This is a genomic window from Streptomyces sp. SID3343 (genome assembly GCF_009865215.1).
Lineage (GTDB): Bacteria > Actinomycetota > Actinomycetes > Streptomycetales > Streptomycetaceae > Embleya.
Window position 1 is genome coordinate 1 of sequence record NZ_WWJX01001298.1, and the last position, 56008, is coordinate 56008.

Below are 56008 nucleotides of genomic sequence, written 5' to 3' on the forward strand. Positions count from 1 at the left end.
CGCCTGTGCCGCCCGTACGGCCCGTACCGCCCGTACCGCCCGCGCCGGCCGTACCGGGTGTGTCGCGTGCGGCTGCCGGTGTCGTGGGGGGCACCGGGGATTGCTGCTGTTGGTACCAGTCGGCGGGTACCGGCTTGGTGGGGGCGTCGAACCGACCGGGCGGTGGATCGGCCGCGTTCTGTTGCCATGAAGCGTCGAGGAAATGTGCTCCGTCTGGTGTACCTCCCTCGTCGGGCTGTGGATCACTGCCCGCTGCGTGTCTCACCGGTGAAGCCTCCTCGTAGTGAGCCTGGATCCTCTCCTGGATCACGCGAACCGGACGCACCGGGGTTGTCCGTGCGGATGTGGGATACGCCACTGCAACCGGCGCGGATGTGGATCGGGGCCGGCGTACGGTCGGTATCGGAGGCGACCCGCGTAACCTGGGAAGCTTGCCGCAACCAATAGGGCGCAAGCAGAAGGGGGACGAGGGTGAGCACGCAGAGCCTCGCGGGAGGTCTCGTCGACGGTTTCGGCCGCATGGCGACCGACCTGCGCGTTTCGTTGACGGACCGCTGCAATCTGCGGTGCACCTACTGCATGCCCGAGGAAGGGCTCGACTGGTTGGCCAAGCCGGAGTTGCTGACCGGCGAGGAGATCTCCCGGCTGGTGCGCATCGCGGTGACCCGGCTGGGCGTGACCGAGGTCCGCTTTACCGGCGGTGAACCGCTCCTGCGCCGCGAGATCCTCGACATCGTGTCCGAGGCCGCCGCGCTCGACCCGCGCCCGACGCTGTCGGTGACGACCAACGGGATCGGGCTGGCCCGGATCGCCGGTGCGCTCGTGACGGCCGGGCTCGACCGGGTCAACGTCTCCCTGGACACCCTGGACCCGGTGCGTTTCAAGGCGATGACCCGACGCGACCGGCACGCGGACGTGCTCGCCGGGCTGGCCGCGGCGGTGGACGCGGGACTGGGGCCGGTCAAGGTCAACACCGTGCTGATGCGCGGCGTGAACGACGACGAGGCCCCAGCGCTGCTCGCGTGGTGCCTGGAGCGCGGCTACGAGTTGCGGTTCATCGAGCAGATGCCGCTCGACGCGCAGCACGGCTGGGATCGCGCGGAGATGATCACGGCCGGCGAGATCCTGGAATCCCTGCGCGCGGAGTTTCGGCTCGACGCCGAGGACGCCCGAGGCAGCAATCCGGCCGAGCGCTGGCTCGTCGACGGCGGCCCGGGCACGGTGGGCGTGATCGCATCGGTGACCAGGCCGTTCTGCGGCGCGTGCGACCGTACGCGGCTCACTGCCGACGGTCAGATCCGCAACTGCCTTTTCGCGCGCGAGGAATCCGACCTGCGGTCCGCCCTGCGCGGCGGCGCGGGCGACGCCGAGATCGCGGAGCGGTGGCGCGCGGCGATGCGCACGAAGAAGGCCGGCGCGGGAATCGACGCCCCCACGTTCCTCCAGCCGGACCGGCCGATGTCGGCGATCGGCGGCTGAACGCCTTCATGGCGCTTCGAGTGCGCCGCGTGATCGCGCCCTGATCGCCGGCTGAGCAGGCGACGGGGCATCGAGCGCGGCCGGTTCCACGCGCCGGAGCGTCGACATGGTCGCGGTACGACCCGAAAGCGGAATCCCCGATTCCGGCTGTCGGTGCCCGCCCCGGATGTGGGTCACGGTGGGTGGTCGGTCGGGCCACGCCGACCCGACGGATGAAGACGCGTGGTCAGGAATCCTCGCCGGGCGCACGGCCGGCGGGCGCTTGCGTGGTGTGTGGGTCGTGCCAGTCGGCGAAGGCGACGGTGTCCTTGAGAAAACCGCGGATCGCCAGGAACTGCGACAGGTGCTCACGGTGTTCGTCGCACGCGAGCCAGGTCTTACGCCGCTCCGGGGTGTGCAGCTTCGGGTTGTTCCACGCCAACACCCAGCGCGCGTCGGCGCGACAGCCCTTCGCCGAGCAGATCGGACGGACGGGGTCGGCGGGTGTCGGGAACATGCGTCCCAGTGTCGCAGACGAGGCGGCCGTCTCGGCCGGGGCGGTTGTCTGACGCGGCGTCAGTCACCAACCGGAGCGCTGCTCTCAGTAAGCAACGGACCGGTGCAGAAACCGGTCACGCGTCGACATGTCCGGCGGCGAAACGACCCCGGACACGGGCGATGCCGGGCAGCCACGGGGGGAGCCGCCCGGCATCGCGTCGGTCGCTCCGACGGGGGATACGGAGCACGTTTCGAAGTATGGCACGTCCTGCTTGCGGTTGAAGCACCAACCCGCGTAGCGCTTCCCGCTAATTTTTCGTCGGCTGCGGAGGGGTGCTTGCCGGCTCGCCCCTACGGCCCCGGTCGGCACCGTCGCTGTCACCGTGCGTATCCGAATTCGTGTGCGAGGAACGGGTGATGGGCGTGTCGGGGTCCGCGGCGCAACGCTCGGCGGAACCCTTCGGCACGTCCTCGGTGGAGTCCTTGGGCAAGCCTTCGGAGGGGTCCTTCGGGAAGCCCTCGGCGGAGTCCTTCGGGAAGCCGTCGGCGGAGTCCTTGGGGAAGCCTTCGCGAAAGCCCTTCGAAGTGTCGTCGGGAGAGGGCCCGCCGAAGGGCGCGGAGGGCGTCGTCCACGAGTCCTCCGCGTGGGTGCGCACCGTCGCGCGCTCGGCGCTCGTGAGGACCGCGCCCGGCGGCGGCTCGATCGCCTTCGGCGGGAGCGGCGGCACGACCTGGGCCGCGATCGGCGTGTTGGACGTGGGCTCACGACCGGCGTTGGCCAAAACCACCGCGATGTACGGCAGGAACAGCGCGCCCGCGATCAGGATCCAACGCCACGGCGAGGGGGTGAACACCGCCGAGACGAAGCACACGGTACGGATCGACATCGAGATGACATATCTGCGCTGACGCCCCGCCACGTCCTCCGTGAGGCCCTTGCGCGCACCGCTGATCTCGTACACCGAGCTCTTGGCGTTCTTCACCGATCCCACCGTTTCCGACCATGCGCCCACAGATTCGTCCGGCCATTCACGGTACGCCCGCGCGGACGCCGCGCCGAGACCGGGGGCCGGGACCTTTGCCGCAAACTGACCCACCCGGCGCAACGACGCTCGGGCCGGCCCGGATCAGGCCGGTCGCTCCAGATAGGTCGGCGGTACGGCGGGAACCAACCACACCCCGTTGTCGGAGCGGCGGAACCGGTGGCCGTCGTCGGCCATCCGCCCGGCGTGCACGACGAACACGACGGGCCGACCCCGCCGCCCGCCGACCCGGCGCGCGGTCTCGACGTCGACGGACAGGTGCACGTCGTGGCGACTCATCGGCCGCAGGCCCTCGACCAAAATCGCGGCCTCGGCCTTGACGTTCGTACCGTGGTACAACACGGCCGGCGGCGCCTGGACGACCAGGCCCAGGTCCACCGCGACGGTGTGGCCCTGGCTCGCCCGGATCCGGGTGCCGTCGGCGGAGAAGGCGAACCGCCGCTTGTCGTTCTCGGCGACGACCCGGTCCAACTGCCCCCGGGTGAGCCTGAAGTTGCGCGCGTTGCAGGCCGCGAGCAGGGCGTCGACGTCGACCCAGCCGGCGTCGTCGAGGGTGATGCCGAGGCGCTCGGGCTGATGCCGGAGGGCTCGGGACAGATATTTCGAGGTTTTGACAATGTCCATAACCCCTCGACGAAAGCACGAAATCCCGTACGGGGACAGCGATTTTCGGCGAGTGAGTGGGCGGACGGGGCGGTCCGCAGACAAACGCCGGACGGGCTGACGTCAGCCCGTCCGGCGTTTGAGGACAGCGGGCCTCAGGCCGGCCGCCGATGCTCGGGCGGTTCGTCCTACATGGCCTGACTCTGCGACGACATATTGAAATCCGCGACCCGCAAAGGCGGCATCGCCGCGCGGGTGAACCAGTCGCCCCACTCGCGCGGATACGTGCGCTCGGTGCGCCCGACCTCGACGGCGCGGCCGAGGACATCCACCGGCGACTCGTTGAAGCGGTAGTTGTTGACCGCGCCGACCACCTCGCCGCCCTCGACGAGATACACACCGTCCCGGGTCAGCCCGGTGAGCAGCAGCGTCTGCGGGTCCACCTCGCGGATGTACCACAGGCACGTCAACAGCAGACCGCGCTCGGTCGAGGCGACCATCTCCGGCAGCGACGGGCCGTCGGGCGCGCCGTCCATGATCAGGTTGTCGATCTCCGGCGCCACCGGCAGCCCGGTCAGGGCGGCCGTGTGGCGGTTGGTCAGGAGCGAACTCAGCACACCGTCGGTGATCCAGTTCGTCCGGTCCAGGCCGAGCCCGTTGTCGAACACCGACGCCGCGTCGCCGGAGGAGTGCGCGATGGTGAACGGCGCGCTCTCCAGGCCCGGGTAGCGCGGGTCGCTGTACATCGTCAACGGCAACTCGGTGAGCCGCTCGCCCAGTCGGGTGCCGCCACCCGGCTTGCTGAAGACCGTACGGCCCTCCTGCGCGTCGCGGGCGCTGCACTGCCAGTACATGTACACCAGCAGGTCGGCGACCGCCGTGGGCGGCAGCAGGGTCTCGTAGCGCCCCGCCGGGAGGTCGACCGTACGGGCCGCCCAGGCCAGCCGCTGCGCGAGATCGGCGTCGAGCGCCGCCAGGTCCACGTCACGGAAGTCGCGGGTCGGTACGCCTGCCCACGCGGAGCGGGTCAGGTCGTCCGACTTGGCGTTCAACTCGACGTGTCCGGTGGGCTGATCGTGCCGCAGGCGCAGACCTGCGGACGTGCCCACGTAGGTCGAGGTCAACTGGTGCGACGCGAACCCGTACAGCAACCGGTCGCCGCCCCGGGCCCGCCCGAACGCCTGACCGAGCGCGGGCGCGAAGTCCTCGAACACGCCGATCGAGGTCTGCGCGGGCGCCTCGTCGAAACCCCCGTCCGGGCCGCCGGTGGGCCCCAGGAGGGGCTGGGCGTCCTCGGCCGGCCCGGCGGCGTCCCGGGCGGCCGCCTCGGCGGCCCGTACCAGGCTCTCCAGCTGATCGAGGGTCACGCCGCTGCGCGAGACGGTCCCCGACGCCGTGCCCTCGGCGCCCGCCACCGTCGCCACGACGGTGACCCGCCGGCCGCGCGTCTCGCCGTTGGTGGTCAGCGCGTTGCCGGCCCAGCGCAGGTTCGCGGCCGAGGTCTCCTCGGCGATCACCACACACCCGTCGGCCTTCGAGAGCGCGAGCGCCCGCTCGACCGTCTCGCCGGGCCGCGTCACCACGGTCTGCCTGCTCATCGACCCGCTCATCGACCCGCCTCCTGAACCGTGTTGAGGACCTTCACACCGCGAAACAGCGCGGAGGGACAGCCGTGGCTGACCGCCGCGACCTGCCCGGGCTGCGCCTTCCCGCAGTTGAAGGCACCGCCGAGAACGTAGGTCCCCGGGCCGCCGACGGCCTCCATCGAGCCCCAGAAGTCGGTCGTGGTCGCCTGGTACGCGAAGTCCTTGACCTGTCCGACGATGCGGCCGTCCTCGATGAGGTAGGCGCGCTGGCCGGTGAACTGGAAGTTGTAGCGCTGCATGTCGATCGACCACGACTTGTCGCCGACGATGTAGAGGCCGCGGTGCACCCGGCCGATCAGCTCGGCCGTGGTCAGGTCGTCCGAGCCCGGTTGCAGCGACACGTTGGCCATCCGCTGCACCGGCACGTGCCCGGGGGAGTCCGCGTAGGCGCAGCCGTTGGAGCGGCCCAGGCCCTGCATGAGGGCCATCCGCCGGTCGAGTTGGTAGCCGGTCAGCACGCCGTCGGTGACCAGGTCCCACGTCTGCGTCGCGACGCCCTCGTCGTCGAAGCCGATCGTGGCCAGGCCGTGCCGCACGGTGCGGTCACCGGTGACGTGCATGACCGGCGAGCCGTACTGAAGCTTGTTCAGCTTGTCGAACGTCGCGAACGAGGTCCCCGCGTAGGCGGCCTCGTAGCCGAGCGCGCGGTCGAGTTCGGTCGCGTGTCCGATCGACTCGTGGATGGTCAGCCACAGGTTGCTCGGGTCGATCACCAGGTCGTACTCGCCGGCCTCGACGGTCGGCGCCGCGAGCCGCTCGCGCAGCAGCTCCGGAAGCGAGGCCAACTCCTCGTCCCAGTCCCAACCTTCACCCGTGACGTACTCCCAGCCGCGGCCCACCGGTGGCGCGATCGTGCGCATGGTCTCGTACGCGCCGGACTCGCGGTCGACCGCGATCACGGTCAGCGCCGGGTGCATGCGTACGCGTTGCTGGGTGGTGGTGGTGCCCGCGGTGTCCGCGTAGAACTTGTTCTCCTGGACCACCATGCACGTCGCGTCCACGTGGTCCACGCCGTCGGCGGCGAGCAGTTCACGGCTCCAGCGCGCGAGCAGCCCGATGCGTTCGGCCTCGGGGACGTCGAACGGGTTGATCTTGTATGCCGAGATCCAGGTCTCGTCCGCGTGTACCGGCTCCTCGGCCAGCGCGACGGTCTCGCCCCGACCGGCGCCCGCGGCCACGCTCACCGAGCGCGACACCCGGGCGACCGCGACGGCCTGTTCGGCGATGTGCGCCGCCGCCTCGGGGGTCAGGTCCACGCCGGCCGCGAAGCCCCACGCGCCGTCGTGCACGACCCGTACGGCGAAGCCCACGTCGGTGACGTCGACCGAGGACTCGGTGCGCGCGTCGCGCAGCCGGAAGGACGCGTCTCGTACGCGCTCGAAGCGGAAGTCCGCGTGTTCGGCGCCCAGTTCCCTGGCCCGGGACAGGGCCGCGTCGGCCAGCTCCCGCAGGGGATAAGCGAGGAACGTCGGATCGATCTCGTTGGGCACCCATTCCTCCATACGTTCGGCCTGTCGGCTCGCGTCGTTCAGTCAACCAGACGGCGTGTCGACGGCGTTCCGGCCGCACCCGTGCGGTGTCCTCCGGCGGGCGGTCGTGCGCTTTCCGATCGGACGGGTCCTGCGCGCGGGGGAGGGGCGTGAAACCTGTGCGGGGGAGGCCGGCCGGATCTCGCGGGTGGGGATGCGGTGGGGCGTGGGCGTGGGAGTGGGAGTGGCGGAGGTGGGTGGGGGTTCGCGTGCGGGGCGGCTCGGGGGTGGTGCCCGTCGTGGTGCTCGTCGTGGTGCCCGTCGTGCGGTTCGTGGTGTTGCTCGTCGGTTCTTGTCGGGTTCCCACAACGATCACCGCAGGCACGCTGTCCCGGACCGATTCCCCTTACCCCGGGGTAGCCCGATAGCGTCATCGTGACGCAAGCCGACGGCCCCACCCGGGGGCCGGACGACGACGAAGGAGTGATCCGTTGAGCCGGTCCGTACTGGTCACGGGAGGAAACCGGGGCATCGGCCTGGCCATCGCGCGGGCCTTCGCCGCCGACGGCGACAAGGTCGCGATCACGTACCGCTCGGGCGAACCCCCGGAGGGGCTGCTCGGGGTGCGCTGCGACATCACCGAAGGCGAGCAGGTCGAGCAGGCGTTCAAGGAGATCGAGGCCGCGCACGGCCCGGTCGAGGTGCTGATCGCCAACGCCGGCATCACGCGCGACACGCTGCTGCTGCGGATGAGCGAAGAGGACTTCACCAGCGTCCTCGACACCAACCTCACGGGCACGTTCCGCGTGGTCAAGCGGGCGAGCAAGGGCATGCTGCGAGCCCGCAAGGGTCGCATCGTGCTGATCTCGTCGGTGGTCGGGCTGCTCGGCTCGGCGGGGCAGGCCAACTACGCGGCCTCCAAGGCCGGCCTGGTCGGCTTCGCCCGCTCGATCGCGCGTGAGCTGGGCTCGCGCAACATCACCACCAACGTCGTCGCGCCCGGCTTCGTCGACACCGCGATGACCGAGGTGCTCGGCGACGAGCGCAAGGCGGAGATCCTCAAGCAGGTCCCGCTGGGTCGTTACGCCGACGTGGACGAGGTCGCCGGAGTCGTGAAGTTCCTGACCTCCGACGCCGCGTCGTACATCACCGGAGCCGTCATCCCTGTGGACGGCGGACTTGGAATGGGGCACTGAATTCATGGGCGACCTGCTTGCGGGCAAGCGCATTCTCGTCACCGGCGTCATCACCGACGCCTCGATCGGCTTCCACGTCGCGAAGCGGGCCCAGGAGGAGGGCGCCGAGGTCGTACTGACCGGATTCGGCCGGCTCTCGCTGGTCAACCGCATCGCGAACCGGCTGCCGAAGCCGGCCCCGGTGATCGAGCTGGATGTCCAGAATCCCGAACACCTCGCGTCGCTCGCCGGCAGCGTGCGTGAGCACGTGGACGGCCTCGACGGCGTCGTGCACTCGATCGCGTTCGGTCCCAAGGACGCCCTGGGCGGCAACTTCCTCAACACCGAGTGGGACGACGTGGCCACGGCGGTGCACGTCTCGGCCTACTCGCTGAAGTCGCTCACGATGGCGTGCCTGCCGCTGATGGGCGAGAACGGCGGCTCGATCGTCGGCCTCGACTTCGACGCACAGGTGACGTGGCCGGGATACGACTGGATGGGCGTCGCGAAGGGCGCGCTGGAGTCGACCTCGCGCTACCTGGCCAGGTACCTGGGCGAGAAGAACATCAGGGTCAACCTGATCTCCTCCGGCCCGGTCAAGACGATGGCCGCGAACAGCATCCCGGGCTTCGAGAAGTTCGAGGGCGTCTGGAACGAGAAGGCCCCCCTGGGCTGGGACCTGCGCGACGCGGACCCGGCGGCGCGGGGCGTGTGCGCGCTGCTGTCGGACTGGTTCCCGAAGACCACGGGCGAGGTCGTCCACGTCGACGGGGGTTTGCACGCAATGGGTGCGTGACCGCGTGACCGCGTGACCGCGCTTTGCGCGGCCACTCCTCTGTTGCCGCGCTGCGCGCGGTGGCGGCTCCGCCGCCGGCGGCCTCCGGCCGCTCTCCTCGCAGGCTCGTCGATCACTGGTCGACGATCGATCAGTGGGCGCTGACGCGCCAGGGGGTGGCCGAGTGGACGTCGCGAGGGAGTCGCCGGGTGGGCTCGGCTGCTTGTCGGGCCTGCGAGTGCGGGCAGCGGCGCGGGATCTTGTGGTCGCGGTGCCCGGGCGGGCATGTCGTAAGGGGCTTCCGCCGTGCGCGGTGCCAAGGCGGCCGGGGCGCCGGTGGGGTGACCGGGGCCGCGCGGTGGCAGGCCCGTTGGCTCACGGCGGGGGCTCAGCGCACTTCGATGATGGTCACGGTGACGTGGGTTTCCTCGATCTGGAATGTGGCCTCGTACAGCTCGAAGAACCCCGAGATCCTGATGTTCTTGGAGCGGGTGGGGTTGCCGACGTGCCAGGGATCGGAGGCCAGGGAACGGGTCAAGGAGGCGTACGCGGACTGTCCTTCGGCACTCAACGACTTGATCTTTTGCTGGACTTGCCAGAGCGATTGGACGCGGTAGCTCACGTGTCCTCCTGATCGGGTGGGGGCCAGGCGGTGACGGTGTCGACGGGCAGGCCCGCGTTCAAACGCGCGATGATCTCGGCGTTACGGTCGGCGTCGGGGCTGCGGCGCAGCCACATCTCTCCCTGCCACTGGGCCAAGACGTGGGCCAGCTGGGAAAGGTCACCGAGGTCGTCCGCGACCTTGAGTGCGTGCCGGTACTCGTCGTCGAACTCCGCGCGCAGGTCGTCCGGGAGTTCGGCGCGGATCTCGCCCGGGTCCGGATGGCGCGGCCCGCCGGTGTGGATCGTGACGTCCGGCGTGTGGGGGGTCTGCTCGTCCATGGGCCCAGCGTGGCAGCGCGGCCGTCTTGATCGGAAGCGAGTGTGTGCGGTGTCGTGATCGCGCTGCATCAGGTGCGGGTGGCCGGCACAGAGTGGGGTGATCCGGGCTTGAGCGGGCGGTGGCCGTGCCCCCCGGCGTGAGCGACGCCCAATGCACTGTGTGCGCGGGCGGTCAGGCTTGGGCGGGCCGGCCGTCGAGTTCGAGGATCATGGCGTTGTAGAACGGCGCGTTCTCCCACGGGTGCGACCGGCCGACGGTGCGGTAACCCCACGACGCGTACGCGGACTGTGCCGGGGCCGCCTCCGGTTCCGGGCGAACGGTGAGTGTCACCCGCTCGACGTGCAGGCCCTCCAAGAGCGCGGCGTGGAGAGCGGCGGCGATACCTCGACGGCGCCACTGCTCACGAACGGCAAGTTCGAGAATGACCCACGTGCGATTGCCGTCCTCGCGCGTGAAGTCGTCCGCGAGGACCCGGTCGACGTTGGCCCACCATCGGGTGTCGCGCGGGAGCAGGTATCCGTACGTGAAGCCGATGACGTCCTCGCCGTCGCGGGCGATGATCAGACGCATCCCCGGCCGCTGCGCGTGGAGAAGGTAGTGGTCGATGAACTGGGCCACGTCGGAGGGACCTTCGCTTACGGCGGTTCGGCGTAGACCTCCTCGTAGGCCGGCATGAAGGTGTCGAGCCGTTCTGCGGCCTGCCGGCCCTCGTATCGCTCGTACGTCGCCTTGGACATCACGCTGCCCTCTTCGTCTCAGGCGTGGGCGAGTTGCCAGTCTCGGGCGCGATGGTCGAGATGGGTGGCCGCGCCGACGCCTCGGCGCTCGAAGGCCTGGAGTTGCCGGCGAATGCCTGTCACTTGTTTCGCGGCCTGGTCGGAATTGATGCCTTCGAAGTAGTCGAGGGCGCGGCCCCAAGTCGAACAGGCTTGTTCGAGGTGGCCCTGTGCGGCCTGCTCCCTGCCCAGGTCGGACAGCGAGAGCGCGGTAACACGGGCTTTGCCGGCGACTCGGTCGAACGTGGAGGCGGCTGTGGTGTAGTGCCGTTCGGCGTTCGCGTGATCTCGGAGGCTGACGAGGGTCTTCGCGGCGTTGGTGGCGACGTTGGCGGTGTTCCGCGACGTCCACACCGAGGCCCAGAACGGCAGTTCCTCGGTGCTCTCGTTCTTTCGGAGCACGAGGTCTTGGGCGCGACGAATCTCGGCGGCGGCTTCGGGTCCACGTCCCGCGAGAGCAAGGGCTCGGGCTCGGGTGATGACGAACAGGGAGAGGTATCCCGGTGAGACTCGGCCTTCGGTGAGGGAAAGAGCGGCGTCGGCCAGGTCGAGGGTGTGCTCCGGTCGGGAGATGCCCATCGCGCTGTTCGCCTGTGTTCGCAGGATCCACGCTTCGTGGGCAGGGTGGTCGGATTCGCGTGCGAGGGCGACGGCTTGGAGGTAGTAGCGCTGTGCGAGCCCGTGCTCGCCGGCGTCGTACGCCTTCCATCCGCACAGGTAGGTCACGGCAGCGGCGGTGCCGAGCGCGTCGTTGCGGTCGGTCTCGGTGGCGAAGCGGCCGCGGGTGAGGTCGGCGACGTCGGATCGGAGGTACTGGACCACTGCGGTTCGGCCATGTTGGCCGCCCTGTCGTTCGTCGATGCGGGTGAACGCCTGGAGCATGGCGCGAACGGCGGCGATGTCGGCTGCGCCGACGTGTCCGCCGGCGGTGGTGGCAGCGCGCAGGCAGGCTTCTGCGGCTTGCGCTGTGCCCAGGGGAAGTGCTGCTGCGGCGACGCTGTACGCGGCTGCGGTAATGATCTGTCGGCGGTTGATGTCGGCCTCCCCGAGTCGCCGTACGATGTCGATTGGATCGGGCCCAACGCTCGTCCCAAGCGCAGCGCCGGCCCGGTCCGCTCGATGTTCAGGGTCGGTCCAGCCGAGATCGACCGGCGTGATGTGCCGGCCGAGGCGTCGGGACAACGCTTCGGCGATGTACCCGGCTGTGCCCGGTGCGGGCGGTCGTCCGGCGGCCCAGTGGGTAACCGCGGAGGAGTTCGTCCGCAGGATCGTGCCCGACTCGGCCGCTGTGCGGCGGATGTCGGCGGCGAGCTGATCGTAGGTCAGGCAGGCCTCTTTGACGGCGTCGCAGAGCGCTTCGTTCCGTGTGCGCGTGTCTTTCACGCTGTGTGCACCCTCCCGAGCAGGGCGTTAAGCGGCGTAAGTAGATCGGTCCTGGATCCGTGCTGTCGCTCCCACGGTAGCTCCGGTTGCATTGCGTGACATCACGCAATGGGCAGAAATGCCGCTTGGGGGTATCCATGAACGACCGCACGGCGGCGAATTCGCCGAAGTTTCCCGCACCGTCCTATCTGGTTAGTGCGGTTCCGTCGCCCGATCCGGCCCGGCCGATCCGGCTCCGGATCGATCACGGCCTGCCCGGGGCCCGGGACATCGATCTGTCTCTCGTACAGGGGTGGGACCTGCACGGCGATCTCGGCGCCCAGTTGGCGCAGCACCCCGCGCCCGACCTGTCGGGTCGTAAGGCGTGATGAGCGACCGTCAGCCGGACCCGCGCCCGTGCCCACTCATGCCAGGAGACACGATGCCGCACGTCCCGAAGAGGGCCCAGCCCGTCGACCCTCCGTCTCGTTCGGCCCGGCTCGACCGGGGCCGCCGCGCCGGGCTCATCCTGAAGACCGCCACCGACAAGGCGCGTATCCACGCGCTGGTCGAGTTCGGGGAATGGCTCGTGTTGGCCGCCCCTTCGCGAGGTCAGGCCCACACGGAGTGGTACCAGGCCGGTGCCGCGTGGTTGCGCCCCGGCCACCTGTGGACGGCGGTGACTGTCCCGGCCCACCTGATCCACGCGGCCGTCGATCGGCCGAGCCCGCAGGAGTGCGCGCCGCTGCTCGCGCGGGCGTTGGACGGCGGGCCACTGTTCTACCGGCCGCCGGGGGCCGGTCGTGGGCCGGCGTACACGGCGCTGCTCCGGGTGAGCGAGGGGCGGCTGTGGGAGGAGCCGGGCACACGAGCCTGCTCTCCTCGCGCGATGGTCCTGGTGCCCGCGCCCGGTGTGTGCGCGCCGGCCGGTGACGAGCGCCCGTGGTGGGTCGTCCCCGGCGGCAAGTCGCGGTGGTGCTCGTCCGTGCCGCTTGCCGAACTCGTCGCGGCGGGTCGAACCGCGGGTGGTGGTCTGGGTGGTTAGGGCCGGCGGTGCGTTGGCGGCGAAACGGGCGACGACACCTGATACCCGGGAGCCGGCGGACCGTGGCGTCCGCCCGCTCGTGAGGAGCGACGACGGCATGGTGACCGAACCGGCGGCAGCGGACTCGGGGGGCCCGGCGTACACGTTGGCCCTCCCGAGGCGACCACAGTCCGCGCGCGACGCGCGGGAGTTGATGGCGTCCGCGCTCTCGGCGTGGGACCTGACGGACGACGACGGACAGGTTGGCGTCATCGTCTCCGAGCTGGTGTCGAACACCGTCCGGCACGCCACCGAGGCGACGGTCTGGGTGAGCGTGCGCCGGATGGGACCGAGCACGGTGCGAATCGGCGTGGCGGACCGATCGGACCGGATGCCGATCGCCCGGAGCGAGGACCTGTCGGCCGTGCACGGGCGAGGGCTGGTGCTCGTCGATTCCCTCTCCGAAGGCCGGTGGGGCGTGGACGTGCTGCCCGTCGGCAAGCGGGTGTGGGCCGAGGTCTCGGTGACGGAAGGGGGTCACTCGTGACGGTTCCGGTGGACTCGGTCATGTCGTGGCGGTGGGTCGGGCGCCCGGTCGTGTCGTGGGAGAGGGAAGGGCCCTTCTCCGGTTGCGCGGACGGTGGTTGCCCGACGTCGTCAGGGAACGGGTGCCGCGTGCATCGCAGTTGGGTGGTCGGTGTGTGTTGGCGGTGCGAGCAGGCCGAGGTGTCGGTGATGTGGCTCGGTCCGATCCACACCGACTACGACGGCGCCGCGCCGTTCTACGTGTGCGAGCCGTGCATCCGGCGCCTTGAGCAGATGACCCGGGCCTACCAGGACGCCCGCCCCGATGCGTAAACCACGGGCCAAGCGCCCCGAACGGCCGTGACGGGGAGCGGTCGGTTGGCGATCGTGCGGGCGAAGCCCGTCGTGCCGGGAGGCGGTGTGCGGATCCCCGCGTTCAGTCGGGCGTGCTCACCGGGACCGCGAACGAACCGGGGAACGGCTCGTCCGTCGTCGGGTCCGGGATCGGGACCGTCGTGCCGGTGCGTGCGGCTTCGGCGGTGGCGTGGGCGGTCAGGACGATCCGCAGGGCGTCGCGCAGGTCGCCGGGGTGTCGGTCGCGTCCGGTGATCATGTCGCGGAAGGCTTCGTGTTCGGCGACCAGGGGTTCCTTCTTGGGGGTGGCGTATCGGGTGACGTCGCCCTCGGTGACGCCTCGGAAGGCGCTGAGGGCCTCCCATTCGTGCGGGGTTCGGCCGTTGGCCCAGTAGGTGAGGTCGGCGGTGAGGGTGTCGGCGACGAGGCATCCGTGGTCGCCGGTGACGATGGTGGTGCGGCTCTTCATCGGTGAGATCCAATTGACCTGGTGGTGGGTGATGGTGCCGTCGTCGAGTTGGCCGAGAGCGGCGAGGAGGTCTTCGTGGGGGCGTCCGCTGCGGTGCGCGGTGCGGGCGGCGATCGAGGTGTACGGGTGGCCGGTGACCCACGCGGTGAGGTCGAGGTCGTGGGTGGCCAGGTCGTGGATGACGCCCACGTCGGTGATCCGGGCGGGGTAGGGGCCGGTGCGTCGGGTGCCGACCTCGAAGACGTCGCCCAGTTGGCCGTCCTCCAGGCGGGTGCGGAGCGCGATGAGCGCGGGGTTGAAGCGTTCGATGTAGCCGACGCGGGCCGGCACTCCGGCCGTGTGGAACGCGTCGACGATGCGGCGGGCCGCGCGGGGGGTCGCGGCGAGCGGCTTCTCGACGAGGGTCGGGATGCCGCCGGCGGCGAGTCGGACCGCGAGGGCTTCGTGCAGGAGCGTGGGGCAGGCCAGGACCGCGTAGTCGATACCCAGGTTCGTGAGGGCGTCGAGGTCCGCGAAGAGGGGGATGCCCTCGGCGGCGCGGTGGAGGTCGCCGGCGGGGTCGACGGCCGCGACGAGGTCGACGCCATCGAGCCGGCGGAGCACGCGGGCGTGCAGGCGGCCCATGCGTCCGAGGCCGACGACGGCGACGCGCAGGGTGTGCTCGGTCATGTCGTGGCCTTCTTTCCGCGGGCCAGGGCGGTGACGGCGCCGGCGATGCGGTCGAGATCGGATTCGCTCAGGTGGGGGTGGACGGGCAGGGACAGGACCTCGGCGGCGGCGCGGTCGGTGTGCGGGAGGTCGAGGGCGTCCCGGTAGGCGGGCGAGCGGTGAAGGGGGACGGGGTAGTGGACCGCGTTGCCGATCCCGAGCGCGGACAGCGCCCTGGCGAACTCGTCGCGGGATAGGGCCGCTTCGCGCACGCGGATGGTGTATTGGTGGCGGACGTGTCGCGCGCCGGGCGCGGTCCACGCGGTGATGACGCCGGGGACGTCGGCGAGGGCGGCGTCGAGGCGGTCCGCGTTGCGGCGGCGGATCGTCGTCCGCTCGTCCAGGCGGCGGAGTTGGCTGCGGGCGATGGCGGCGTTGACGTCGCTCATGCGGGCGTTGGTGCCCACGCGTTCGTGCCGGTAGCGCTCCTGTGCGCCGTGGTTGCGCAGCAGCCGCAGGGCGCCGGCGAGTTCGGGGCCGGCGGTGGCGACGAGGCCGCCCTCGACGGCCTGCATGTTCTTGGTCGGGTAGAAACTGAACGCGGCGGCGTCGCCGAAGCCGCCGACGGGGCGTCCGTCGAGGGCGGCGTCGTGGGCCTGGGCGGCGTCTTCGACCAAGGCCAGGCCGTGTCGGCGCGCGAGCGGCACCAGGTCGTGCATGGCGGCGGGGTGTCCGTACAGGTGGACGGGCAGCAGCGCGGCGGTACGTGGCCCGACCGCGGCCGCCGCGGCGGCGGCATCGAGGCAGAAGGTGCGGGGGTCGATGTCGGCGAAGACGCAGGCGGCGCCGGTCAGGCGTACGGCCGCGGCGGTGCCGGCGAACGTGAACGCGGGCAGGACGACCTCGTTGCCCGGGCCGATGCCCAGCGCGAGGAGGCTGAGCCACAGCGCGGAGGTGCCGGAGTTGACGGCGACGCATTCGCGGCCGTCGACCAGGGCGGCGAACTCGGTCTCGAAGGCTGCGACTTCGGGGCCCTGGACGAGCCGGCCGCTCCGCAGGACGCGTAGGGCGGCGGTGATGTCCGCCTCGTCCGGCGTCGCGTGGGCGAGCGGGATGGGAGAGGTCACGTGGGTGGTCCCTTCCGTGTCGGCGCCGGCCGGCACGGGAAACCCGGTGCGCGGTCAGCTTCTGTGTGTCGCGGGATCCGATCCGTGGTGCAGGTAGGCGGTGGTGCCGTTGATCAGCGCGTTCGCGCAGGCCCGCAGGCGGCGGGCCATGTGGGGTGCCATCAGGACGTCCCACTCGGCCGGTTCGGCGAGGTGCCAGGCCATGAGTTCACCGGCCGCGAGGTGGACGCGCGTCTCGGCGTCGGCTCGGGTGAGGGTGCCGCCGTCGAAGAGGTAGTTCGCCAGCGCGGGCCGACCGTCGGGTTGCGGGGGGACCCAGTCGACGACCAGGAGCCGGCCGGGGGCCAGGTCGAGGCCGAGTTCCTCCTTGATTTCGCGGTGCGCGGTGTCCCACGGGTATTCGCCGGCGTCCATGGCGCCGCCGGGGATCTCCCATCGGCCGTCGCCGTAGGAGGGTTCGACGAGCAGGATCCGCCCGGTCTCGTCGTGGAGGATCGTGCCGGCGCCGCCGATGTGCTTGGGCAGGGTCGCGTAGTACTCGGCGGGGGGAAGGGGATGGCTCATGCCGCGTGAGGTTAGCGCCGTGCCGCCGCCCGTTCGCGGCGGCACGGGCGCTTGCGACAGGGGTGTGACAAAACGGTGCGATCATCACCCGGCCGGGTGGTCCTCGATCAGGGTGTCGTCCTGGATCCGGTGGGAGCGTGGGCAGGCGGGGCATCGCAGGGACGCGTCCAGGGTTCGGCCGCAGCGGCACACCCAGCCGCATCGGCGGGCGGGGTTGCCCGCGACCAGGGCGTGGGCGGGGACGTCGCGCACGACGACCGCGCCGACCGCGACCAAGGCGTGATCGCCGACGCGGACCCCGGGCGCGAGGACGGCGCCGGCGCCGATGGTGGCGCCTTGGCCGACGGTGACGGGCGCCCGGGTGAAGTCGGACGCGGTCTTGCGGTGCCCGTCCGGGGTGGTGGCCCGTGGGGCGGGGTCCTCCAGCAGGAGGGCGCCGGGGCAGATCATCGCCTCGTCGCCCACACCGACACCGGGAACGTCCGGGCCGCACTCGACACCCTCCACCGGGCCCGCAAGACCGCCCCGGAACAGACCCGCTTCCACCCCATGGTCCGCGAGACCGCCCGCGTCCTCATCAGCCTGCACCGCAGATCCAACCCCGACCTGACCCGCCTCGCCACGTGGCTCGGGCTCACTCCCTGAACCGAACCGCGGTCGGGGCAACTCCCCGCCTCCCGGCGTCAGGTCGAGTGGGTCACCCTCGTGGTGATCGCGGCCGGCGACGGTTGTGTTCGTCGTTCTCGGCGGTCAGACGGATATGCCGGTTGGATCGAGGCGCATCAGTGCAGGTCAGCGATTCCGTTGTTTTTCGGCGAGAACTACTGGGACCCCATCTCGTGATCGACGCGCGCACCACCGTGCCCTCCTGCGGTGGCGCGCGCGTCCCGCACGGCAGCCGGCCGACCGGTGTGAGGGGAGAGAACGGGCCGAACGGGCCGATGGGGACAGCTTTCCCGAGGTGAGAGCGTTGGCGCCGGTCGGATGGGGGCACCGCGGCGGGTAGGCCGGCGGAGCGCGATCGAAAGTGGCGGGCCGCCGGCCCGGGGCCTCGGTTACGAGTAGTCGTAGAAGCCCTTGCCGCTCTTGCGGCCGAGGTCGCCCGCGGTGACCATCCGGTTCAACAGCTCCGGGGGCGCGAACTTCTCGTCCTTGCTCTCCTCGTAGATGTTGCTCGTCGCGTTGCGCATGATGTCCACGCCGGTGAGGTCGGCCGTGGCCAACGGCCCCATCGCGTGGCCGAAGCCCAGTCGGCACGCGATGTCGATGTCCTCGGCGGTCGCGACGCCGGCCTCGTACAGCTTCACGGCCTCGACCGTGAGCGCGGTGATCAGTCGGGTGGTGACGAAGCCGGCGACGTCGCGGTTGACCACGATGCACGTCTTGCCCATCGCCTCGGCCAACTCGCGCGCGGACGCGAGCGCCTCGTCGGAGGTCTTGAAACCGCGTACCAGTTCGCACAGGCTCATCAACGGCACCGGCGAGAAGAAGTGCATGCCCACGACCGACTCGGGCCGCCCGGTCACGGCCGCGATCTGCGTGATCGGGATCGCCGACGTGTTGGACGCGAGGATCGCGCCGGGCTTGCAGATCCGGTCCAGGTCGCGGAAGACGTCCTGCTTGATCTCGATCTTCTCGAACACGGCCTCGACGACGATGTCGGCGTCGGCGACCGCGTCGAGGTCGGTCGTCGTGGTGAGCCGACCCAGCGCGGCGGTCGCGTCCTCGGCGCTCAGTTTCCCCTTGGCGGTGAACTTGTCGTAGGAGGCGGTGATTCCGCTCAGCCCACGAGTCAGGGCGGCGTCGGTGACGTCGCGCAGGACGACGTCGTAGCCGGCCTGCGCGGCGACCTGGGCGATGCCCGATCCCATGAGCCCGGCTCCGATGACGGCGATCTTCTTGGTCACAGCGCTACCTTCCGGTACAAACGACGGTTGCCCGGGAGCGTAGCCGTACCCGTCGGTAGCCTGGACGAGCGCCCACCTGACGGACCGTCAGAAACGCGAGGTACTCTCCGGCTCCGGTTCCCGAACGATCTTCGCGCCGAGTGACTGGAGTTGTACCTCAAGGCCCGTGTAGCCCCGGTCGATGTGGTGTACCCCGCTCACCGTGGTGTCCCCGTCGGCGACCAGGCCCGCGAGCACCAGGCCGGCCCCGGCCCTGATGTCGGCGGTCAACACCGGCGCGCCGGAGAGCTGTTCGACCCCGCGCACGATCGCGTGATGCCCGTCGGTACGAATCGACGCGCCGAGCCTGAGCAGTTCCTGAAGGAACACGAACCGCGCTTCGAACAGGTTCTCGGTGATCATCGCCGAGCCCTCGGCGATCGAGTTCATCGCGGCGAAAAACGGCTGCATGTCGGTCGCGAAACCGGGATACGGCAACGTCACGACGTCCACGGCCTTGGGCCGCCGGTCCATCACGACTCGGAAGCCGTCGCGCACCGTGGACACGCTCGCCCCGGCAAGGGTGAGCTTGTCGAGCGCGATCTCCAGGTGCTCGGGGTGCGCGTTGCGCACGGTCACGTCGCCGAGCGTCATCGCGGCGGCGACCGCGAACGTGCACGCCACGATCCGGTCCGGCACGGTGCGGTGGCGCACGGGCTTGAGCCCGTCCACCCCTTCGATCTCCAGGGTCGACGAACCCGCGCCCTCGATCTTCGCGCCCATCTCGGTGAGCATCGAGCAGATGTCGACGATCTCCGGTTCACGAGCCGCGTTGTCGATCACCGTCCTGCCCTGCGCGAGCACGGCGGCCATCAGGATGTTCTCGGTGGCCCCCACGCTCGGGAAGTCCAGCCACACGGTCGTCCCGCGCAACCCGTGCGGAGCCTTCGCGATCAACACCCCGTGCGAGTTCTCCACGGTGGCACCGAGCTTGACCAACCCCTCGATGTGCATGTCGAGTCCACGCGACCCGATCGCGTCCCCACCGGGATACGCCACATGCACCTCACCGCACCGCGCGAGCAACGGCCCGAGCACACAGATCGACGCCCGCATGCTGCGCACGAGGTCGTAGTCCGCCTCGAACCGGGGCGCCGCGGGGACGTCGATGCGCACGGTGCCGGTCGTCTCCCCCTCGACCTCGCACCCGAGCCGCCGCAGCAACTCGCTCATGATCTCCACGTCGAGGATCCGAGGCGCGTCCTCCAGCACCGTCGTGCCCTCCGCGAGAAGCGCGGCAGCCATCAATTTGAGCGCGCTGTTCTTCGCACCCGTGATCCGCACCTCGCCGGCGAGCCGCTGACCACCTGTCACTCGGAACCTGTCCATCAGGTGATCGTACTGATTCCCGGACGGGTTCACGGACGCCGCCGAACACCCGCCAAGCGCGGCGCTAATCTTCGAGGATGGTCAATCTCACCAGGATTTACACGCGTACCGGAGACGACGGTACGACCGCGCTCGGTGACATGTCGCGTACCTCGAAGACCGACCCTCGGCTCGCGGCCTACGCCGACGTCGACGAGACCAATGCGGTGATCGGGGTCGCGCTGTCGCTCGGCAACCTCGACGGCGATGTCGTCAAGCTGCTGACCCGCATCCAGAACGACCTGTTCGACCTCGGGGCGGATCTGTCCACCCCGATCGTCGAGAACCCCGCCCATCCCCCACTGCGCGTCGAGCAGAGCTACATCGACGCCTTGGAGACGGCGTGCGACGAGTACAACGAGAACCTCGACAAGCTCCGCAGCTTCATCCTCAACGGCGGCACCCCGGGCGCGGCCCTGCTGCACCAGGCCCGCACCGTCGCCCGCCGCGCGGAGCGCACCACGTGGGCCGCCCTCGAGGTACACGGCGACTCGATGAACCCGTTGACGGTCAAATACCTGAACCGCCTGTCCGACCTGCTCTTCATCCTGGCCCGCCACGCCAACCGCGAAATCGGCGACGTCCTGTGGGTCCCAGGCGCCAACCGCTGAAGCACCGCGGTGGCCTCGAACGCCGGCCGGGCTGGATGGATCAGTCCGGCCGGCGCCTGAGGCCACGCCGACCCGCCATCACGCCACGTTGACCCGCTGCCCCGGAGGCGCGGCCTCCAACCAGGCCAGGAACCCCGTGAGCGCATCGTCGCTGAGCGCCAACTCGATCCGCGCGTCGGCGTGTTCGCAGACCAGGATCACCGCCCCCGCCAACAGCGCCAGCTCTTCCTGCCCGGCCGGCTCCCGCCGCCCGATCACCTGAATGCGCCCACGCTGCAACACCCGACGCGGCCGCGGCGAATAGCTGAAGACCCGGAACCACTCGATCCGGTCCCCGCTGTACCGGGCGATCCCGAAGACCCAGCCCTTGCCGTGATCCGGATCCCCGTCGGCGCCACCCGCGACATCCGCACCGGAGGAACCGGAAGAGCCGGAACCACCGGGCCCCGAGCCCGAGTCGCCAGACGACACCGCGGCGCCCCCCGAATCGTGCCCGGGTGACGCCGCGGAATTCTCACCGGCTTCGGGGTCCACCGTCACCGGTGGCCGCATCCGAAGCGAACAATCGAACGTACCCCCCGGTCGCTGGATCAGCCGTCGCCGCAACGCGAACGCAGCGACACCGGCCACCAAGACGACGACAACGGCCAGAACCACACTCAGCACTACGAGGACCATCCCGATCGACCTCCTCGTTCGCGCGTAGAGCAGTGGTCCCGGCCGTGAATCGGTCCGGGCTCGGGTGCGACCAGTACCGGGGCACTGGGACCGCTGCGCGGCCTAGGACCGCTGAGTGGCCATGAGACGGGTCTGGGCGCGGCGCTCGGCGCTCGCGTCCTTCGCCGACTCGGCGCGCTCGAGTGCCCGCTCCGCCCTGGCGACGTCGATTTCGTCGGCCAGTTCGGTGATCTCCGCGAGCAGGGAGAGGTTGTTGTCCGCGAACGAGATGAACCCGCCGTGGACGGCGGCGATGACGACCGACCCGTCGGCCTGACGGATGGTCACCGGACCGGATTCCAGTACACCGAGAACGGGCTGGTGACCGGCCTGGATGCCGATGTCGCCGTCCGCGGTGCGTGCGATGACGATGGTGGCCTCGCCGGACCACACCTTGCGGTCGGCCGCGACCAGCTCGACGTGCAGCTCAGCCAACGTGGCTCCTCATGTCGGGTCGAAGACGCGCGGGTCTTCGCCTCCGCCCTCACGGGACGGGTGGGGTTCAAGGATAGTGGCCCGGGAGGGCCTGGCTCCAACCGACTCCGTGGCCGGCGGTTTCGGTCCGTGAAGTTGCCGGACCGGGAACCGACACGAGGGGCGGGCCCGTTCGGGACCGCCCCTCGTCGATCAGGCGATCGTCAGCCCTTGTTGAGCTCGGCGATCTTCTTCTCGAGGTCGTCCAGACCACCGAGCATGAAGAAGGCCTGCTCCGGGGCGTGGTCGTACTTGCCGTCGGCGATCGCGTTGAACGCCTCGATGGTCTCGGACAGCGAGACGTCCGAACCGTCGAGCCCCGTGAACTGCTTCGCCACGTGGGTGTTCTGCGACAGGAACCGCTCGATACGTCGCGCGCGGTGCACGGTGAGCTTGTCCTCTTCGGACAGCTCGTCCATACCCAGAATCGCGATGATGTCCTTGAGGTCCTTGTACTTCTGCAGGATGTTCTTGACTCGCATCGCGCAGTCGTAGTGGTCCTGCGCGACGTAGCGCGGGTCCAGGATCCGGGACGTCGAGTCCAGCGGGTCCACCGCCGGGTAGATGCCCAGCTCGGAAATCGGCCGCGAGAGCACGGTCAGCGCGTCGAGGTGCGCGAACGTGGTCGCCGGGGCCGGGTCGGTGAGGTCGTCCGCGGGGACGTAGATCGCCTGCATCGAGGTGATCGAGTGACCACGCGTCGAGGTGATGCGCTCCTGGAGGGTGCCCATCTCGTCGGCGAGCGTCGGCTGGTAACCCACCGCGGAGGGCATCCGGCCGAGCAGCGTCGACACCTCGGAACCGGCCTGGGTGAACCGGAAGATGTTGTCGATGAAGAGCAGCACGTCCTGCTTCTGCACATCGCGGAAGTACTCCGCCATGGTCAGGGCGGACAGGGCGACGCGAAGACGCGTGCCCGGCGGCTCGTCCATCTGACCGAAGACCAGGGCGGTCTGGTCGTAGACGCCCGCGTCCTTCATCTCCTCGATCAGGTCGTTGCCCTCACGGGTGCGCTCGCCGACACCGGCGAACACCGACACACCCTCGTGAAGCTTGGCGACACGAACGATCATCTCCTGGATGAGGACCGTCTTGCCGACGCCCGCACCACCGAAGAGGCCGATCTTGCCACCCTTGACGTACGGGGTGAGCAGGTCGATGACCTTGATGCCGGTCTCGAACATCTCGGTCTTGGAGTCGAGCTGGTCGAAGGCCGGGGCCTTGCGGTGGATCGGCCAGCGCTCGGTGACCTGGAAGGACGCGCGGTCCACGTCGAGGACCTCACCGAGGGCGTTGAACACGTGCCCCTTGGTGACGTCGCCCACGGGCACGGAGATCTGCGCGCCCGTGTCGGTGACGACGGCACCGCGAACGAGGCCGTCGGTGGGCTGCATCGAGATCGCGCGCACGATGCCGTCGGCAAGGTGCTGCTCGACCTCGAGGGTGAGGGTGGTCTTACCCTCGTCCTCGCCCTGGCCCGAGAGGTCCAGGTCGACGTGCAGGGCGTTGTACATCTCCGGCATCGCGTCGACGGGGAACTCCACGTCGACGACCGGGCCGATGACGCGGGCTACGCGGCCCGTGGCAGCGGCCGTCTCAACAGTGGCAGTCATGATTCCTAATCACTCCCCGCGTTCGCGTCGGCCAAGGCGTTGGCGCCACCGACGATCTCGCTGATTTCCTGGGTGATCTCGGACTGGCGAGCGTTGTTCGCCAGGCGAGAGAGGGTCCGGATGAGGTCTTCGGCGTTCTCGGTGGCCGACTTCATCGCCCGACGGCGGGCCGCGTGCTCGGAGGCAGCGGACTGCAGCAGTGCGTTGAAGATCCGGCTTTCGACGTACCGCGGCAGCAGTGCGTCGAGAACACCTTCGGCCGAGGGCTCGAAGTCGTAGAGCGGGAAGGGACCGCCGGCCGGCGGCTCGTCCGTCTCCTCGACCGCCAACGGGAGTACCCGCACCGCGACCGGGCTCTGCGTGAGCATGGAGACGAACTCGGTGCTGACGAGGTGAATCTCGTCGACACCGCCTTCGTCGGTGGGCGTCACGAACGCGTCGATCAGCTCACCTGCCACCTTCTTGGCGTCGGAGTACTCGGGGCGGTCGGAGAAACCCTTCCACTGCCCGGCCAGGTCCATTTCGCGGAACTGGAAAAACCCGATGCCCTTGGACCCGATGACGTAGCGGCGTACTTCCTTGCCCTCGTCCTCCAGCAGCTTGGTGAGCTGCTCGGCGGCCTTGATGACATTGGAGTTGTAGCCGCCCGCGAAACCGCGGTCACTGGTCACCAGCAGCACCGCGGCCCTGGTGGGCCGCTCCACCGAGGTGGTCAACGGGTGCTGCGTGCTGGAGAAGGTGGCGACCGCGGAAACGGCGCGCGTCAGCTCGTCCGCGTACGGCTTGGAGGCCGCGACGCGCTGCTGCGCCTTCACGATCCGCGACGCCGCGATGAGCTCTTGGGCGCGCGTGATCTTCTTGGTCGCCGACACGGAACGGATCCGACGCCGGTAGACCCGAAGTTGGGCTCCCATTGGTCAGGGTTCTCCGTTCTCTACTCGGACTTGGCCACGTGACGAGTGATCTTCTCCTGGCCGACGTCTTCCTTCTTCAGACCGGCAGGCGCCACGTCCTGGATCAGCGGCTCCCCGTCGAACTTGGTGAACGTCTGCTTGAAGGAGGTCACCGCGTCGGTGAGCGCCACCACGGCGTCGTCCCCGAGCTTGCCGGTTTCGACGATGCCGGTCAGCAGTGCCCCGTGCTCGCGCTGGACGTACTCGTGCAGCTCCTTCTCGAAGCGCCGAATGTCCTGCACCGGCACGTCGTCGAGCTTGCCCGTGGTACCGGCCCAGATCGAGACGACCTGGAGCTCGATCGAGAACGGCTCGAACTGGCCCTGCTTGAGCAGCTCGACCATGCGCGCACCACGCTGGAGCGAAGCCTTGGAGGTGGCGTCCAGGTCGGAACCGAAGGACGCGAACGCCGCAAGCTCGCGGTACTGGGCGAGGTCGACGCGAAGTCGACCGGCGACGCCCTTCATGGCCTTGATCTGCGCGGAGCCACCGACTCGCGAGACCGAGATACCGACGTTGACCGCGGGGCGCACGCCCTGCAGGAACAGGTCGGACTCCAGGAAGCACTGGCCGTCGGTGATGGAGATGACGTTGGTCGGAATGTACGCCGACACGTCGTTCGCCTTGGTCTCGATGATCGGCAGACCGGTCATCGAACCGCCACCGAGGTCGTCCGAGAGCTTCGCGCAACGCTCCAGCAGACGCGAGTGCAAGTAGAAGACGTCACCCGGGTACGCCTCGCGCCCCGGCGGGCGACGAAGCAGCAGGGACACGGCGCGGTACGCCTCGGCCTGCTTCGACAGGTCGTCGAACACGATCAGGACGTGCTTGCCCTGGTACATCCAGTGCTGGCCGATGGCCGAACCGGTGTACGGGGCGAGGTACTTGAAGCCGGCCGGGTCGGAGGCCGGGGCGGCGACGATCGTCGTGTACTCCAGCGCGCCCGCTTCTTCGAGCGAACGGCGCACGGACGCGATGGTCGTGCCCTTCTGGCCGATCGCGACGTAGATGCAGCGGACCTGCTTCTTCGGGTCGCCCGAACGCCAGTTGTCGCGCTGGTTGATGATCGTGTCCAGGCACACCGCGGTCTTGCCGGTCTGCCGGTCGCCGATGATCAGCTGACGCTGGCCGCGGCCGATCGGGGTCATCGCGTCGATCGCCTTGATGCCGGTCTGCATCGGCTCGTGGACCGACTTGCGCATCATGACGCCGGGGGCCTGGAGTTCGAGCGCGCGACGGCCCTCGGACTCGATCTCGCCCTGGCCGTCGATCGGCTGACCCAGCGGGTCGACAACGCGGCCCAGGTAGGCGTCGCCCACCGGTACCGACAAAACCTCGCCCGTACGACGGACCTTCTGGCCCTCTTCGATGCCGCTGAAGTCACCGAGGATGACGACACCGATCTCGCGGACGTCGAGGTTCTGCGCGAGGCCGAGGGTGCCGTCCTCGAACTTGAGCAGCTCGTTCGTCATGACCGAGGGCAGGCCCTCGACCTTGGCGATACCGTCGTACGCCTCGGTGACGGTACCGACCTCTTCGCGCGCGGCCGTCTCCGGCTCGTACGAGGCGACGAAGCGCTCCAGCGCGTCCCGGATCTCCTCCGGCCGGATCGTGAGCTCCGCCATCTGGTGTCCCTGCTCTCCTAGGTGGTGGGGTTAACGGTCCGCTGTCCGTCGCTTGTCGTACGGAACCGCGGTGCTGCTGTGGGGTGTCGCCGCTCGGTCCGAGGTGTTGCCTCGGGCGACCCGCGACGTCCCCGTCGTCCGGTGTCTCAACCGGCGAGCCGACGGCCCGCTTCGTCGAGACGTGTGGTCACGGTGCCGTCGATGACGTCGTCACCGATCTCCACTCGGACCCCGCCGATGACGTCGGCTGCGATTTCCACGTTGAGGTTGACCTCGCGGCCGTACATCCGGCCCAGCGCCGCGGCCATGCGGGTGCGCTGCTCCTCGGTGAGGGGCAGGGCGACCGTGACCAACGCGACCATCCGACGCCGGCGATCGGCGGCAAGGCGCGCATACGACTCGAGCCCGTGTTCAAGGTTACGGCTGCGCGGGTGCGCGACAAGCCTGGTGATCAGCCGCCGGGTGACGGGCTGGGCCCGACCCTCCAGCAGTCCGGAGACCAGGGTTGCCTTGCGCGCGTTCGCGACACCCGGGTCGGTCAGAGCGGACCGCAGTGCGCGGTCACCCATCACGATCCGGCCGAAGCGGAACAGCTCGTCTTCCAGATCGTCGAGCTTGCCGTCGCGCTCGGCGGCGATCAGCTCGGCGTTGACCGAAAGCTCGTCCAGCGCGTCGACCAGGTCACGGGGGCGTGACCAGCGCGTGCGGACGAGTCCGCCGAGCAGGTCCGCGGTGGTACCCGAGACCTGACCGGCGAGAAGCTGTGCCAGGAAGGCCGCGCGGGCCTCCCCGGAACGCGTCGCGTCCGTGAGGACGCGTCGAAGCGACACTGTGTCGTCCAGCAGGATGACCACGGAGTCGAGCTCCTGGGCCAGCCGGACCATGTCGGTACCGGGCACGGTCGCGAGCGTGTCGAGACGCTCACGGGCGGCGCCGAGCGATTCCCTGCTGGCGCCCTGCATCAGAGCACCTGCTCGGAGATCGCACCTGCGGACGCCTGGGCTTCGAGCTCGGTGAGGAAGCGGTCGACGACTCGGCGCTGACGCGCCTCGTCCTCGAGCGATTCCCCGACGATGCGCGAGGCCAGTCCGACGGCCAGTCGGCCGACGTCCTGACGAAGCGCGTTCTGAGCCTGATTCCGGTCGGCCTCGATCTGGGTGTGGCCGGCGGTGACGATTTCGTCCTTGATCCGCTGACCCTCGGCGCGCATCTCCGCGATGGCGACCGCACCCTGCTCGCGGGCGTCCTCGGTAAGGCGGCCGGCCTCACGACGGGCTTCGGCGAGCTGGGTGCGGTATCGCTCCAACTCGGCCTGCGCCTCGGCCTGCGCCTCTTCGGCGCGCTTGAGACCGCCCTCGATGGCGTCCGTACGGTCCGACAGCGTCTTGGCGATCTTCGGAAGGAGAATCTTCCAGAGAACACCGAAAACGATGAGGAACGCCAGGCCACCGATGATGATCTCGTCGAGCGGGGGAAGCAGAGGGTTCTGCTTCCCTTCGTTGGCGAGGAAAATCACGGTGTGGGACCTTCCGTCCGTATCTGCGGAATCAGACGCCGAAGACGAACGGCATCACGACGCCGATGAGGGCGAGCGCCTCGGCGAGGGCGAAGCCGAGCAGCATGTTCTGGCGAACCAGACCAGCGGCCTCGGGCTGACGCGCCATGGCCTGCACACCGTTACCGAAGATGAGTCCGATACCGACGCCCGGGCCGATCGCGGCGAGGCCGTAACCGATGGAACCGAGGCTGCCGGATACTTCAGCGGCGAGGTTCATGAGAACTGATCCTTTTTTCGAGGCCGGTGGACGATCCACCGGACGACGGTCGAGGAGAGAGAAAGTCTGCGGGTCTCTCAGTGCTCGGCTTCGAGCGAGCTGGAGATGTAGGACGCTGCGAGCAACGTGATGATGTACGCCTGCAGCGCCTGAATCATCAACTCGAAAGCGGTCATGATGACGACCACGACGAACGAGGTCGCGGAGTAGAGCGCTCCGATGTGGAAACCGAGCAGGTACCAGGCGCCCACGCTGAACGTCACGATCAGCATGTGTCCGGCGAACATGTTCGCGAACAGTCGGACGGCCAGCGTGAAGGGGCGGGTGATGAGACCCTGCAGCAGCTCGATCGGCGCCAGGAGGAAATAGATCCACGTCGGCAGCCCGGGCGGGAACATCATCGACTTGAAGTAGCCGGTGAAGCCCTGCTTCTTGATGCCGATCGCCAGGTAGGTGACCCAGACGACCAACACGATCGAGGCCGGGAAGGCGATTCGCGAAGTCGCGGGGAACTGGGCGAACGGCACGATGGAGAGCACGTTCATGACCCAGACGAAGAAGAAGATCGAGAACAGGAAGGGGACGTAGGGGTCGCCCTTCTTGCCGATGGTCTCCCGCGAAATGCTGTCGCGAATGAACAGGTAGCCCAGCTCGCCGACGTTCTGTGCGCCCTTGGGCACCAGCTTCGGCCTGGCGAACGCGCTCCAGAAGAAACCGACCACGAGGAGCGCCGCGACGATCGCGAGCAGCATCGGCTTCGTGAAGTCGAATGCCCCGATGGAGAAGATCGGCTTGAACTCGAAGGTGTTCAATCCCGGCGAGGGAAACCCGCATCCCTTGTCGAACAGGTGACAGCTACTGGCGAGCGTCTGGACGTCAGCAGTCACCACCGACTCCTTCGTCGTGAAGCATGGTTTCGGCTACCTCGATGTGTCGGCGTGGCTGATTGCCACGGAGCGGCACGCAACAGGGCCCGGTCAGGAGGACCTGCCGTGGCGGACAAAGACAAGAGCAAGGGCCAGAGCGATTCCGACGATCAGTCCGATCGGCAGGAACAGCGCGTCGTGGCCGGTCCACCGGTCGATCAGCCAGCCGATTCCGCCGTAGAACAGCATGCCGCTCAGCAGATAACCGACACTCGACCATGCGGCACCGTCCAACAGCCGATTCTCTCGGTCCGGCGGACGGGGGCCACTCTCGCTCATGACGCCCCGGACGATAGCAGTACCGCCGTGACGTCAACACATCCGGTCCTGGCACGCCACGTCGTCGGGGCAGGGCGCTGTGCGTGTGTCATCGCTCTCCATCCGGCTCGACGTAGGCGATCTTCAGCTTGGTGAAGACGTAGACCTGCGAGGCGACCCAGACCAGCGTCGCGCCCAGGATCGTCAGTCCGAACACCTTGGTGTCGAACGCCGTGGTGCCCTTGAACAGGAACAGGACCAACCCCAAGAGCATGATCTGCACGATGTACGTGAAGAGCGCCATGTTCATGATCATGTAGGGGTTCTTTTTGGAGATGCGCCCGATCGCGACCTGGCCGATGGAGAAGAAGACCAGGACCACGACGGTGGCGAAGAGGGCGCCGATCAGTCCTTTGCTGCCGGCCGCGAGCAGGGCCGCGATGGCCGCGACTACTCCTGCGGCGGCCGTGACAACGGCCGAGCCACGGAGAAGGCGGACGTCATTGGCCTGCATGTCGGTGACTCCGGCATCAGTGGGGGGCGGTAGGCGAACCGGAACAAAGCTTCGAAACAGTGCCTCGAAACCAAGCGCTGTTCCGGAGTGGCCGTAAAAGCACGGAACCTTCGCTATTGAAGGTCCATCGGCCGGTGATCCTGGTTCGTGAACGATATCACAAACTATTTGAGCAGAGCTTTACCCGTTCGTGTGTACAAGCTCACAGGCCACGGTCACCCTTTCGGGCCCCCCACCCGGCCGGCAAATCCGCAGGTGGGGAGGGGTCCTGGGGTTCCTGGGACGACTGGGGACCGGGCGCTGCGGTTGCTCCGTTCAGCCGTACGCCGTCCGATTCGCCGGGAACGATCCGGGGACCCGGTTCGTTCGCGGCCGACTTGCGGCGGCCCAGCCTGCGGTAGCGCGGTGGGACCACGCCGTGGATCTCGGTCGGCACGTGCGGCTTGAACCTCGGGAGCATCAGGACGACCAGGCCGACCGCGATCAGACCCAGGCCCGCGTAGACGATCGGGCGCCGTTCCGGGCGGACCGAGATGAGCACCGTGAACGACGCGATCAGGCCGGACCAGAAATACATGATCAGTACGGCCCGGCTGTGCGAGTGGCCGATCTCCAGCAGCCGGTGGTGCAGGTGGCCCTTGTCGGCCGCGAACGGCGAGCGCCCGGCCCAACCGCGTCGGCCCACCGCCATCAACAGGTCCATCAGCGGCACCACGAGCACCGCGAAGGGCAGCACGAGCGGGATGTAGACCGGAACGAGTTTGTGCGTGGTGAACGACATCGATCCGTCGTTTTGCGCGGCGATCGAGGCGGGGTCGATCCGGCCGGTGACGGTGACGGCGGCGGCGGCGAGCATCAGGCCGATCAGCATCGAGCCCGAGTCGCCCATGAAGATCCGCGCGGGGTGCAGGTTGTGCGGCAGGAAGCCGATGCACATCCCCACCAACAGCGCGGTGAACAGCGTCGGCGCGGCGGCGGCCGAGATGCCGTAGCCGAACCAGAGCCGATACGAGTAGCCGAAGAACGCGAGGGCGGCGATGCACACCATGCCCGCCGCGAGCCCGTCGAGGCCGTCGACGAAGTTGACCGCGTTGATCGTGATCACCACGATCGCGATGGTCAGCAGCGCGCCCTGGGTCGGCGGCAGGCCGACCGTGCCGTAGCCGGGGATGGGCAGCCACAGGATGACGATGCCCTGCCACACCATGACGCCGGCGGCGAGCGCCTGGCCGAGCAGCTTGATGATCGCGTCGACGCCCCACTTGTCGTCGATCACCCCGAGCACGGAGATCAGCGCGCACCCGGACAGCAGCGCCTGCACGTCGGTGGAGGCGGTGAACACCTCGGCCAGGACCGGCAGATGCCGCGCGACCAACAGGCCCGCGCACAGGCCCCCGAACATCGCGAGGCCGCCCAGTCGCGGCGTCGGCTCCTTGTGCACGTCGCGGGCGCGGATCTCGGGCATCGCCCCCGCGGCGATGGCGAACCGGCGGACCGCGCCCGTCAGCAGGTAGGTCACCGCTGCGGCGACGAACAGCGTGAGCAGGTATTCGCGCAAGACTCAACCGTCCCCGGCTTCGGACCATCCCAGCGGCAGCACGGGCATCAGACTAGACGTGCCGTCGCTCCCACAGGGAACCGCCGAACCTGCCCCGGCGTCGGACGATCGCACGATGCTCGGCAGCAGTGCCACCGGCCCGTCGCCCCACACGTAACCACAGCCCCCCGTGTCTCTTCCACACCGGGGCGGTAATCGTAGTCGTCGGGATCAGCCACGCGGGTAGGCCGGATGGGTGGAGACGAGTTCGGCCACCGCGGCGCGCACGCCGCGCGCGGTCGCGTCGTCGTCCTCTCGCACCGCGCGACCGATCAGCACGGCGATCTCCTTGAGGTCTCCCTCGGTCATGCCCTGCGTGGTCACCGCGGCCGTACCGACCCGGATCCCGGAGGCGATGGTCGGCTTCACGGGGTCGAACGGGACGGCGTTGCGGTTGAGCGTGATGCCGGCGCGTTCGCAGCGCCGTTCGGCGTCGTGGCCGCTGACTCCGATCCCGCGCAGGTCGAGCAGCGCGAGATGGGTGTCGGTGCCGCCGGAGACCGCGCGCATGCCCTCGGCTTGGAGCCCTTGGGTGAGTGTGTGCGCGTTGGCGATCACCTGGCGCGTGTAGGCGCGGTACGCGGGCGTCGCGGCCTCGCGCAGCGCGACCGCCTTCGCGGCCACGGCGTGCATGTGCGGGCCGCCCTGGGTGAACGGGTACACCGCGCGGTCGATCCGCTCCGCGAGGGCCGCGCGGCACAGGATCATCCCGCCGGGCGGGCCGCGCAGCACCTTGTGGGTCGTGCCCGTGACGATGTCGGCGTACGGGACGGGCGAGGGCACCGCCTGCCCGGCGACGAGTCCGACGATGTGCGCGGCGTCCACCAGCAGGTAGGCGCCCACACGATCAGCGATCTGTCGAAATGCCGCGAAATCGACAAGTCGTGGATAGGCGGTCGCGCCGCACACGATCAGCCGCGGCCGATGAGCCAGGGCCAGGGCTTCGACCTGCTCGTAGTCGATCCGTTCGTCGCCCTCGCGGACCCCGTAGGCGACCGTGTCGAACCAGCGTCCCGAGTAGTTCACCCGTGACCCGTGGGTGAGGTGACCGCCGTGCGGGAGCGACATCGCCAGGATCGTGTCGCCGGGGACGAGCACCGCCGCGTAGGCCGCGAGGTTGGCCGCGGAGCCCGAGTGCGGCTGGACGTTGGCGTGATCGGCGCCGAACAGTTCCCGCGCGCGCCGGGCCGCGAGCTCCTCCGCGCGGTCCGCCTGCGCGCATCCACCGTGGTGACGCCGGCCCGGATATCCCTCGGCGTACTTGTTGGCGAGGGTGCTGCCCAGGGCGGCGAGCACGGCCGAGGAGGCGAAGTTCTCGCCGGCGATCAGCCGAAGTCCCTCGCGCTGCCCGGCCAGTTCTCCCGAGACGACTTCGGCGATCTCCGGGTCCGCGTGCTGAAGGGACGCGAAATCCGGTCCCCAGAAGGGAGTTGACGTGGAGTCGGGGGTGCCCATGCACTGCTCCTCAAGGCCGCAGGGACATTCCCACCATAGGCCGGAGCATGGTGCGCGGACAGGCTCTCGCGGCCCATTCCGCAATCGTGACCCCCCACGCGCCGGCGACCGCCCGACGCGGCGCCTCAGGCGATGTGCGCGGGGTGTCCGGTGAGCGCGGTGAGCACCGGATCCAGGGCCGAGCCGATGTCGGACGCGCAGGCCCGGAACACGCTCAGCGGAGCGCCGTACGGGTCCGCCACCTCGTCCCACTCGGGGTCGGGCGCGGCGAGGCGCCCGCGCAGCGCGGCGGCGGCCCGCACGAGCGAGCGGCTGCGGCGGACGAGGTCGCGCTCGGGATAGGGCGCGCGCTCCAGGACCGCGACCAGGCGGGTGAACTCCTTGAGCGTGAACGTGCGCAGCCCCGAGGCGTGCCCCATCGACACCACGTGCGCCCGGTGGTCCAGGGTCGCGGTCAGCACGAGGTCGGCCTCGGCGACGTGCTCGTCGAGCAGCTCACGGCCGTGGAAGTCGCCCGGGTCGGCGCCGTACTCGAGCAGCACCTCGGCCGCGTGCGGCTCCATCGGCGCGCCCTCGTGCCCCCACGTGCCCGCGCTCTCCAGCGACAGCCGCACGCTGTCGTCCGCCGCGAGCCGACGCTCCAGGCCGAGTTTGGCCAGGCGCTCCGCGATGGGCGAGCGGCAGATGCTGCCGGTGCACACGAACAGGATCCGAAACAGGTCCGGAGAACCGTACGTCCCGGATCCATACGAGGGCCCACCGGTAGGCGGGGCGGTCAATTCACGCCCTCCAGGTCGGGTACGACCTCGCGCAACGTCTCCAGGGAAAGGGCACCCTCGCGCAGCAGACGCGGCCGCCCGGCGGTCAGGTCGATGATCGAGGACGGATCGGTGGTGGGGCACGTACCACCGTCGAGGTAGACCGAGACCGAGTCGCCCAGTTGCGCTTGCGCCTCGTCGACCGTGGTGGCCGCCGGATTCCCGGAGCGGTTCGCGCTGCTGACCGCCATCGGGCCGGTCTCGGTGAGCAGCTCGATCGCGACGGGGTGCAGCGGCATCCGCACCGCGACCGTGCCGCGGGTGTCGCCCAGGTCCCACATCAGCGACGGCTGGTGGAACGCGACGATCGTCAGCGCGCCGGGCCAGAACGCGTCGACCAGCTCCCACCCCAACTCGGGGAAGCCGGTGACCAGGCCGTGCAGGGTGTTCGGGGAGCCGACCAGGACGGGCGAGGGCATGTTGCGGCCCCGCCCCTTGGCGTCGAGCAACGCGTGCACGGCGTGCGGCGTGAACGCGTCCGCGCCGATGCCGTACAGCGTGTCCGTGGGCAGGACCACCAGATCGCCGCGCTTGACGGCCGAGGTGGCCTCACGCAGCCCGAGCCCGCGATCCATCACGTCGGAGCAGTCGTAGCGTCGACTCATCGGGCTCTTACCTCCTGAAGCGGTACGGACGAACTCGTGCCGAGTGCCGCGTTCGACCACGAACGCGGCATCGAGGAGGCGCGGTTCACGCGCCTTCCTTGCGGGCGGTCGTGTAGCGGGGGCGGTTGGTCAGATCGCGGTGATCGGCCGCGTCCACCCAACCGGCTTCCTCGTTGAAGATCCACGGCACCGCGCCGCCCTGCGTGTCGGCGTGCTCGACCACGACGAGTCCGCCGGGTCGCAGCAGCCGGTAGGCAGTCTTGGACAGGACCCGAATGAAGTCGAGTCCGTCGGGCCCCGAGAACAGCGCCATCTCGGGGTCGTGATCGCGCGCCTCGGGGGCGACCTCGTCGCGCTCCTCCAGCGGGATGTACGGGGGGTTGCTGATCACGAGGTCGACCGTGCCGTCGAGTTCGGGCAGCGCGGTCAGCGCGTCGCCCGCGTGCAGCACGACGCGCGATCCGCTCGCGTTGCGGGTCGCGTAGCGAAAGGCGCCCGGGTCCAGCTCGACCGCGTGCACGACCGAGCGCGGCACCTCCTGCGCGACGGCCAGCGCGATCGCGCCGGAGCCGGTACACAGGTCCACCACGAGCGGCTCGGCCACGTCCATCGCCCGCAGCGCGTCTATCGCCCAGCCCACGACCACCTCGGTCTCCGGGCGGGGCACGAAGACGCCGGGGCCGACCTGGAGTTCGAGGTAGCGAAAGAACGCGCGCCCGGTGATGTGCTGCAACGGCTCGCGGGCCTCGCGCCGGGCGACGGCCTCCCAAAAGCGCGCGTCGAAGTCGCCGTCGGCGACGGTGTGCAGGGTGCCGCGCTTGACGCCGTGCACGAACGCCGCGAGTTCCTCGGCATCGAAGCGCGGAGAGGGAACACCCGCGTCGGCCAGTCGCAAAGTGGCCTGGGCCACTTCGGCGAGCAGCAGGTTCATCTCGTCTCCGTTATTGGTGGGCGAGCCGGGCGGCCATGTCGGCGTCGACGCACGACTGGATGACCGGGTCGAGGTCGCCGTCGAGCACCTGATCCAGGTTGTACGCCTTGTAGCCCACGCGGTGGTCCGAAATCCGGTTTTCCGCGAAGTTGTACGTCCGGATGCGCTCCGAACGGTCTACCGTACGCACCTGACTGCGGCGCACGTCCGAGGCTTCCTTGTCGGCCTCCTCCTGTGCGGCGGCGAGCATGCGCGCCCGCAGGATGCGCATCGCCGACTCCTTGTTCTGGAGCTGGCTCTTCTCGTTCTGGCACGAGACCACGATGCCGGTCGGCAGGTGCGTGATGCGCACCGCGGAGTCGGTCGTGTTGACGGACTGCCCACCGGGGCCGGACGAGCGGTAGACGTCGATCCGCAGGTCGTTCGCGTTGATCTCGACCTCGACGTCCTGGGCCTCGGGCAACACGAGGACACCGGCGGCGGAGGTGTGGATGCGGCCCTGCGACTCGGTCGCGGGCACTCGCTGTACGCGGTGCACGCCGCCCTCGAACTTCAGCCGGGCGTAGACACCCTCGCCGGGCGCCGGGTTGCCCTTGGTCTTCACCGCGACCTGGACGTCCTTGTAGCCGCCGAGGTCGGATTCGTTGGCTTCGAGGATCTCGGTCTTCCAACCGGCGCGCTCGGCGTAGCGCAGATACATCCGCAGCAGGTCGCCCGCGAACAGGGCCGACTCCTCGCCACCCTCGCCCGCCTTGACCTCCAGGATGACGTCCTTGTCGTCGGCCGGGTCGCGCGGCACGAGCAGCCGGCGGAGCTTTTCGGCCCACTCCTCGCGGCGCACTTGCGATTCCTCCGCCTCGGCGGCGAAGTCGGGGTCCTCCGCGACCAGTTCGAGCGCCGCCTCGACGTCGTCGCTCGCACTGGCCCACTGCCGGTAGGCATCGACGATCGGCCCGAGTTCGGCGTAGCGCCGACCGAGGTTGCGAGCGCGCGTCTGGTCGGTGTGCACCGCCGGATCGGCGAGCTGCTTCTCCAGGTCGGCGTGCTCGGCGAGCAGGTCGTCCATCGCCTCGAACACAGGGGCTCCTCTGTCTATGGCCGCGAACTCGGCGGGATCGGTGGCGCAGCGCGGTGCGGGCGGCGAAGGGGTGGGGGGACTGCGGCCGGCGCGCTCGGTGACGAGGCGCCGGGCTGTGCCGCACCCCGGATCACGCAGACAAACGAACGGCGCCGGAGGAGCGGGACGGGCCTTGGAACAAGGCCCACCGCTCCTCCGGCGCCGCAGGGTCGCTAGTTGCTCCCGGCCACCGGCTGCTTGCCGAAGCGCTTCTCGAAGCGCGCGACACGGCCGCCCGTGTCGAGGATCTTCTGCTTGCCCGTGTAGAACGGGTGGCACTGCGAGCAGACCTCGACGCGGATCTGGCCGCTCGTAGCAGTGCTGTGGGTGGTGAACGTCGAGCCACAGCCACAGGTGACGGTGGTTTCCACGTACTCCGGGTGAATTTCGGGCTTCACAGGAATCTCCTTGAGGTTCGGGAGGGCACCGGGTCGTACACCCGAATGGGCATCACGTGAACCGGGACCGACAGAGCAGTCTGCCAGGAGGGGGCAGCCGGACCCAAATCAGGGTCTGTACCGCCCAACCACGACCGGGGTGAGGGCATTCCCGCCCCCTCTTGGTCAGCGCGCTGTGTCTTGTTCTTTCGGTCTTGCTCACGGGCGGACCGGCCCTGAGGCCGACCCGCCCGCTCCGAGCGACAGATCCGAGGACCTGGTCGTTCGGCATCGGCGTGGTCTTCTACTGTGCCGATCCGGGAGCGACCCCCGGACCCCACGCCTCCGCCCCGATCGGTCTAGTCGTTCGGCATCGGCGTAGTCTTCTGGATTTGCATCAGGAACTCGCCGTTGCTCTTGGTCTTCTTCATCTTGTCCAGGAGCAGTTCGATGGCCTGCTGCTGGTCGAGGGCGTGCAGCACCCGGCGCAGCTTCCAGACGACCGCGAGTTCGTCCGGCGCCATCAGGATCTCTTCCTTGCGGGTGCTGGACGCGTCCACGTCCACCGCCGGGAAGATGCGCTTGTCGGCGAGCTTGCGGTCGAGCTTGAGCTCCATGTTGCCGGTGCCCTTGAACTCCTCGAAGATCACCTCGTCCATGCGCGAGCCGGTCTCGACGAGCGCGGTGGCGAGGATGGTCAGCGAGCCGCCGTTCTCGATGTTGCGCGCCGCGCCGAAGAACTTCTTCGGCGGGTACAGCGCGGTCGAGTCGACACCACCGGACAGGATGCGGCCGGAGGCCGGCGCCGCGAGGTTGTACGCGCGGCCCAGGCGGGTGATCGAGTCGAGCAGCACGACGACGTCGTGGCCCAGCTCGACGAGGCGCTTGGCCCGCTCGATCGCCAGTTCGGCGACGATCGTGTGGTCCTCGGCCGGACGGTCGAAGGTCGAGGAGATGACCTCGCCCTTGACCGACCGCTGCATGTCGGTGACCTCTTCGGGGCGCTCGTCCACGAGCACGACCATCAGGTGGCACTCGGGGTTGTTCACGGTGATCGCGTTGGCGATCGCCTGGAGCACCATCGTCTTGCCGGCCTTCGGGGGCGCGACGATCAGTCCGCGCTGCCCCTTGCCGATCGGCGCGACGAGGTCGATGATCCGCGTGGTCAGCGCGCTGGAGTCGGTCTCCAGGCGGAGCCGGTCCTGCGGGTACAGGGGGGTCAGCTTGTTGAAGTCGGAGCGCTGACGCGCCTGTTCCGGCTCCATGCCGTTGACCGTGTCCAGGCGCACGAGCGCGTTGAACTTCTCGCGGCGCTCGCCGTCGCGCGGCTGGCGCACCGCGCCGACGATCGCGTCGCCCTTGCGCAGGCCGTTCTTGCGCACCTGGGCGAGCGAGACGTACACGTCGTTGGAGCCGGGCAGGTAGCCCGAGGTCCGCACGAACGCGTAGTTGTCGAGGATGTCCAGGATGCCCGCGACGGGCACCAGGATGTCGTCGTCGGCCAGCACGGGCTCGTTCGTCTCGAAGCCCTCGCGGCCGCCGCGGCGACGGTTGCGGTCGCGGTAGCGCCCGCGACGACGCCGGCCGCCACCCTCGAAGTCGTCGTCGGGACCCATGGGGTCGTTGTCCTGCTGCTGCTGTTGCTGCTGCTTGCCGCGGTCGCCACCGCGGTCGCCACGCTCGGCACGGTCGCCGCGCTCGCCCCGCTCGGGACGGTCGCCGCGATCACTGCGGTCACTGCGGTCGGTGCGCTCCGCGCGGTCGGTGCGCTCGTTGTTGCGCTCGCCACGCTCGGCCCGCTCGCCGCGCTCCGGGCGCTCGGCCCGGTCGGCGTTGGCGTTGTTGTTGCGCTCGCCGCGGTCGCGACGGTTCTGGCCGCGCTCGCGACGCTCGCGACGGCCTTCACGCTCGCCGCCCTCGCGCTGCTCGCCCTGCTCGTCGCCCGTGCGCTCGGGGCGCTCGGTGCGCTCGCCACGGCGGCGCGTGGTGGTGGCCTCGCCGGCCTCGGCCGCGGGCTCGCCCTGGTCACGACGGGCGCGACCGTTGGCGGGGGCCTCGGCGGCGGCCTGCTCCGGAATCTCGATCTGCGACGCGGTCTCGACCGCGACGCGCGTCCGGGCGGCACGGCGGGTACGCGTGGGCGCCTCCGCCGCGGGGGCCGCGGGCGCCTCGGCGACCGGGGGGGCCTGGGCCTCGGCGGGCGCCGCGCCGTTGTCCGCCGCGACGGCCTTGGCCTTGCTCGCGCGGGCCGGCTTCGTGGCGGCAGCGGCGGGAGCCGCGTCGGAGCCGCCCTGCTTCGCCTGGATGGCCTCGATCAGCTGGCTCTTGCGCATGCGGCCGGTGCCACTGATGCCGAGACCGGTGGCGACCTGCTGGAGCTCGGCGAGCACCATGCCGTTGAGGCCGGTGCCGGTCGAACGGCGGCGCCGGGTGGCGGGAGCGGGGGCGTCCGCGGTGGCAGCCGCGTCACCCGAGGTGGACGCGGCCTGTGGCGTTGCGTCCATGAGTTCGGTGGTGTCGCTCACGAAGGGTCCTTCCCTGGAGCGGGCGTCGGCCTTGAGGGGGCACGGCGACCGGTTGTGCTGTCCGTTCCGCTTCCAGCGCGGTCCGGTGCGGTGGTCCGCCGGATGGCGGGAATCATCGAAAATGTGCCCAGTACTGCGGGGATCGGGCTCATGTGTGTATGTGCCTGTGGGGGCTCGTATTCCTGTCGGGAAAGTGCCCTCGGGACCCCGGGGTGAGCTCGACACGGCACGGTGCTTCCGCCGGTCGGATTCGGGGAGCCACGTTCGTCACGAAGGACAAGCAGGAGGGGAGACTCCCAAGGGATCGTGGCCACAGAGCACCGAACGCGCCCAACCCTATGCGGGCGGGGGATCTGGTGCGGTGATGACGCTAACACTACCGGACCCAAGAGACATTCCCCCACCCCATCGCTCCCCCGGCGCAGCCCTTTTTCGTGCGGTAGTGCAGTGGAGTGAACGAATCGACGAGCGTCGGCGGTCGTCTTCGGCATTTCGACGGCTCGCTCTCGCGAACCGTCTCGTGCCTGCCTCGTGCCTGCCTCGCGCCTGCTGATCCCGTCCGCCGGCGTACTGCCGACGAACAGCGAATACGCAGGTCGTGCCGGTCGCGCCCGTCATGCCAGCGGCATGACGCTTGCTCCGTTCCCGTCCACTTCCAGTTGCCGAACCACCCAATCGGGCCCGGCCATACCGATCGCCTCGTCCACGCGGTCGGATGTGACCAGGGCGAGTACGGTCGGCCCCGCGCCGGAGACGACCGCGGCCATCCCCTGAGCGCGCAGCTTGTCGATCAATTCCGCGCTCGCGGGCATCGCGGGCGCTCGGTAGGTCTGGTGCAACCTGTCCTCGGTCGCGGCGAACAGCAGGTCGGGGCGCGTCGTGAGCGCCGTGACCAGCAATCCGGCACGGCCGGCGTTGGCCGACGCGTCGCGATGGGTCACCTTGGCCGGCAACAGACCGCGTGCGACTTCGGTGGACAGCGGTGTCGCGGGTACGAACACCACAGGGGATATTCCCCGATCGGGGGCCGAACGCACCGCGTGGGGGCCGTCTTCGTCGGTCCACGCGATGGTGAAACCACCGAGCAGGCACGCCGCGACGTTGTCCGGGTGGCCTTCGAGCTCGGTGGCGAGCGCGAGCGTGGCGTCGTCGTCGAGCCGCTCCGCCCCGCCTATCGTCAGCGCGCGGGCGGCGATCACCCCGGCGCAGATGGCGGCGGCGGACGAGCCGAGCCCGCGTCCGTGTGGGATGCGGTTGGCGCATACGACGTCGAGCCCGGGCGGGCGACCGCCCATGGCCTCGAACGCGGCATAGGCGGCACGAACGACGAGGTGATTCTCGTCGCGGGTGAGATTCTCGGCGCCCTCGCCGGCGATGTCGATCGACAGACCCTCGTCGGCGACCCGGACGGCGACGTCGTCGTACAGTCCGAGCGCGAGTCCGAACGCGTCGAACCCGGGGCCCAGGTTGGCGCTCGTGGCCGGGATGCGAACCCGGACTGGGGCGGCGCGGAATGCGGGGCCGGCCATACGCGTGGACACTCCTCCTCGTGGAGTTCCGGGCACCTTCGCGGGACGGTCCGAACCGGTGACGCATTCGGGAAATCGCGGGTGCTGCGGAACGGCAGGAACAGACGCGAGACTCGGGCGGCGTACGCCGCGGAACGAGTGAAGGTCGCGTCCGGTGATCAGCCTACCGAAGGTGCGTTCCCTCGCGGGACACCATTGGCGCGGCGTCGGAAGATCGGTATCGGAAATGCGATCGAAAAGGACCGAAGGCGGTCGACGAATGCTCGTCGACCGCCTTCTTTTGATCACGCCGCGCTTTTCGGGCCGGATTGGCCGGTAAAGGCTGCTCCCGATGGGTGGGCCGGGGGCGGCTGTTGGTGGGGCCTTGGTGGGCCTGGTCAGCCTTGGTGGGCGTCGGCCTGGGTGGGCCTTGGTCAGCCGTCGAGGCCGAGCTGCGCGGCGGCGGCCGACGCGTCTATCGGGACGACGACCGGCTTGGGCGCGCCCGCGACGGCCCAGTCGGGGTCCTTGAGGCCGTTGCCGGTCACCGTGCACACGATCCGCTGGCCCGGGTCGACCCGGCCCTGATCGGCCGCCTGGAGCAGTCCGGCCACACTCGCGGCGGACGCGGGCTCCACGAAGACACCCTCCTGTGCGGCCAGGAGTCGATAGGCCGAAAGGATCTGACGGTCGGTCACCGACTCGATGTGGCCGTGCGAGTCGTCGCGCGCGGCGATCGCGAAGTCCCACGACGCCGGGTTGCCGATCCGGATCGCGGTCGCGATCGTCTGCGGCGAAAGCACCGGCGCGCCGTTGACCAGCGGGGCCGAACCGGCCGCCTGGTAGCCCCACATGCGCGGCAGGCGGGTGGACAGGCCGTCGGCCGCGTATTCGCGGTAGCCCTTCCAGTACGCCGTGATGTTGCCCGCGTTGCCGACCGGCAGGACGTGGATGTCGGGCGCGTCGCCGAGCATGTCGACGATCTCGAACGCGGCGGTCTTCTGGCCCTCGATGCGGACCGGGTTGACCGAGTTGACGAGCGCGACCGGATACTTTTCGGCCAGGTCGCGGGCCAGCGTCAGGCAGTCGTCGAAGTTGCCGTCGACCTGCAGGATGCGCGCGCCGTGCACGAGCGCCTGACCCATCTTGCCGAGCGCGATCTTGCCCTGCGGAACGAGCACCGCACACACCATGCCGGCCCGCACCGCATACGCCGCGGCGGACGCGGAGGTGTTGCCGGTGGACGCGCAGATGACCGCCTGCGCGCCTTCCTCCTTGGCCTTGGAGATCGCCATCGTCATGCCGCGGTCCTTGAAGGACCCGGTCGGATTGGCGCCCTCGACCTTGAGGTGAACCTCACATCCCGTGCGCTCGGAGAGCACCTGGGCGGGGACGAGCGGCGTGCCACCCTCACGCAGGGTGACCACGGGTGTGTTCGCCGAAACCGGCAGACGGTCGCGATATTCCTCGATGACCCCGCGCCACTGAGTGGTGCGGACGCCTTCCTTGAGCGCGCTCACGGTCCCTCTACTCCCCTTCAACCCGCATGATGCCTGCGATGTCGCGGACGATGTCCATACCCCGAAGGTCGGCGACTGTCGCCGCGAGCGCGGCGTCGGTCGCGGTATGGGTGACGATGACGAGTGTGGCATCCCCGTCCCGGCCCTGCTGACGGACCGTGTCGATGGACACGTCGTGCTGCGCGAACACGGCCGCCACCTGCGCGAGCACGCCCGCGCGGTCGGCCACGTCCAGGCTGAGGTGGTAGCGGGTACGGGCGACGCCCACCGACTCCACGGTCAGTTCCGCGTAGGCCGACTCGCCGGGGCCGGTGGCGCCGGTCAGTTTGTTGCGGCAGACGGCGACGAGGTCGCCCAGTACCGCGCTCGCGGTCGGCGCGCCACCGGCGCCGGGCCCGTAGAACATCAGTTGGCCGGCGGCCTCGGACTCGACGAAGACCGCGTTGTACGCCTCGCGTACCGACGCGAGCGGGTGCGAGCGCGGGATCATCGCGGGATGCACCCGGGCGTTGACGGTGTGGCCGTCGGCGCCCCGCTCGCAGATCGCGAGCAGCTTGACCACGCAGTTCATCGCCTTCGCGCTCGCCACGTCCGCAGCACTGACCTCGGTGATGCCCTCGCGGTACACGTCGGCGGCGGTGACCCGGGTGTGGAAGGCGATGCCGGCGAGGATCGCGGCCTTGGCGGCGGCGTCGAAGCCCTCGATGTCGGCGGTGGGATCGGCCTCGGCGTAGCCCAGCGCGGTGGCCTCGTCGAGCGCCTCCGCGAAGCCGGCCCCGGTCGAGTCCATCCGGTCCAGGATGAAGTTGGTGGTGCCGTTGACGATGCCCAGGACCCGCTCGACCTTGTCCCCGGCGAGCGACTCGCGCAGCGGACGCAGCAGCGGGATCGCACCGGCGACGGCGGCCTCGTAGTACAGGTCGACGCCGTGTTTCGCGGCGGCGGCGTGCAACGTGGAGCCGTCCTCGGCGAGCAGCGCCTTGTTGGCCGATACCACGGAGGCGCCGTGTTCCATCGCGGTGAGCATCAGCGTGCGCGCCGGCTCGATGCCGCCGATCACCTCGATCACCACGTCGATGTCGTCCCGCTCGACCAGCGCCATCGCGTCGGTGGTGATCAGCGCCGGATCGATGCCCGCACGCTCTCGCCCGGCGCGGCGCACGGCCACCCCGGCAAGCTCCACGGGCGCCCCGATTCGGGCGGCGAGGTCGGTCGCGTGCGTCGTCATGATGCGGGCCACTTCGGAGCCGACCACACCACAACCGAGCAGCGCCACCTTCAGCGGCTGCGTACGCATCATCCGACCTCACTTCTCGAAGACAAACGTTGTCCGAGTCTGCCGTCCGGGGGACCTCCGGCACCGGCAGTGCCGTCAAGTGTCGCCCGGATCACCCTTCGGACCAGGGCCGGTCCAGGATCCGAGACTACGATTCTTGCGGCGTGACCCGGTTGCAACGGGATTTTCTCCCGTGCCCGGGGGCCGCCACACGGCGACCCCCGATTGTTCTGTGGGTGTTGCGGTATTCGTTCCCTTGTCGCGGTGCCGGCGCGCCTTCGCGGGGCCGGCCGGCGATGCGCCGGTGTTCGGGTCGGCGTTTCCGGTCGGCGTTTCGGGTCGGCGTTTCGGGTCGGCGTTTGGTACCGGCGTTTCGGGTCGGCGCTTCGTACTGGCGTTTGGTACCTGCGTTCGGTATCTGCTTTTCGATACCGGCGCTTGCTGCCGGCACTTGGTACCGGCGTTTTGTACCGGCGTTTTCGTACCGTCGCGCGGCCGAGCAAGTGTGGGTCAGCCCACGTCGAGACGCAGCAGGTCTTCCTCGGTTTCGCGTCGGACGATCGGGCGCGCCGCGCCATCGCGCACGGCGATCACCGGTGGGCGTGCGACGTGGTTGTAATTGCTGGCCATCGAACGGCAGTACGCACCGGTCGCCGGCACCGCCAGCAGGTCGCCGGGCGCGAGGTCGGCCGGCAGATACGCGTCGCGCACGATGATGTCACCGGACTCACAGTGCCGTCCCACCACTCGCGAGAGCATCGGCGGCGCGTCACTCACACGTGAGACGAGAGTCACGGTGTATTCGGCGTCGTACAGGGCGGTACGGATGTTGTCCGACATGCCGCCGTCGACGCTGACGTACGTACGCAACCCCTCCAGCGGCTTGATCGTGCCCACCTCGTACAGCGTGAACGTGCCGGGTCCGGCGATCGCGCGACCGGGCTCGACGGACAGGCGCGGTACGGCCAGGCCCGCCGCGTCGCACTCGCGGCGCACGATCTCGAACAGCGAACCGGCGATCGCGGCGGGCGTCTGCGGGTCGTCCGCGGCGGTGTAGGCGATACCCAGGCCGCCGCCGAGGTCGATCTCGGGCAGTTCGACGCCGTGCTCGTCGCGGACCGCGACCAGCAGTCCCACGACCCGGCGCGCGGCGACCTCGAAGCCGGCGGTGTCGAAGATCTGCGAACCGATGTGCGAGTGCAGGCCGATCAGTTCGAGCGAGTCGAGCTTGCGGATCCGGCGCACGGCCTCGGCGGCCAGACCGTCGGACAGCGAGAAACCGAACTTCTGGTCCTCGTGCGCGGTCGCGATGAACTCGTGGGTGTGCGCCTCGACGCCGACCGTGATCCGGACCAGGACCTTCTGGGTGACGCCGCGGCGGTCGGCGATGAACGCGAGCCGGCTGATCTCCTCGAAGGAGTCGACCACGATCCGGCCGACCCCTACCTCGACGGCACGGTCGAGTTCGGCGGTGGACTTGTTGTTGCCGTGGAAGGCGATCCGGGCCGGGTCCATGCCCGCGGACAGCGCGACGGCGAGTTCGCCCGCGGTACACACGTCGAGGTTGAGGCCCTCCTCGGCGATCCACCGCACGAGCGCGCGACACAGGAACGCCTTGCCGGCGTAGAACACGTCGGCGCCCTCGAACGCCTCGCGCCAGGCACGGCAGCGGGCGCGGAAGTCGGCCTCGTCGAGGATGTACGCGGGCGTACCGAACTCGCGCGCGAGCTCACGCACGTCCAATCCGGCGATCGAGACCACGCCGTCGGCGCCGCGCTCGGTGTGCGCGGGCCAGATCTTCGGGTCGAGCAGGGCCAGGTCCTCGGGCGCGACGGGCGGCGCGCCGTCGGGCAGAACGTCCGCGTGACGCGGGCCGGCGGGGTGGGCGGAGCGGCTCATGTCGTGGTGCTCCCCGTGGGGTCGAGGTGGTGAGGAAGTGGTGCGTACGTAGGTCGGTCCCGAAATGGCCGAAGGCCGGGCACGTGCCCGGCCTTCGGCCTGTCGCCTGCGCTGTGACGAACCGTTCGATCCGTCACATGCGCTCGGGGGCGGACACCCCGAGCAGGCCGAGGCCGTTGGCCACGACGGTTTTCGTGGCTTCCACCAGCCACATTCGGGCGTGGTTGACGTCGGTGATCTCGTCGTCGCCCTTGGGCAGGATCTGACAGTTCTCGTAGAAGCGGTGGTAGCGACCGGCCACCTGCTCCAGGTAGCGCGCGACGTGGTGCGGCTCGCGCAGCTCGGCGGACTTGGCGACCACGCGCGGGAACTCGCCGAGGATGCCGAGCAGGTCGGACTCCCACTCGGTGGCCAGCAGTTCGGGCTTGAGCTCGCCCTTGACGATGCCCCGGTCGGCGGCCTTGATCGCGATCCCGGCCGTTCGGGCGTGCACGTACTGCACGTAGAAGACCGGGTTCTCGTTCTTCTGCGACGTCAGGATGTCGATGTCGAGCGTGATGGTGGAGTCGGTGGACGAGCGGGCGAGCGAGTAGCGCGCGGCGTCGACGCCGATCCACTCGACGACGTCGTCGATGGTGATGATGTTGCCCGCCCGCTTGGACATGCGGACCTCTTCACCGGCCCGCATCATCTTCACGAACTGACCGACGATGACCTCGATGTTGCGCTCGGGGTCGTCGCCCGCGCAGGCCACGATCGCCTTGAGCCGGCCCACATAGCCGTGGTGGTCGGCGCCGAGCATGTAGACGCAGACCTCGTTGCCGCGGTCGCGCTTGTTCAGGTAGTAGGCGGCGTCGGACGCGAAGTAGGTCTTCTCGCCGTCGGACTTGATCAGGACGCGATCCTTGTCGTCCCCGTAATCCGTCGTGCGCAGCCAGATCGCGCCCTTGTCGTCGTAGACATGGCCCTGCTCGCGCAGCCGTTCGATGGCCTTCTCGACCGCGCCGGACGCGTGCAGACTCGTCTCGGAGAACCACACGTCGAAGTGCGCGCCGAAGTTCTCCATGGACCGCTGGATCTCGGCCACCATCAGCCGCAGCCCGGTGTCCCGGAAGACCTTCTCCTGCTCGGCCTCGTCGAGCCCGAGCACGTCGGGGCGCTCCGCGAGAATGTCCTTGGCGATGTCGTTGATGTACGCGCCGACGTAACCGTCGTCGGGAACGGGGCGCTCGTTGGCCGCCGCCATCAGCGACTTGCCGAACTTGTCGATCTGCACGCCGGCGTCGTTGATGTAGTACTCGGTGGTCACGTCGGCGCCGGACGCGCGCAGGATCCGGCCGAGCGAGTCGCCCACGGCGGCCCAGCGCACCCCGCCGATGTGGATCGGCCCGGTCGGGTTCGCGGAGACGAACTCCAGGTTGATCTTGAGCCCGTCGAGCGCGTCGTTGCCGCCGTACGCCGCACCGGCCTCGACGATGGTGCGGGCCAACTCGCCCTGGGTCGCGGTGTCGAACGTAATGTTCAAAAAGCCGGGCCCGGCCACATCGACCTTGGCGATGCCGGGCGTCGCGGCGATCCGCGCGGCCAACAACTCGGCGATCTCCCGCGGCGGCCGCTTGGCCGGCTTCGCGAGCTGCAGCGCGATGTTCGTCGCGTAATCCCCGTGCTCGCGGTTCTTCGGTCGCTCGACCGTGGTGCTCTCGGGCACGACAACGGCCAGCTCGCCCGCCTCGACGGCGGCACGAACAGCGGACAACACTGACTGCGAAAGCTCTGCGGGGGTCACGAGGACAAGCCTAGGCGACCGAATCACCAACCCGCCCCGGGGTTAGCGTAGGCCATCCGGGTGACGGCACCGCAGCGCCCGAACCGCCGCCCCGACGGGACCGCACCTCGGCCCCGCGATGCCACGCCGGCCGGAGCGCGTGACCCCGGCCGCGAAACCGGCCCGGGATCGCCCCCACGGTGGTGCCGAGCCGGGGACGCCACTGCCGCGGCCGCTCCGCCGGACCGGGCTGCCGACACGTTGATCGCGTCTGTGTAGGGCGTTCTGTGCAGGGCGTCTGTGCAGGGCACCGCCCACCTGCGGCCCGTTCGGGTGCGATGCCGCCGGCGACAGCGCGATCGGGCGCCGCCACGTGAGCCGCCGATCGGAGCATGTGCTCTGCGGGCCACTCCTCGGCCGGTCCCTGTCACCCGAACTGCGGCCTGTCCCCGCCAGTCGGGCCGCTACCAATCGGGGCCTCTAACTTCTTACTTCCTACTCCTTACTCCGCCACCGGTACCGCAGTCCGCCTCGGTCACCTGAACTGCCACCGACCCGGGGCACCCGGGCCACTGTCCCGTCGGGACCACGTGCTCCGCCGCCGATCCCTCAGCCGGTCCGTCCCTGGCGCCTGGGCTGCTCGGTATACCGGCCGGGCTTCACCGCACGGGCCATCCCAGGTCCGAGGCACTTGCTCCGCTACCGGGTACCACCGCGTGGACCGCTGCCGGCCCACACATCGCGCGGCTCCCGGCTCGGGCCGCGCGAACACGCGCCACTCCGGCCACCCAGGTCGCTGCGAGTCCCGACCACGTGGGCCGCGGGTCCCTTGCCCGTCCACCGCCGGTGCGCACCCGCCGCCCCGCGCCACGCCGCGCCACGGCCCGGCCTGTTCCGCAGCCTGGGTCGCCGCCACTCCCAAGACTCACCCCGCTGTCGGCGACAACGCCCGCACGAGCCGAATGAGCTGCTCGGGATGAAACGGCTTCGTCAAATACCCGTCTACCCCCACCTCCCGAGCCCGCGAAAAATCCTCGTCCTGCGCGCAGGCACTGATCATCAAAATCTTGAGCCCTTTGGTCCGCGGATCCGCCCGCAACCGCGCGGCCGTCCGAATCCCGTCCAGATGCGGCATCACCACATCGAGCGTCACCAGATCGGGCCGCACCTCGTGCACCTTGCGCAGACACTCCTCCCCATCGCAGGCCGTCGCGACCTCGAACCCCTCAAGCCGCAAGTTCACCGCGATGAGCTGCCGAACAACCTCGTCGTCATCCACGACGAGCACCCGCGCCACATCCGAAGTCCCGCCCACGAGCCCGAGGTTAGGCCCCCCACCGAACCAAGGAGACGACTTCCCAAGATCTCCTCCCCCACCCCCACCCACAACCCCTTCGCAACCATCCCTCCAGAACTGGTAACGTTCACCTCACCCGAGCCCCTGTAGCTCAGGGGATAGAGCAACGGCCTCCGGAGCCGTGTGCGCAGGTTCGAATCCTGCCAGGGGCACACAGCATGACCAGCGAATATGGCCCCTCACCAGGGGCCATTACTGTTTGTAGGGTCTAGACCACATGCAGCCGTGAGCCGTCATATGCAGCCCTGTGACGCACGCCGTGGACTATTCGTGGACAGGCGCTCGGCACGTTCCCGCAGGTCAGACCCCGAAAACGACGAAAGGCCCCGGGGAATCCCCTGGACCAGCCATCATGCGTCGGTCAGTCGGTGTCGCGCAACAGGTCGTCCACCTTCGCGTTGTTGATCTCGTCTCGGCCGTCGAGGCACTTCACGTAACGACTCATGAGAACTTCCACCGAGTTGCCTGCACGGCGGGCGACTTCCGCCGGATCCATGCCCGCGTTGAGCCAGGACGACAGCGCGGCGTGCCGCAGGTCGTACGGCGTGCCCGCGAGCGGTGACGCCACCTGTGCGGGAGTGAACGCCATTCGCCGCGCCTCCTCCCAGGCCCGGGAGTACGTGGACGAGCCGAGGACGCCGCCTCGTTCGTTGCCGAAGACGCGCCCGTCCTGAACCGGGAATCTGGCCAGATGGAACCGCAGCATCGTCACCAGGACGGGCGGAATCGGCACCTCCCGAACCTCCGCATCCTCTTGAGGACGGTTCTTCAGGCCCCGATCGTCGTGGACGTCGCCCGAGTCGGTCCAGCGCTTCCCCGCGGTCGGTCGTGTCTTGCGGAGGGAGAGCACTCCCCAGCCCGTCACGGGTAGCTTGCAGTCGATCGCGCGGAGGCCAACGGCTTCAGCCGGACGCAGGCCGCCGTAGTACATGCACCCGAACAGCGCGACCAGGCGACGCCCCCGAGCACGCCCGAACGACCCGACGTACGTCAACGCGGTGAGCAGCTCACGCGCCTGCTTCGGGTTGACGACGACCCGGCGGTCCACCTGCTTGACGACCCTGGGTGCAGACGACTTGATCTTGTCGATGGGGTGCTCGGAAAACTCGCCCAGTTCGACCGCGTGACCAAGAGCCCCGTACAACACGGAGCGCTTGCGCCGGACCGTCTCGGCAGCCGCCGGGCGCCCGGACTGCTTCAGGGCCAGGGCACCGAGCAGCGCGCGAACCTCGGCCGGCTCTTCCAGAACGACGAGCGGGCGCGACGCCTTCCCCACCCAGTGCAGCGCGTTAGCGATGTCGGTCGGCATCTCCGGTCGCGTCTCCGAGGCGACGAAGGCCCAACCGCGCAGAGCACGGCGCAGCGTGTCAGGTGTGGGTCTGCCGGGTCGGTCCTCCAGCAACGCCAAGGTGGCCCCGGTCAGCGTCTCGCTGATGCTGTCCCTCGAATTCGCGGCAGCGAACGGCCACTTCAGTGCGGCGTACGCACATGCGAAGTCGTACCAGGTGCCCGACGCGACCACCGGCGCCATCGAGTCCGGCAGCCCCGAGACCGTGTCGAAGGGTTCGCCGTTCTTGGACGCGGTGAGCAGCTTTGCCCGGAAGGCGTCGGCGAGCCCTTTGGTTCGGAACGTCGCGGGGAAGATTTCCTCTCCGACCTTCCAACGAACCTCATACGAGGTCTTGGCGGTCGGACGCTTGCGGATGCCCCAGATCCGGACGTGAAAGGACTTCACGGCCGCTCCAGGTGGTTCAGCCACGCCGTGAAATCCGAGCGCCAGATGCGTAGTTCCTCGTTCGGCAGCTTGAATGCGGCCGGGGCTTTGCCGAGTTCACGCCAGCGGTAGAAAGTCCGCCGAGAGATCCCTTTGAGTTCGGCACAGACTTCCTTGACCGTCATCATCTCGTCGCTCTTTCCGCTCACGCTGCTTCTCCTTCCTGGGCACGTAGGTCTGCGAGTGCTTCACGAGCCGTTGCGGGATCGGGTGTCGCGCTGCGTGCCAGCCAGCTCTCCCCCGCGCCCAGGCCGCTTCCGACGTAGGTCCAGGACGCGACGACGAGGGTCGTGTCCGGGTCGGGAACAAAGGCCCCCGCAGCCTGCGCAGCAGCGCGGTTCTTGGCGTCGCACCACGCGGTGCGGGCATCCCGGAGCGCACCGAGGGTGGTCGAGTAACGCCGTGACTTCGTAGAGAAGTGGCCGCGGAATCCGAGCATGTGAGCCCAACGGCGTAAGCCGAGATCGGCCAGTTCGGATCGTGCACCGAGCTTCCACGCCGTCCTCACAAGCCGTCGGGCGTGGTCGGTCATCTCGTGTGCGGCGAGTTCGGCCAGGAGGTGAATGCGGCGATCGAGAGTGCCCAACACCGCCTCACCGCCTTTGGTCGCGTACTTGGCGATGTAAGCGGCAACCGCCCGATCGGTAAGCGGTGAACCGCCATCGAACGCACGGGTGCGGATGGGTCGAACATCGACCTGTCGGCCCCAGACGAAATGCGCAGGCAAGCCGCCAGCGAGATTTTCGAAGCCCGGCACACGGGTGCGAAGAACAGCCACGCGAACGGCAGCGTCCAGAAGTTCGACCGTGGCCCAAGCCGGAGGCGGATCGACCATTTCCCGGTTGGGTCCGTCGATACGAATCACGGCGTGGAAGTGGACCGCACCGCGCTTTTGGAACTCCGCGACCTTCGCGAAGGACACCCGGGCGGATCGCTCGAATTCCTTTCTGGTCAGGCCGAGTTCGGCGGCGATGACGCGACGCAGGAGGGTGGTGAAGCGTGCCCACAGCTTGCCCGCGTGTGCGTTCCACAGCACGGCGGCCGTGTAGTCGTACGAGTCCGGGTCGAGGGGCGTGCCGAGTGTGGGTTCGTCGGTGCGGTGGCGGAGTCCGCAGCGGCAGGGGTGCCCGTTGGTGGGGCGGTTGTGCACGGGCCCGAACGAGGGTGCGGTGAAGGTGGCGAACACGCGGGGATGGGTGGTGACCGTGTCGGGTACGGACTTGCCGCCGGCCAGGCCCGCGCTGATCAGGTGGTAGGTGTCGCGGCGGTAGGTCTCCGCGCAGGCCGGGCAGCGGGAGGTGCGGCGGTTGCCGCAGCGCACCAGGACACAGCCCGCGGCGGTGTCGTGCGAGGAGAACGCGCGCAGCACTTCACCGGTCGGTCCGTCGACGTCGAGCCGGGTGCCTTCCAGGCGCACGGGGTTGAGGCAGCCGCCGAGCTTGGCGAACTGTCGGGCCAGGCCGGGAGCGTTGCCGCCCCGGGAGATCCGGGCGAGGTCTCTGAGCGCAGCGTCGTCGGGGATCGTTTGGAGGGTCACCGGCGCCCCCGGGTGCCCTTGGCTGCGTACATCGCGATGTCCGCGTGGGCGAGGGCGTTCCCGAGCGTGCGAAGAGGCAGATCGGCCACACGTGCGGACCCGATCGAGACGCCGACCGGGATCACGTGTCCGTCCCAGACGACCGGCGCCCGAAGTCGGTCCCGTAACCGATCGAGGCCAGGCGCCGACTCGTGACCGGAGAGGCGAACGGCGGCGACGAATTCGTCACCACCCAGGCGCCCGGCGACACCATGAGGTCCGCACCAGGAGGCCAGGCGGTGCGCGGTTTGCGCGAGGACTTCGTCACCGGCGAGGTGACCGCGGGTGTCGTTGATGTGCTTGAAGCCGTCGAGGTCCAGGAGGAGAACGTACGCATCCGGGTGGGTGACGATCCGGTGCGCTCGGGCGGTCCAACCGTCCCGGGTGTGCAGGTGGGTGAGCGGGTCGCGGCGAGCGGCGGCGAGGCGACGGGCGAGCCACCACGTGTGCGTGGCCCAGCCGATCAGAGGTACTCCGGCCACGGACGCGGACAGCGTCGCGTCGGCGAAGGGCATGTCATCTCCCGAGAGGCAGGGGAAGGGGAGCCCCGGACCGGTAGAGCGATTCGGTCCGGGGCGGCGAGCGGGATGTGGCGAGGTTTCAGGGGCAAGGTCCGCGAGTGGTCAGCGGACGCCCTTGCCCGTGCACAGCGGGCACTTCTCGCGCCCGGGGATGATCGTGGTGTGGCCGTCGATGGTCCGCACGCACTTGACGCGACGGGTACCGACGCCCTCACACGACGAGCAGCGGCGCGGCGGGACCCGCCGGGTGGCGGTGGACGAGGCACTCACCGCTTGCCCGTTCCCTTGCACGTGGGGCAGTTGACGCGCCGGGTGGCGCGGTTGCCACGTCGTCCACCGGTGATGACGAGGGCACGGCCTTGGCCGCCGCAGTCCGGGCAGTGGGTCATGATGGTGATCTCCTGATCTCTGAAGAGGGGTTGTGGAGCCCGGGGCGACCGGCGTTCTTGGTCGGATGGACGGTCGCCCCGGGGCGGATTCAGCGGGTGCGACCGGTGCCGAGGCAGTCGGGGCAGGACCGGGTGCGCTCGTTGCGGCGCAGGTTGCGTACCGAGCCGGGCATGGTCTCCTTGGCTGCCATGCGGACGCTGCCCTTGCCCTTGCAGTTCGTGCACTTCGCCATGGCGATCTCCTTCAGTGGTGGGATGGTTCGGTCGTCAGTTGGTCATGTAGTCGGCCATCGGGCAGCCCCGCGCGTGGACGACGTAGGTGCCGACCTTGTCGCAGTCCTTGCATGCCTGGGACCACTCGCACCGGGTGCAGGTGAGGCGGATGCCGCCGCCGCAATTGCAGACCGGGCGGGGCTTGCGCGGATAGCGGGAGGCGGTCAAGACGCGATGCCGATGACGCCGTTGGCCATGCCGCTGATGACGTGATCTGCCGCTTGGGCCAGGGACACGGCGACCGAGGAACCGGCGAGCATGACACCGGCGAGGAAGGCGATCAGGGCCAGGAACACGGCCCCGCGGCTCTTGGCGAGGAAGTACACGCCCACGGCGAGGATCAAGCCGGAGCCAATCAGGACCGGGCTGCCGCCCGCAGGAGTGGCGGCCGGGTCGGCGGCGAGGTTGGACGCGGTGATCAGGTGGACGTTCACGGATTTCCTCCGGTCAGCGGGTCTTGCAGCGGTGGGTGCGGGCGGCGAGTTCGGCGGCCGGGCGCTGGTCGAACTCGTAGGTGGCGGACCAGCCGCAGTCCTTGGCGGTGCATACGGCGGTGTGGCGGACGATGCCGCGCGCCTCTCGCCGGGTGCCGACCTGGACCGGGCCGATGCGCTTGACGTCACGGAACTTGCGGATGAACACGGGTTGGTCTCCTTGTCAGAGTTGGGAGTGGATGGAGTCGGCCAGGGATTCGGGCACGCTCAGCCGCGCGCGAAGCACGTCTGCGGTGATCGGATCGCCAGTCGTGGTGTGGTGCTGTTCGGCGATGCGCCGGGCGTGATCCAGCAGGGCCGGGGCGATCCGGACGGCACCGACAGGCAGCGCCGGAGGTTCCGGAACGGCAGCGACAGGCGGGAGTTCGACGTTCGGCGTGTCCGGGACGACTTCGGCGACCTCTACAGCAGGCGCCGGATCGGGCACGGGTGCGGGTACGGGTTGCGCGTCGGTCGGTTCGTTGCGGTGGGCCAGGAGCGTGCCGCCGAGGAACGCCACCGCGGGCCATCCGGCGACGATCAGCCGCAGCCACGCGGGAACGTGCTCCAGGTCGAGGAGACCGGCGGTGGCGACGTTCGCCCCGAGCGAGGCGACCAGGGCCACCAGGAACCACAGCCACGGCCCACCGGTCCCCAGCGACCCGTTCGAGGACTGCGCGATCCGCAGCCGACGCCAGGACGCGACCAGGAGCAGATCCACCGAGATCGGGTAGGCCCACGCCTGCCACCCGGACTGGCCCGCCGCCTGGGCGACGTCGTGCAGGTGCGAGAACGAGAGCGCCCCGGCGATCCCCGCCTGAATCAGCAACGGATCGAACCGCACGCGCAGGACACGGCGCATCGGTTCACGCCCTCTTCGCGATGGATTCGACGCACGTCCCGAAGCAGGCCAGGCACATGCCGTCCTGCTTGCCGACCGCACGGCGCTTGGAGCCCCGGCCGACGTACACGGTCGCGGGGACGACACCGGTGCCGTTGCACACCGGGCACTTGCGGACCTTCGGACGCCGGGGGGCCATCGTGATCACCGGCCGTTCGAGCGGTCGGCCTTGGCGCGAGCCGCCTTGGCGACCCGGGCCGCCTCCCGGTCCCCGGGGTGCGCGGCGGCGATCCCTTCCAGCAGTTCGGCCTTGCGGGAGGCGAGCACGGCCGGGTCGCCGCCGGACTTCTGGTTGTCGCGCACTTCCTTGAGGAACGAGGAGATCTCCTTGGCGGACGGTCCACGAGGCATGGTTCTTATCCCTTCGGATTCGAGGCATGGCGGTGGTAAGGACTTGGCGCGAAGCGGTCGCGCCGACCGTGATCAACAGGTGGCTACGGGGCCTTCACGGTGGCCGGTACCGGAGTGGCCGCCAGGGTCACCGACGGAGCGAACGGTGCCAGCGAGGGCATGTCCGGGACCATGTGCGCGTACTCGACACAGGCCCACGAGACGTCGGCCAAGTCGTGCTCCGGAGTGCGGATGTGGGTCCACCCACCCGAGGTGTCCGCAGCGACGGCCGTTCCCGGACGGTCCGCGTGGATCGCCGTTGCCGCCATCACGGCGTCGTCACCGATGTCCGCGAGCGCCATCCGCGCCGAAGCTTCGTCGTTCACGCGATGACACACCCGACCGGTGAGTTGGGCCCGGAGCATGGTCGCGCCGTTGCCCAGTTCAGCGCCGAACCGTTGCCCGCACGCCTCCAGGTAGATCCCCGCCGCGCGGCCGAGCTGCGCGAGACGGATCAACGCGTTGACGATGCGTTGGCGACGCTTTTCCTCCTCCTTGCCACCGGCCGTCAGGAAGAGTTCGGCGATCTCGTCGAGCAACAGCACGATCGGCGGAGGCCGTTCGTCCTTCGGCAGACCCCAGATGTCGGAGGTGATCTCCGCGTCTTCGTCGTCCAGGGAGAGGCCCTGTGAGCGGCGGATCAAGAGGTAACGGTCCTCCATCTCGTCAACGAGGACGTTCAGGAGGTTTTCCGCCAGATCGGGATCGGTGGCCAGCGCGGACAGGCGCGGGGCGAACGGGGCCAGTTCCACGCCCCACTTGCAGTCGATGCCCACCAGCGCGACCGGTTGCGGCGCGATGCCGCGGACGAGCGCCCGCTGATACATCGACTTGCCCGACTGTGTCGCGCCGAGCACCAGTTCGTGAGGCACCGATCGGAAGTCCCGCACGTGCGGTAGACCGTCGATGCGCAGCGCGATCGGCACCCGAAGGAAGTCGCTACGGACGCGAGGCATGCGCACGTCCTTGAGGACGTCCCGGCCGAGGACGCGCAGTTCCACCCAGCCGGATTCGACCGAGCGCACATGCACCGCCTGAACACCCCACGCGTGGCGCAGCCGATCCGAAGCCGCGGTGAAGTCGGACGGGTCCTGCCCCGGGCGCATCCGCAACCGGATCGTGAACCCGCCCGTGTTCGGCCGCAGCCGTCCCCGACGAGGCGTCGCCGGCACCGGGGACGTATTCCGCAACCGAGCGGACGCCCGAGCCCGACGCGAAGGAGTCGCCGTCAACCCGCACGAGTCCATGACGTCCCGGTAGGTCAGGTGCATCCGCGCCACCGTCGTCGGCAGACCGATCACCGACCAGTGCACGGCCGGGAAGCGGTGACGAGCCAGGCGCGCGCCCCCGACCACCGCGGCGGCCGGACCACCCACTCCCACCACGGCCGTCAGCAGCTCAGACACGAGGTCAGCCCGCCAGCGAGGTGACGGCTACCGCGCGGAACGCGATCCCGTGTCGCTTCTGGCCGTTGAACTCGTTCTCCCACGGCCGCGCGACCAGGCCCGTCAACGCCACCGGCATACCCAGCTTCAGGCCCTCCGGGATACCCGGCGCCGGCACCGACAACTGAAGGACGCTCGCCTCACCGTTCAGGATGAACGTCACCGACAGCGTCATCATCTCCGCACCCGAGTCGAGATCCTTCGCGATCTCACCCGTCTTGCGGTCCTTCACCTTCACCTCGGGCAGCACGGCCATCATCGCCATCGCACCCTGCGT

61 protein-coding genes, 1 tRNA gene and 2 pseudogenes (1 of these 64 cut by a window edge) are annotated in these 56008 nt (G+C 69.5%); 9 read left to right on the top strand and 55 right to left on the bottom strand.

Features of this window, described 5'->3' with window-relative positions; translation table 11 throughout:
• Nucleotides 1-265 (bottom strand): annotated as a pseudogene (locus GT354_RS55080) (hypothetical protein); the annotation flags it as partial.
• A gap of 206 nt (nucleotides 266-471) precedes the next feature.
• On the opposite strand from GT354_RS55080, the gene moaA reads away from it, so the two are divergent.
• Nucleotides 472-1479: a GTP 3',8-cyclase MoaA gene (gene moaA / locus GT354_RS40465; protein ID WP_346012396.1), complete on the top strand. Its 1008-nt coding sequence runs from the start codon at nucleotides 472-474 to the stop codon at nucleotides 1477-1479.
• Nucleotides 1480-1705: 226 nt separating this feature from the next.
• Here the strand turns inward: moaA and GT354_RS40470 are convergent, their stop codons facing one another.
• The 5 genes from GT354_RS40470 to GT354_RS40490 form a co-directional block, all read right to left on the bottom strand.
• On the bottom strand, nucleotides 1706-1975 hold the full coding sequence (locus tag GT354_RS40470) for a hypothetical protein (RefSeq protein WP_161361516.1): 270 nt from the start codon (nucleotides 1973-1975) through the stop codon (nucleotides 1706-1708).
• Nucleotides 1976-2264: 289 nt separating this feature from the next.
• Nucleotides 2265-2939 (bottom strand): DUF3099 domain-containing protein, encoded by a 675-nt coding sequence (locus GT354_RS53020; RefSeq protein ID WP_346012397.1) that lies wholly within the window; start codon nucleotides 2937-2939, stop codon nucleotides 2265-2267.
• A gap of 144 nt (nucleotides 2940-3083) precedes the next feature.
• Nucleotides 3084-3623, bottom strand: coding sequence for an RNA 2'-phosphotransferase (locus GT354_RS40480; RefSeq protein WP_161361518.1), 540 nt, complete (start codon nucleotides 3621-3623; stop codon nucleotides 3084-3086).
• A gap of 167 nt (nucleotides 3624-3790) precedes the next feature.
• Entirely contained in the window at nucleotides 3791-5200 is a 1410-nt protein-coding gene (locus tag GT354_RS40485) for a metallopeptidase TldD-related protein (RefSeq protein WP_161361520.1), read from the bottom strand.
• Nucleotides 5201-5208: 8 nt separating this feature from the next.
• Entirely contained in the window at nucleotides 5209-6738 is a 1530-nt protein-coding gene (locus GT354_RS40490) for a TldD/PmbA family protein (RefSeq protein ID WP_161361522.1), read from the bottom strand.
• A 470-nt stretch (nucleotides 6739-7208) separates the two neighbouring features.
• On the opposite strand from GT354_RS40490, the gene fabG reads away from it, so the two are divergent.
• Both fabG and fabI read left to right on the top strand, forming a co-directional pair.
• Nucleotides 7209-7913, top strand: coding sequence for a 3-oxoacyl-[acyl-carrier-protein] reductase (gene fabG / locus GT354_RS40495; RefSeq protein WP_161361524.1), 705 nt, complete (start codon nucleotides 7209-7211; stop codon nucleotides 7911-7913).
• 4 nt (nucleotides 7914-7917) lie between these two features.
• The gene (gene fabI / locus GT354_RS40500; protein ID WP_161361526.1) at nucleotides 7918-8688 is read left to right on the top strand and encodes an enoyl-ACP reductase FabI; all 771 of its coding nucleotides are present in this window, start codon (nucleotides 7918-7920) and stop codon (nucleotides 8686-8688) included.
• Between the two features lie 367 nt (nucleotides 8689-9055).
• Here fabI and GT354_RS40505 read toward each other — a convergent pair whose 3' ends face one another.
• From GT354_RS40505 to GT354_RS40520, 4 genes and pseudogenes are all read right to left on the bottom strand, one after another.
• Nucleotides 9056-9289, bottom strand: a complete 234-nt coding sequence (locus GT354_RS40505) for a hypothetical protein (protein WP_161361528.1) — start codon at nucleotides 9287-9289, stop codon at nucleotides 9056-9058.
• Nucleotides 9286-9609 carry a DUF6247 family protein gene (locus tag GT354_RS40510; protein ID WP_161361530.1) on the bottom strand — a complete coding sequence of 108 codons (324 nt, stop codon included), beginning with the start codon at nucleotides 9607-9609 and terminating at the stop codon, nucleotides 9286-9288. Before GT354_RS40510 ends, GT354_RS40505 begins: the two co-directional genes overlap by 4 nt.
• A gap of 172 nt (nucleotides 9610-9781) precedes the next feature.
• Nucleotides 9782-10347 (bottom strand): annotated as a pseudogene (locus tag GT354_RS40515) (GNAT family N-acetyltransferase).
• An 18-nt stretch (nucleotides 10348-10365) separates the two neighbouring features.
• On the bottom strand, nucleotides 10366-11769 hold the full coding sequence (locus tag GT354_RS40520) for a hypothetical protein (protein ID WP_161361532.1): 1404 nt from the start codon (nucleotides 11767-11769) through the stop codon (nucleotides 10366-10368).
• Between the two features lie 137 nt (nucleotides 11770-11906).
• Here GT354_RS40520 and GT354_RS40525 point away from each other — a divergent pair, with 137 nt between their 5' ends.
• The 4 genes from GT354_RS40525 to GT354_RS40540 all read left to right on the top strand — a co-directional run bounded on the left by GT354_RS40525 (nucleotide 11907) and on the right by GT354_RS40540 (nucleotide 13630).
• The gene (locus tag GT354_RS40525; RefSeq protein ID WP_161361534.1) at nucleotides 11907-12137 is read left to right on the top strand and encodes a hypothetical protein; all 231 of its coding nucleotides are present in this window, start codon (nucleotides 11907-11909) and stop codon (nucleotides 12135-12137) included.
• A 53-nt stretch (nucleotides 12138-12190) separates the two neighbouring features.
• The gene (locus tag GT354_RS40530) at nucleotides 12191-12793 is read left to right on the top strand and encodes a hypothetical protein (protein WP_161361536.1); all 603 of its coding nucleotides are present in this window, start codon (nucleotides 12191-12193) and stop codon (nucleotides 12791-12793) included.
• Between the two features lie 97 nt (nucleotides 12794-12890).
• Nucleotides 12891-13319, top strand: coding sequence for an ATP-binding protein (locus tag GT354_RS40535; protein ID WP_202512842.1), 429 nt, complete (start codon nucleotides 12891-12893; stop codon nucleotides 13317-13319).
• 128 nt (nucleotides 13320-13447) lie between these two features.
• Nucleotides 13448-13630, top strand: a complete 183-nt coding sequence (locus GT354_RS40540; protein WP_161361538.1) for a hypothetical protein — start codon at nucleotides 13448-13450, stop codon at nucleotides 13628-13630.
• Nucleotides 13631-13733: 103 nt separating this feature from the next.
• Here GT354_RS40540 and GT354_RS40545 read toward each other — a convergent pair whose 3' ends face one another.
• From GT354_RS40545 to murA, 6 genes are all read right to left on the bottom strand, one after another.
• Nucleotides 13734-14789, bottom strand: a complete 1056-nt coding sequence (locus tag GT354_RS40545) for a Gfo/Idh/MocA family oxidoreductase (protein ID WP_161361540.1) — start codon at nucleotides 14787-14789, stop codon at nucleotides 13734-13736.
• On the bottom strand, nucleotides 14786-15895 hold the full coding sequence (locus tag GT354_RS40550) for a DegT/DnrJ/EryC1/StrS aminotransferase family protein (RefSeq protein ID WP_161361542.1): 1110 nt from the start codon (nucleotides 15893-15895) through the stop codon (nucleotides 14786-14788). The genes GT354_RS40545 and GT354_RS40550 overlap by 4 nt, the downstream gene beginning before the upstream one ends.
• Before the next feature lie 54 nt (nucleotides 15896-15949).
• Nucleotides 15950-16459, bottom strand: a complete 510-nt coding sequence (locus tag GT354_RS40555; RefSeq protein ID WP_161361544.1) for an NUDIX hydrolase — start codon at nucleotides 16457-16459, stop codon at nucleotides 15950-15952.
• Nucleotides 16460-16543: 84 nt separating this feature from the next.
• Nucleotides 16544-17047, bottom strand: a complete 504-nt coding sequence (locus GT354_RS40560; protein ID WP_346012398.1) for an N-acetyltransferase — start codon at nucleotides 17045-17047, stop codon at nucleotides 16544-16546.
• A gap of 467 nt (nucleotides 17048-17514) precedes the next feature.
• Nucleotides 17515-18366, bottom strand: a complete 852-nt coding sequence (locus tag GT354_RS40565) for a 3-hydroxyacyl-CoA dehydrogenase family protein (RefSeq protein WP_161361546.1) — start codon at nucleotides 18364-18366, stop codon at nucleotides 17515-17517.
• An 87-nt stretch (nucleotides 18367-18453) separates the two neighbouring features.
• Nucleotides 18454-19734 (bottom strand): UDP-N-acetylglucosamine 1-carboxyvinyltransferase, encoded by a 1281-nt coding sequence (murA, locus tag GT354_RS40570; RefSeq protein ID WP_161361548.1) that lies wholly within the window; start codon nucleotides 19732-19734, stop codon nucleotides 18454-18456.
• Nucleotides 19735-19811: 77 nt separating this feature from the next.
• Between murA and GT354_RS40575 the strand changes: the two genes are divergently transcribed.
• Nucleotides 19812-20384, top strand: a complete 573-nt coding sequence (locus GT354_RS40575; protein WP_161361550.1) for a cob(I)yrinic acid a,c-diamide adenosyltransferase — start codon at nucleotides 19812-19814, stop codon at nucleotides 20382-20384.
• A gap of 78 nt (nucleotides 20385-20462) precedes the next feature.
• Here the strand turns inward: GT354_RS40575 and GT354_RS55085 are convergent, their stop codons facing one another.
• The 25 genes from GT354_RS55085 to GT354_RS40700 all read right to left on the bottom strand — a co-directional run bounded on the left by GT354_RS55085 (nucleotide 20463) and on the right by GT354_RS40700 (nucleotide 47947).
• Nucleotides 20463-20855 (bottom strand): DUF2550 domain-containing protein, encoded by a 393-nt coding sequence (locus GT354_RS55085; protein ID WP_346012399.1) that lies wholly within the window; start codon nucleotides 20853-20855, stop codon nucleotides 20463-20465.
• Between the two features lie 309 nt (nucleotides 20856-21164).
• Nucleotides 21165-21536: a F0F1 ATP synthase subunit epsilon gene (locus tag GT354_RS40585; RefSeq protein WP_161361554.1), complete on the bottom strand. Its 372-nt coding sequence runs from the start codon at nucleotides 21534-21536 to the stop codon at nucleotides 21165-21167.
• Between the two features lie 203 nt (nucleotides 21537-21739).
• A complete protein-coding gene (gene atpD / locus GT354_RS40590) occupies nucleotides 21740-23188 on the bottom strand; it encodes a F0F1 ATP synthase subunit beta (RefSeq protein ID WP_161361556.1) in 1449 nt (482 codons plus the stop codon).
• 5 nt (nucleotides 23189-23193) lie between these two features.
• Nucleotides 23194-24102 carry a F0F1 ATP synthase subunit gamma gene (locus GT354_RS40595; RefSeq protein ID WP_161361557.1) on the bottom strand — a complete coding sequence of 303 codons (909 nt, stop codon included), beginning with the start codon at nucleotides 24100-24102 and terminating at the stop codon, nucleotides 23194-23196.
• Nucleotides 24103-24122: 20 nt separating this feature from the next.
• Nucleotides 24123-25766, bottom strand: a complete 1644-nt coding sequence (atpA, locus tag GT354_RS40600; RefSeq protein WP_161361559.1) for a F0F1 ATP synthase subunit alpha — start codon at nucleotides 25764-25766, stop codon at nucleotides 24123-24125.
• A 146-nt stretch (nucleotides 25767-25912) separates the two neighbouring features.
• A complete protein-coding gene (locus GT354_RS40605) occupies nucleotides 25913-26728 on the bottom strand; it encodes a F0F1 ATP synthase subunit delta (protein ID WP_161361562.1) in 816 nt (271 codons plus the stop codon).
• Nucleotides 26728-27282 (bottom strand): F0F1 ATP synthase subunit B, encoded by a 555-nt coding sequence (locus GT354_RS40610; protein WP_161361564.1) that lies wholly within the window; start codon nucleotides 27280-27282, stop codon nucleotides 26728-26730. The genes GT354_RS40605 and GT354_RS40610 overlap by 1 nt, the downstream gene beginning before the upstream one ends.
• A gap of 31 nt (nucleotides 27283-27313) precedes the next feature.
• The gene (gene atpE, locus GT354_RS40615; RefSeq protein ID WP_161361566.1) at nucleotides 27314-27541 is read right to left on the bottom strand and encodes an ATP synthase F0 subunit C; all 228 of its coding nucleotides are present in this window, start codon (nucleotides 27539-27541) and stop codon (nucleotides 27314-27316) included.
• Between the two features lie 77 nt (nucleotides 27542-27618).
• The gene (gene atpB / locus GT354_RS40620; RefSeq protein ID WP_161361568.1) at nucleotides 27619-28431 is read right to left on the bottom strand and encodes a F0F1 ATP synthase subunit A; all 813 of its coding nucleotides are present in this window, start codon (nucleotides 28429-28431) and stop codon (nucleotides 27619-27621) included.
• Between the two features lie 87 nt (nucleotides 28432-28518).
• Nucleotides 28519-28746, bottom strand: a complete 228-nt coding sequence (locus GT354_RS40625; protein WP_237535940.1) for an AtpZ/AtpI family protein — start codon at nucleotides 28744-28746, stop codon at nucleotides 28519-28521.
• Between the two features lie 88 nt (nucleotides 28747-28834).
• Nucleotides 28835-29239, bottom strand: a complete 405-nt coding sequence (locus tag GT354_RS40630; RefSeq protein WP_161361570.1) for a hypothetical protein — start codon at nucleotides 29237-29239, stop codon at nucleotides 28835-28837.
• Between the two features lie 202 nt (nucleotides 29240-29441).
• On the bottom strand, nucleotides 29442-30797 hold the full coding sequence (locus tag GT354_RS40635) for an MraY family glycosyltransferase (RefSeq protein WP_161361573.1): 1356 nt from the start codon (nucleotides 30795-30797) through the stop codon (nucleotides 29442-29444).
• Between the two features lie 210 nt (nucleotides 30798-31007).
• On the bottom strand, nucleotides 31008-32291 hold the full coding sequence (gene glyA, locus GT354_RS40640) for a serine hydroxymethyltransferase (RefSeq protein WP_161361575.1): 1284 nt from the start codon (nucleotides 32289-32291) through the stop codon (nucleotides 31008-31010).
• 125 nt (nucleotides 32292-32416) lie between these two features.
• The gene (locus GT354_RS40645) at nucleotides 32417-33010 is read right to left on the bottom strand and encodes a low molecular weight phosphatase family protein (RefSeq protein WP_161361650.1); all 594 of its coding nucleotides are present in this window, start codon (nucleotides 33008-33010) and stop codon (nucleotides 32417-32419) included.
• Between the two features lie 56 nt (nucleotides 33011-33066).
• Nucleotides 33067-33714: an L-threonylcarbamoyladenylate synthase gene (locus GT354_RS40650; RefSeq protein ID WP_161361577.1), complete on the bottom strand. Its 648-nt coding sequence runs from the start codon at nucleotides 33712-33714 to the stop codon at nucleotides 33067-33069.
• Between the two features lie 85 nt (nucleotides 33715-33799).
• Nucleotides 33800-34645: a peptide chain release factor N(5)-glutamine methyltransferase gene (gene prmC / locus GT354_RS40655; protein ID WP_161361579.1), complete on the bottom strand. Its 846-nt coding sequence runs from the start codon at nucleotides 34643-34645 to the stop codon at nucleotides 33800-33802.
• Nucleotides 34646-34655: 10 nt separating this feature from the next.
• Nucleotides 34656-35723: a peptide chain release factor 1 gene (gene prfA, locus GT354_RS40660; protein ID WP_161361581.1), complete on the bottom strand. Its 1068-nt coding sequence runs from the start codon at nucleotides 35721-35723 to the stop codon at nucleotides 34656-34658.
• A gap of 212 nt (nucleotides 35724-35935) precedes the next feature.
• Nucleotides 35936-36160: a 50S ribosomal protein L31 gene (gene rpmE, locus GT354_RS40665; RefSeq protein WP_161361583.1), complete on the bottom strand. Its 225-nt coding sequence runs from the start codon at nucleotides 36158-36160 to the stop codon at nucleotides 35936-35938.
• Nucleotides 36161-36498: 338 nt separating this feature from the next.
• On the bottom strand, nucleotides 36499-38664 hold the full coding sequence (gene rho, locus GT354_RS40670; protein WP_346012400.1) for a transcription termination factor Rho: 2166 nt from the start codon (nucleotides 38662-38664) through the stop codon (nucleotides 36499-36501).
• Nucleotides 38665-39278: 614 nt separating this feature from the next.
• Nucleotides 39279-40193 carry a homoserine kinase gene (gene thrB / locus GT354_RS40675; protein ID WP_161361585.1) on the bottom strand — a complete coding sequence of 305 codons (915 nt, stop codon included), beginning with the start codon at nucleotides 40191-40193 and terminating at the stop codon, nucleotides 39279-39281.
• Nucleotides 40194-40606: 413 nt separating this feature from the next.
• The gene (gene thrC, locus GT354_RS40680; RefSeq protein WP_161361587.1) at nucleotides 40607-41692 is read right to left on the bottom strand and encodes a threonine synthase; all 1086 of its coding nucleotides are present in this window, start codon (nucleotides 41690-41692) and stop codon (nucleotides 40607-40609) included.
• A gap of 7 nt (nucleotides 41693-41699) precedes the next feature.
• Nucleotides 41700-42992, bottom strand: a complete 1293-nt coding sequence (locus tag GT354_RS40685) for a homoserine dehydrogenase (RefSeq protein ID WP_161361589.1) — start codon at nucleotides 42990-42992, stop codon at nucleotides 41700-41702.
• Between the two features lie 486 nt (nucleotides 42993-43478).
• Nucleotides 43479-44867 (bottom strand): diaminopimelate decarboxylase, encoded by a 1389-nt coding sequence (lysA, locus tag GT354_RS40690; RefSeq protein ID WP_161361591.1) that lies wholly within the window; start codon nucleotides 44865-44867, stop codon nucleotides 43479-43481.
• Between the two features lie 133 nt (nucleotides 44868-45000).
• Nucleotides 45001-46653, bottom strand: coding sequence for an arginine--tRNA ligase (gene argS, locus GT354_RS40695; RefSeq protein WP_161361593.1), 1653 nt, complete (start codon nucleotides 46651-46653; stop codon nucleotides 45001-45003).
• 904 nt (nucleotides 46654-47557) lie between these two features.
• Entirely contained in the window at nucleotides 47558-47947 is a 390-nt protein-coding gene (locus GT354_RS40700; protein ID WP_346012401.1) for a response regulator, read from the bottom strand.
• A 122-nt stretch (nucleotides 47948-48069) separates the two neighbouring features.
• Here GT354_RS40700 and GT354_RS40705 point away from each other — a divergent pair.
• Nucleotides 48070-48141: transfer RNA gene (locus GT354_RS40705), tRNA-Arg, on the top strand.
• 209 nt (nucleotides 48142-48350) lie between these two features.
• Here the strand turns inward: GT354_RS40705 and GT354_RS40710 are convergent.
• From GT354_RS40710 to GT354_RS40770, 14 genes are all read right to left on the bottom strand, one after another.
• A complete protein-coding gene (locus GT354_RS40710) occupies nucleotides 48351-49724 on the bottom strand; it encodes a site-specific integrase (RefSeq protein WP_161361595.1) in 1374 nt (457 codons plus the stop codon).
• Nucleotides 49721-49888: a helix-turn-helix domain-containing protein gene (locus GT354_RS40715; protein WP_161361657.1), complete on the bottom strand. Its 168-nt coding sequence runs from the start codon at nucleotides 49886-49888 to the stop codon at nucleotides 49721-49723. Before GT354_RS40715 ends, GT354_RS40710 begins: the two co-directional genes overlap by 4 nt.
• A gap of 20 nt (nucleotides 49889-49908) precedes the next feature.
• Entirely contained in the window at nucleotides 49909-51300 is a 1392-nt protein-coding gene (locus GT354_RS40720; RefSeq protein ID WP_346012402.1) for a replication initiator, read from the bottom strand.
• Entirely contained in the window at nucleotides 51297-51854 is a 558-nt protein-coding gene (locus GT354_RS40725; RefSeq protein WP_161361597.1) for a GGDEF domain-containing protein, read from the bottom strand. The genes GT354_RS40720 and GT354_RS40725 overlap by 4 nt, the downstream gene beginning before the upstream one ends.
• 108 nt (nucleotides 51855-51962) lie before the next feature.
• Nucleotides 51963-52130 carry a hypothetical protein gene (locus GT354_RS40730; RefSeq protein ID WP_161361599.1) on the bottom strand — a complete coding sequence of 56 codons (168 nt, stop codon included), beginning with the start codon at nucleotides 52128-52130 and terminating at the stop codon, nucleotides 51963-51965.
• A gap of 208 nt (nucleotides 52131-52338) precedes the next feature.
• Nucleotides 52339-52482 (bottom strand): hypothetical protein, encoded by a 144-nt coding sequence (locus GT354_RS40735; protein WP_161361601.1) that lies wholly within the window; start codon nucleotides 52480-52482, stop codon nucleotides 52339-52341.
• Nucleotides 52483-52516: 34 nt separating this feature from the next.
• Nucleotides 52517-52690, bottom strand: coding sequence for a hypothetical protein (locus GT354_RS40740; protein WP_161361603.1), 174 nt, complete (start codon nucleotides 52688-52690; stop codon nucleotides 52517-52519).
• Nucleotides 52687-52956 (bottom strand): hypothetical protein, encoded by a 270-nt coding sequence (locus GT354_RS40745; protein ID WP_161361605.1) that lies wholly within the window; start codon nucleotides 52954-52956, stop codon nucleotides 52687-52689. The genes GT354_RS40740 and GT354_RS40745 overlap by 4 nt, the downstream gene beginning before the upstream one ends.
• 13 nt (nucleotides 52957-52969) lie before the next feature.
• Nucleotides 52970-53164 carry a mobile element transfer protein gene (locus tag GT354_RS40750; protein WP_161361607.1) on the bottom strand — a complete coding sequence of 65 codons (195 nt, stop codon included), beginning with the start codon at nucleotides 53162-53164 and terminating at the stop codon, nucleotides 52970-52972.
• Between the two features lie 15 nt (nucleotides 53165-53179).
• Entirely contained in the window at nucleotides 53180-53857 is a 678-nt protein-coding gene (locus tag GT354_RS40755; RefSeq protein WP_161361609.1) for a DUF2637 domain-containing protein, read from the bottom strand.
• 4 nt (nucleotides 53858-53861) lie between these two features.
• Nucleotides 53862-54035, bottom strand: a complete 174-nt coding sequence (locus GT354_RS53025; protein ID WP_202512845.1) for a hypothetical protein — start codon at nucleotides 54033-54035, stop codon at nucleotides 53862-53864.
• Nucleotides 54036-54040: 5 nt separating this feature from the next.
• Nucleotides 54041-54247, bottom strand: a complete 207-nt coding sequence (locus tag GT354_RS40760) for a hypothetical protein (protein WP_161361611.1) — start codon at nucleotides 54245-54247, stop codon at nucleotides 54041-54043.
• Between the two features lie 83 nt (nucleotides 54248-54330).
• The gene (locus GT354_RS40765) at nucleotides 54331-55692 is read right to left on the bottom strand and encodes an FtsK/SpoIIIE domain-containing protein (RefSeq protein WP_346012403.1); all 1362 of its coding nucleotides are present in this window, start codon (nucleotides 55690-55692) and stop codon (nucleotides 54331-54333) included.
• A gap of 4 nt (nucleotides 55693-55696) precedes the next feature.
• Nucleotides 55697-56008, bottom strand: partial view of a hypothetical protein gene (locus tag GT354_RS40770; RefSeq protein ID WP_161361613.1) — the 3' portion only. It continues 21 nt past the right edge of the window; 312 of the gene's 333 nt are visible here — the last part of the coding sequence; the start codon falls outside the window, past its right edge; its stop codon occupies nucleotides 55697-55699.

Bases quoted from the DNA above. Each gene is read 5' to 3' on its own strand.
- GT354_RS40595 (WP_161361557.1), bottom strand. From the start codon at position 24,102: ATGGGAGCCCAACTTCGGGTCTACCGGCGTCGGATCCGTTCCGTGTCG.
- thrB (WP_161361585.1), bottom strand. From the start codon at position 40,193: ATGGCCGGCCCCGCATTCCGCGCCGCCCCAGTCCGGGTTCGCATCCCG.
- GT354_RS40755 (WP_161361609.1), bottom strand. From the start codon at position 53,857: ATGCGCCGTGTCCTGCGCGTGCGGTTCGATCCGTTGCTGATTCAGGCG.
- GT354_RS40685 (WP_161361589.1), bottom strand. From the start codon at position 42,992: ATGATGCGTACGCAGCCGCTGAAGGTGGCGCTGCTCGGTTGTGGTGTG.
- atpE (WP_161361566.1), bottom strand. From the start codon at position 27,541: ATGAACCTCGCCGCTGAAGTATCCGGCAGCCTCGGTTCCATCGGTTAC.
- GT354_RS40525 (WP_161361534.1), top strand. From the start codon at position 11,907: ATGAACGACCGCACGGCGGCGAATTCGCCGAAGTTTCCCGCACCGTCC.
- GT354_RS53025 (WP_202512845.1), bottom strand. From the start codon at position 54,035: ATGGCCCCCCGGCGTCCGAAGGTCCGCAAGTGCCCGGTGTGCAACGGC.
- GT354_RS40735 (WP_161361601.1), bottom strand. From the start codon at position 52,482: ATGGCGAAGTGCACGAACTGCAAGGGCAAGGGCAGCGTCCGCATGGCA.
- atpA (WP_161361559.1), bottom strand. From the start codon at position 25,766: ATGGCGGAGCTCACGATCCGGCCGGAGGAGATCCGGGACGCGCTGGAG.
- GT354_RS40605 (WP_161361562.1), bottom strand. From the start codon at position 26,728: ATGCAGGGCGCCAGCAGGGAATCGCTCGGCGCCGCCCGTGAGCGTCTC.
- atpD (WP_161361556.1), bottom strand. From the start codon at position 23,188: ATGACTGCCACTGTTGAGACGGCCGCTGCCACGGGCCGCGTAGCCCGC.
- GT354_RS40650 (WP_161361577.1), bottom strand. From the start codon at position 33,714: ATGAGTCGACGCTACGACTGCTCCGACGTGATGGATCGCGGGCTCGGG.
- lysA (WP_161361591.1), bottom strand. From the start codon at position 44,867: ATGAGCCGCTCCGCCCACCCCGCCGGCCCGCGTCACGCGGACGTTCTG.
- GT354_RS40630 (WP_161361570.1), bottom strand. From the start codon at position 29,239: ATGCAGGCCAATGACGTCCGCCTTCTCCGTGGCTCGGCCGTTGTCACG.
- GT354_RS40715 (WP_161361657.1), bottom strand. From the start codon at position 49,888: ATGACGGTCAAGGAAGTCTGTGCCGAACTCAAAGGGATCTCTCGGCGG.
- GT354_RS40480 (WP_161361518.1), bottom strand. From the start codon at position 3,623: ATGGACATTGTCAAAACCTCGAAATATCTGTCCCGAGCCCTCCGGCAT.
- GT354_RS40535 (WP_202512842.1), top strand. From the start codon at position 12,891: ATGGTGACCGAACCGGCGGCAGCGGACTCGGGGGGCCCGGCGTACACG.
- murA (WP_161361548.1), bottom strand. From the start codon at position 19,734: ATGGACAGGTTCCGAGTGACAGGTGGTCAGCGGCTCGCCGGCGAGGTG.
- GT354_RS40545 (WP_161361540.1), bottom strand. From the start codon at position 14,789: ATGACCGAGCACACCCTGCGCGTCGCCGTCGTCGGCCTCGGACGCATG.
- GT354_RS40530 (WP_161361536.1), top strand. From the start codon at position 12,191: ATGCCGCACGTCCCGAAGAGGGCCCAGCCCGTCGACCCTCCGTCTCGT.
- GT354_RS40625 (WP_237535940.1), bottom strand. From the start codon at position 28,746: ATGAGCGAGAGTGGCCCCCGTCCGCCGGACCGAGAGAATCGGCTGTTG.
- GT354_RS40725 (WP_161361597.1), bottom strand. From the start codon at position 51,854: ATGCCCTTCGCCGACGCGACGCTGTCCGCGTCCGTGGCCGGAGTACCT.
- GT354_RS40485 (WP_161361520.1), bottom strand. From the start codon at position 5,200: ATGAGCAGGCAGACCGTGGTGACGCGGCCCGGCGAGACGGTCGAGCGG.
- GT354_RS40470 (WP_161361516.1), bottom strand. From the start codon at position 1,975: ATGTTCCCGACACCCGCCGACCCCGTCCGTCCGATCTGCTCGGCGAAG.
- GT354_RS40760 (WP_161361611.1), bottom strand. From the start codon at position 54,247: ATGCCTCGTGGACCGTCCGCCAAGGAGATCTCCTCGTTCCTCAAGGAA.
- prmC (WP_161361579.1), bottom strand. From the start codon at position 34,645: ATGAACCTGCTGCTCGCCGAAGTGGCCCAGGCCACTTTGCGACTGGCC.
- fabI (WP_161361526.1), top strand. From the start codon at position 7,918: ATGGGCGACCTGCTTGCGGGCAAGCGCATTCTCGTCACCGGCGTCATC.
- glyA (WP_161361575.1), bottom strand. From the start codon at position 32,291: ATGGGCACCCCCGACTCCACGTCAACTCCCTTCTGGGGACCGGATTTC.
- GT354_RS40555 (WP_161361544.1), bottom strand. From the start codon at position 16,459: ATGAGCCATCCCCTTCCCCCCGCCGAGTACTACGCGACCCTGCCCAAG.
- GT354_RS40575 (WP_161361550.1), top strand. From the start codon at position 19,812: ATGGTCAATCTCACCAGGATTTACACGCGTACCGGAGACGACGGTACG.
- GT354_RS40510 (WP_161361530.1), bottom strand. From the start codon at position 9,609: ATGGACGAGCAGACCCCCCACACGCCGGACGTCACGATCCACACCGGC.